Here is a 41272-nt window from a genome sequence, read left to right on the forward strand (position 1 = left end):
GGACGGAAGCCGCCGGATGTGGCCCCAGCCTCGGCGTGCCTGCTTGCCCCTTATGCGGTTCTCCCGTGCGATCTACGTGCGATATAAATGACAACTTCAGACTACGCCTGGCAACGTGTGACGCGGAAGAGTTGACTCGTCTCAGCAGCTAAATAGGCTATTCGGGCCGGTAGGAGAAATCCTGCACAATCACCCCGCGATTGATACTGACCCAATCGCGCCCGTCGAGGTATGGACGCAGACTCCGGCCGATGAGTTCGGCGTCAGCTGGTGTCTTAGGCCGCTGAAGTTCGTAGACGTGCGGCAGTTCGGCCATACCGGTCACGACATTCCACAGTGTAAGGGCGGCCGGTCCCGTCGGCGGGTCCACCAGTACCGGCCCAAACAGACACTGCCCCAATAGAAACAGCGTCGGTACGCCGTATCCGCCCGCGTCGACCACCCGCTGATGGTCGGCGCGAATGTCATCGTGAGTGGTGGGATCGTCCAACGCCGCATCGAAGACCGCCGCGTCGACACCGATGTTGCTCAGCAGGCGCCGAGCGATCGCGGGATCGTGCGGTTTGCCGCCTGCCACGTGCAGTTCATGTCCGATCGCGGCGTACCACTGGTCCAGCAACGACATCTCGGTTCGCCGCAGCATTGCCCCGATCCTCATCAATGACCAGCCGTAGGACCAGTCCCGTTCCCACGGGTGCTTCTTGCCCTCTACCCGGTTGATCTCCTCGAGGCTGAAGAATCGCCAATTGACGGTTATCCCCAATTGCTCACGAACGTCACGGATCCACAGCGACGTCTGATAGGCAAACGGGCACATGGGGTCGAAGTGAAAATCCACCACGGTGTTCATCAGTCCTCCATCACCGGCTGACCGCGGGCTCTTTGGCGGTCAATGCGGCGAAGATCGCCGCGTTGGCCGCCGCCCCGACGGCAGCGACACTCAGATCGCGGGCTTTGACGTGAAAGCCCACGGCCAGCACAAAATAGACCGTGAGCATCGCAGTCGTCAGTCGCGCCAGCCCAGGAAACCATCGCGCCGAGAACAGACCGACTGCTGCGGCGGCCTTGATCGGTGCGAATATCCACCGGTATCGGGGCGGAAAATTGATCGCATCGAGCACTTGTGTCACGAAGGGCATCGGAATGGCATCGCCGACCGCACTTGCCGCCAAGTAAGCCGCCAACGCGTCATAGGTCCGCACCGAGGCCACGATCTTCCCCTATCTGCTCAGTAGTGGTAGGTGTCGGTCGGGGCGGGGCTGTGAACCTGTTCGTCGTCGAATTCGGACACTTCGATGCCGTAGGCACGAGCCAGGTCGAGGATCTTGGTGGCCCGGGCGATGCGCGGCAGGTCTGAGCCGTTGCGGATCTCTCCCCCGTCACGTTCGAATTCTGCGAAAAATTCCTTTGCCCAAGCGATTTCGTCCTGCGACGGGGACAGGCCCTCATTGACCACCGAACATTGGTCCGGCGCTAGGCAGATCTTGCCCGTCATCCCAAACTCGACGGAAACGGCCGTGGCCTCGATGAGCTTCAGCGCGTTGGAGCCAATGGTCGGTCCGTCGATCGCGCTGGGCAGGTTGGCCGCCTTCGCGGCGATGGTGAAGCGTGACCGTGCGTAGGCCAGCGTGGTCGGCTCTTCACCGAAACCGGTGTCGCGCCGGAAATCGCCGATGCCGAAGGCGAGCCGGAAAGTGCCTTTGGCCGCGGCGATCTCGGTGATGCGCTCCAGACCCCGGGCCGTTTCGACCAGCGCCACGATCGGCACATTAGGCAATCGTCTCGCCGTCTCGGTGACATGATCCACCGATTCGACCATCGCCAGCATCACCCCGCCGACCGAGAGGTCGGCCAATGCCGCAATATCGTCCGCCCACCAGCGCGTGCCGAACCCGTTGATGCGAACCCAGTCGGCGTTGTCGCTGCCAAGCCAGCGCACGACGTTGTCGCGGGCCGCGTCCTTGTCTTTGGGTGCGACGGCGTCCTCGATGTCGAGAACGACGATGTCGGCGCGGGACCGCGCCGCGGACTCAAACCGGTCGCCATGCGCGCCGTTGACCAATAACCAACTGCGGGCCAGCACCGGATCGATACGGGAACCCACGTCGGCGGGATCCGCCGCGTGGCTGTCGACCTGGTCATACATTGATTGATCTGCCGTCATGTTCAACCCCGCCGCTATTGAGATCGTCGCCCCTAACCGTAGCGACACCACGAATCTGGTGGCTAGGAACCTCAGGTCCCGGCCCGTCGGTGGGCGAAGGATGGTCACAGCATGGCGTTTAGTCGTGGCCGCGCCGGGTATTTACTCAGCTCCCCTACCACCGGAGGTGTACCGGCATGACCGAGATGATTATCGAGTCTCCCGACGAAGTCGTCGCGTTTCTTAAAGCACAGCACAACCTGATCGAGGACATGTTCGACGAAGTGCTACATGCGTCGGACCCCCAAGCGCGCGAGAAGCCGTTTGTACAGCTGCGCCAATTGCTGGCCGTGCATGAGACGGCCGAGGAAATGGTGGTGCATCCCCGTGTGCGCCGTGAACTCGATGCCGGCGACGCGATCGTCGATGCCCGGCTGAAAGAAGAGCACGAAGCCAAGGAGCTGCTGTCGCAAATCGAGAAGATCGACATCACCTCAGAGCAGTTCATTGCTGAGCTCACCAAGCTGCGCGACGCGGTGCTTGAGCACGCCGAGCACGAGGAGAGCGACGAATTCCCGAAACTGCAGCGGGCACTCGACGCTGGCGACCTCAAGCGGATGGGCACAGCGGTGCGCGTGGCTGAGGCGATCGCACCAACCCGCCCGCATGCCGGCGTGGAATCGGCGAAGCTGAATTTCGCCGTCGGACCGTTCGCGTCGCTGCTCGACCGTGCCCGTGATCTGATCCAACAAGCAATCGGCTAGTTCTCGGCGGACTCTCCGTAGTCTGGTGGCGTGAGCGTTGCACCGGATGTGACCGTCACCCTGCAAGACCGCTTTTCCCGCGAGTTACCGGAAATGGCTGTCCGCTGGCAGGCCAAAGCGCCTTCCGACCCGCGACTCCTTGTGCTCAACGAGCCGCTGGCCGCGGAGCTTGGCCTCGACGCCGCCTGGCTGCGAAGTTTCGCCGGGCTCCAGTTCTTGGTGGGCAGGCTGGTTCCCCGGGGTGCCGCTCCGGTGGCCCAGGCCTACGCGGGGCATCAATTCGGCGGCTTCGTCCCGCGCTTAGGCGACGGGCGGGCACTGCTGCTCGGCGAGCTCATCGGCGCCGACGGGCGAATGGTCGACATCCACCTCAAAGGTTCCGGCCCCACGCCATTCGCCCGCGGCGGCGATGGCCTCGCCGCGGTGGGGCCAATGCTGCGCGAATACATCGTCAGCGAGGCGATGCATGCTCTGGGTGTCCCCACCACGCGATCCTTAGCCGTAGTGGGCACGGGGCGCCCGGTACAGCGCGAGACGCTGCTGCCGGGCGCCGTGCTCGTCCGCGTGGCCAGCAGTCACCTGCGGGTGGGCAGCTTCCAATACGCCGCGTCCACCGGCGATGTCGACCTGGTGCGACGCCTCGGCGATCATGCGATCGCCCGTCACTATCCCACCGCGGCGGAGGCCGAACACCCCTACCGCGCGCTGTTCGAAGCGGTGGTCGCCGTCCAGGCATCGCTGATGGCCCGATGGATGCTGTTCGGGTTTGTCCACGGGGTGATGAATACCGACAACATGACGATCTCCGGCGAAACCATCGACTATGGACCCTGCGCCTTCATGGAGGCCTACGACCCCGACACAGTCTTCAGTTCGATCGATTCCTGGGGGCGCTATGCCTACGGCAACCAGCCTGTGATTGCCGGGTGGAACCTCGCCCGGTTCGCTGAGACGCTTCTTCCGTTGTTGTCCAACAACATTGAGGAAGCAGTCGCACTCGCGGAGGAGTCATTCGACGTATTCCACGCCAAGTACAACTCCGTGTGGTCATCGGGGATGCGAGCCAAACTTGGTTTGTCCGCGGATGTCGAAGCCCAGGCCGTCACGCAGTTGGTCGACGAGTTGCATCGCCTGTTGAAGGAGAGCCACGTTGATTACACCTCGTTCTTCCGTCAACTCGGTCGTGCGGCAAGAGGCGATGCAGAATCCGTCCGCGGATTGTTCATCGACCTCGCCGGCTTTGACGACTGGATGTCGCGTTGGCGAGCCCTGAGTCCGAACCCCGAATCGATGGACCGCGCGAACCCGATCTACATTCCGCGCAACCATCTGGTCGAGGAGGCCCTGACCGCGGCGACGGCGAATGACCTCGATCCGCTCGAGCAGCTCCTTGACGCCGTGACCGCCCCCTACGACGAACGCCCTGGTCTCGAGCGTTACGCCAGTCCTGCTCCAGAGGATTTCGGCGACTACCGAACCTTTTGCGGAACCTGAATCACGGCTTGCGCAGGCGGGCCCGTATCAGGCCAATGCCGATCAGGCCGACGCACAGCACAAGCGCGGCGAGGATGGCCTGCAGCCCGAAGACCGCGAGGTCGCTAACGTCATAGGAGCTGTCCCCTTTGACGCAGTGAAAGCTCACCGACATGCCCGGTTGGTACGGCGCCAGGCGGTAGCCGCTGATGCACACGATCCCGCTCATCCACAGCGCGCTCGACGGGGTCAAAGCGATCACTGCAGCCGCGACACCGACGCAGAGGCCGATCGCGCCGCCGATTGCCCCAACGATCGCCCCGAAACGATTGGCCCCGACGAACTCCCGCGCGCCACGGGCTTGGCGGCCCCCGGATGCCAGATAGACGGGGTCAGACGGGCGCTGGCCGGCAACCGTCGACGCAGCCGAACTACGCCGCTCAGGGTTGTCCGGATCCATCAGCAAATAGTCCCACGTCCCAAGCGCCAGCGCTGTCCCTATTTGCTGGGCACTTGGGCGGCGATCTGCGCCGCGATGTTGACGGCGGCCGGATCGTTGGCGGCCGGGCTGTCTGCGAGGACGTCGATGACGACGTTGTTACCGAAGGTCAGAGCCCGCTGAGCGGTCAGGCCGCCGCCCTCCTGGGCGCCCGGACGGTCGTATATCTCCAGACTTATCCGCGCGGTGGTGCTCAAAACGCCATTGGTGTTGGAGATCGGCCCCACATCCCGCACCTCACGACCGCCCGACATGGTGTGGGCAAAGCTCCCGTTGGAGCACGCCTGCCAGCGTTGCGCCGAAGCGGTGAAGAATGCGCTGGCCTGTTGGGCTGTGGGAAACAGCACGACGCTCTGCTCGGCCACGTGAGAGTGCGACGGATCGCCCAGAAATTGTCGGTGAACGCCGCTCCATCCACTGTTGGCGTAGGCGTTGGCCTCCGCCGAGCTGTAGATGGGTAGGCACTCCGGGCGCGACACCATGGCACTCATGTCCTCCATGCGCTTCGTGTCGTCGGCCACGGACAGCTCGGTGGTCCCCATCGCGGCATTGATCTGCGCCGCACTGAGCAACAGCCCGTCCAGCGCGGCCTGGGCAACCGGCGGCACAGTCGTCGACGTGGTTGTGGCGGGGTCTGCCCGGTTGCTGTTGGCGCTGCAACCGGCGACCAGAACGCAGAGCCCGGCAAGCGCGACCGCCGTTCGGTGTTGCATAACGCAGGAGTATCACAGTCAACACCGAGGCCCGAGGTGTCATTCGATCAATCAGAGCGCGGGCGCGCTGGAGTCGTGCGACAGTTCCGAAGATGACGAGCAGCGTCGCGGTGATCGGAGCCGGGCCAGGCGGGCTGATCGCCGCGCGTTGGCTGCTGTCGCAGGGATTCGAGCCGACGCTCTTCGAGCAGGGACCGGCGTTGGGCGGGCAGTGGGGGGGCCTGGATGGCCGCAGCGGCGTGTGGCCGGGCATGCACACGAACAGCAGCCGCACCTTGACGGCCTTCAGCGACCTCGAACACGATACCGACCTCGTCTACCCGTCAAACCGCGACATTCTCAGCTACTTGAACCGCTACGCCGCGACATTCGGCCTTACGTCGCGCATCCGATTCGGCACCCGAGTCGAACTCATCACACGAGACAGGGCCGGATGGCTCGTGCGTCACGCCGGAACGGATGAGCGCTTCGACCGGGTCGTGGTGGCCAGCGGCAGGTTTCACGCCCCCGCCATCCCGGCTGTGCCCGGGCTCGACACGTTCGCCGGCCCGGCAGGAGCCATCTCCACCTACCACTACAGGGGGCCAGACCCGTACCGCGGCAAGCGCGTCCTCGTGGCGGGCTGCGCGATCAGCGCGTTGGAGATCGCCTCCGAACTCGCATTGCTCGGCGCCGCACGCGTGGTGGTGACCCAGCGGCGGCAGCGGTACGTCCTGCCGAAGTTCGTCGCCGGAGTCCCCTCCGATCACAGCTTCTACACGCGATACGGAGCCTTGGCCAACGAGACCCTGCCGGCGGCTGAGATGGAACGCCAGCTGACGCAGGCCGTGCTCGAGGCCGCGGGAAGCCCCGAGCAGTACGGCGCACCGACGCCGGACCCGTCACTCTTCGCAGCGGGGGTAACCCTAAGCCAGCAGTACCTGCCGCTCGTCGCCGAGGGCCGAATCACGGTGCGCCCGTGGATGAAATCCATCGCCGACGCCACTGTGACGTTCGCCGACGGCCATGCCGAGGAGTTCGACGGGATCGTGCTCGGCACCGGCTTCGAAATCCGTCTGCCCTTTCTCAGCGCGGACATCCGGGCGATACTCAACCTCGACGCGGTGCACCTGGACGCCGACCGCTATACCTTCCATCCCGAGCTGCCGGGGTTGGCCTTCATGGGAATGTGGGACCAGTCGGGCGGATACTTTGTGCCGCTGGAGCTTCAAGCCAGGTGGATCGCCTACACGTGGGGCGGCACGATCCCGCCGCCGTGTGAGAGCGACCAGCGGCTGGCGATCGCCGCGTATCGGTCGCGGCGGGGGATGCCACAGAAAACTCAAATGAACCTGGCGGCTGTGACTTTCGCCCGGGCCGCCGGGGTCGAGCCGCATCTGCATAACTGGCCGCAGCTGCGCCGCGCCTTGCTGTTCGGTCCGCTCGTACCGAGTTGTTTCCGGCTCGAAGGCCCGGATGCGCTGCCCGATGCGCCGGCCCGGTTCGTGCGCGAGGCGGGCACCTTCGGCGCGATCACGTCGAACGATCTCACCGAGCGGGAAAGAAGCCACTGGTCGCTCGTGAAAGCTGCTGCAGTGGCAGCAGCTGCGCTCTAGTCCGGTGCCGTAGGTGCTGATGCCTCGCCCGGTCGTGTGGTCCGGCGCGCCGCGCCCCAGAGCCCAACTCCGACGCCGACGACGGCGCCGCCAAGGCCGATGAGCTGTTGCGAGCGCGTCAATTCGTCGTGCACGCTCAGTCCGCCGACTAGGTCGGACGCGTCGGCGCCGGCGGACGCGAGGAACCAGCCGCGGCTGTTTTTGCCGCGCAGCCCTGACGACAAGAGCAGCGCACCGATCAAAGCGTCGCGGTATCCCATCGACCGCAACAGCAGTCGCGCCGTCGGCGACGGCTCGCTCCGGTCGCCCCAGAGACGGTTGGCGCGGAGCGGGTCGACGAGAAACTGGATGCCCGAGGCAAGGCGGATGCTTCCCGCGACCAGCGCGGCACGGTCGATCGACATAGCCCGCAGCCTAGTTCGGCGCGACGATGGCTACCATAACCCTCATGGCCGAGCCGGGCCGGGCCGCCGATGAGACCGTCGCACACGATGTCGGCAAGACCGTTGCCGTGCCTAACTCCACACCCACCGACGCGGTTGAACTCGCATGGTCGGACAACTCGGACCGCAGCGTTGACGCCGACGGCCCGGGCGAAGACATCCCGAACGAACCGGCCGCTGTCCGCCAGTCATGGCGCGCAACGTGGCGCATCGCCGGGCTGCTTGTGGTGGCCGGTCTGGTGTTGGCCGGGGCCATCGTTGTGGGGCGCTGGGCGTTGACCACGACGCAGTCTCCGACCAGGGCCGCGAACCCGCCTGCCCGAACCGCATCAGCAGCGCCTTCGACGACGGCCACCGCCCCGTCATCGATCGCATCCACACCAGATCAGGACGACAAGTACATCCAGGCCCTGAACGACAAGGGCATCTCGTTCGCCAATCCAGGGGCCGCGATCTACAACGGCAAGACGGTGTGTCAGAACATTGGTCAGGGGATGACGGTGCAAGAGGTAGTGGCGGCGTTTCGTGCGAGCAGTCCGGCGTTCAGTGACAATGCCAACGACTTTGTGGCCATCTCGGTTCGCGCGTACTGCCCGCAACACAACAATTTGGTCGCCGGGTTCTAATGCCGCTTGAGACCTCCCTACGGTTTTGTTACGTATGGTTTGCAAACCGCAGCATCGGGTATCCGCTGCCTCCGACGGTTCACGAACGTGGGGCCCGCGAGGCGAGAACGATCGGCCGGTGACGCGGCCCACGTCGCAAAGAGAACGACAACGAAGGAGGGCAGTGGTGAAGCGTGGCATCACCGCCGGCATGGTCGGCGTGGCCATGGTCGCGGCAGCGTTGGCCGGCTGTTCGAGCAACAAGTCCAATCCGGGCGCATCGAGCTCGAGCTCGGCCGCACCGGCGGCAGCGGCTGGCCCGCAGGTCATTGTCGACGGTCAGAAACAGAACGTCACCGGTCAGGTCACCTGCACCGCGGCCGGCGACAACACCAACATCGGGATCGGCGATGCGTCCAACGGCGTCGGCGCGGTGGTCAGCAACGCCAACCCACCGATTGTCCATTCCGTCGGACTTGGCAACGTCAACGGCGTCGCACTGGGCTTCTCCGACGCCGCACCGGGTCAAGGCGGCGACGCCGGGGCCGCACAGAGCGGCAAGTCCTACGCGATCAAGGGCAACGCGACGGGCGTCGACATGAGCAACCCGCAGCAACCCCAGCAGGTCAAGAAGTCATTCGAGATGGACGTGACCTGCCCGTAAGGCAGGCCATCCCGCACCCGCGACGACGTCCGCTAGGAGGACAACCAGATATGTCTACGAAACGCGCCGTCGGCGCCGCGGCGCTCGCCGCAAGTATCAGCGTGTCGGCGCTGACGCTGGGCACGGGATTCGCCCTCGGGGCGCCGGGGGCTCCCACGCCGCCGCCGTGTCCGAACTGCAACGGCGGTCCCCCTCCCGGCGGTGGCGGACCGAGCCACGAGCCGCAGGGCCCGCAAACCCACGAGCCGCAAAGCCCGCAAAGCAGCGCGCCGCCGAGCCCGCAAACCCACGAGCCGCAAAGCCCGCAATCCAGCGCGCCGCCGAGCCCGCAATCCAGCGCGCCGCCGAGCGCCCCTAGCAGCGCGCCGCCGAGCAGCCACGGCCCAGAACCCAGCACGCCGCCTAGCGCGCCGAGCGAGACACCACCGAGTGGCCCGAGTTCTCCGCCGTCGAGCGCGCCGAGTTCACCGCCATCGAGTGCGCCGAGCAGCCAGCCGCTGGCGGCGCCGTCAACCCAGCCCCCGCACCCGGCCTACACGCCGCACGGTGCTTACGTTCGGGGGACTGTGGACGTGGGCGGCCCGACGGATGCGCGCGCCGGTTTCAGCGTCGTGGGTCATGGCGCGCCCCCGCCACCGCCCGAACGAGGGTGGGGCTGGAATGACGGCCCACCTCCGGGCGGCCCGCCACCTAACTGGGAAGGCCCGCCGCCTTCGGGCGGGTGGGGCGGTCCGCCGCCCCCCGGTGGCTGGAACCGCCGCTGGGACGGCCCGCCCCGCGACGTCGTGGTCGCGCAGGCCGATTTCGGCCCGTTCGCCTACAACAGCTACATGGTGATTCCGACCTTCAACTGGATGTTCGGCGGTTGGGGTTACTGGTACTTCGGGGTCTGGGTTCCGCTGTACTGATCAGCTGCTAGCCGGGCACGCGTCAGCGATCTGTATCGAAGCCGGCCACAATGCCGCAGTGAGCCCGAAGGCCAAGATGTCAGCGCCTGTCGGAGATAGCTTTTCCAGTCGCGTCTGGATCTGCTGAACCTGCTCGCCGTGCAGCGATGACCACACAAAGCCAATACCCAAATAGGGAATCGCCAGCCACAGCGCCACCTCGATCAGTGCTCCGATGCTGACCTGGTGATTCAGCACCCGCTGGAGTGAAGCCATCACTGGGGATGGCTCGCCAAATAGTCGCTGACGGGGACTCGCTCGGATTCGGCGTAACCGACGGGCAAGAGCACGTCGCCAGCGGTCGTGTTGTAGTAGATGTCCCACCGGTAGTACGCGGCGAAGGCCGCCGGATCGCTTGCGATCACCGCGGCGTAGTCGTTGACGGCGCCGACGTAGTGGCCGGAGTGGTTGTAGCCGAAGATGGCGTGGTCGTGATCGTTGGCGAAGCCGTTAGCGGCCAGGAAGCGACCAGCCGTCATGATGCTGTCGTGCAGTGAGTGGACGTCGCCGCCGTCGCCGTATGTGGCGAACGTCGAGGGCAGGAACTGCATGGGACCTTCCGCCCCGGCGGTGCTCACCCCGACGATGCGGGCGAAGCCGGTTTCCACCAGGTTGATCGCCGCCAGGTAGTTCCAGCCGACGCCGGTCGCCGCCTCCGCTTCGTGGTAGTAGCCGAGCAACGCATCGGCCGGCGCGGGTGCGTCGATGCGCCACGCGGGCAGTGTGTCTTTGATTTCTCCCCCGCTCAGCGCGGTGAGCTGCCGCCGCGCGTCGACATTGCAATCGTAGGTTTCGACGAGCGCCGGCGGGATTCCCGCTCGCACGGTCGCGTCCCACTCTGGGTGACGCCCGATGGCTCGATAGGCCACCTGCTGGCGGTGCGCCGCCGCCGCCAGCACAGCCTCCGACGAGGACGGGTCGCGCAGCGCCTGCTCATCGGCGCTCAAGTCGCCGGCGAGGACGGCGGGGTCCGTTGCCAGCGGCGGCTGCGCTCGGAGCGTGGTCGCTACCGGCGACGGCGTGGCGGTCGAGGTCGATGCGGCCGGTAGCCTGGTCGACCCCGAGCAGGCGGCGGTCGCGAACGCGATCATGACGACGAGAAGCGTTGTGCTACAACGCATTGCGCGTGCAGTCATTGTTTTCCGGTAGCTAGCGACATCTTCATTGTTTTGACCTCAGCGCTGCGGTTGCGCGAGCCGACGTCGCCGGTTCGCGTGTGTCTTCCATCTACATCTTCTCCGTGCCAGCCCGATTGGCCAAGCCCGAGAGGCCTCGCCGAACCAACAACAGCAACGTCACGAGCGCGACGACGACGGCTCCGATGACCAAACCAACCACCGCAGACGCTCCGGTGTCGACCAACCAGGCCAGCACCGCACCAAAAGCCTTGACGCTGTGGCGAACCCGATCCGCGGCATGGTGGACCATCTCGTACGGAGGGTGCCAGCCGAGGTGGTCGCTGCCCGCGAGCAGTATGTGGCCGCCCACCCAGAGCATGGCCACCGTGCCGACGTTTGAAAGCGCCGAGAGCAATGCGGGCATCGCCGCGACCAGGCCCCGACCGACGTACCGTCCGATTCGGGACGCGGTCTGGGTGAGGTGCAGGCCGACGTCGTCCATCTTGACGATGACGGCGACGACGCCGTACACACCGGCGGTCAGGACCAGGGCAACGACGATGAGGATGATGAGCCGCGGCAGGAAAGCCTGATCGGCCACCTCGTTGAGCGCGATCACCATGATCTCCGCGGACAGCACCAAGTCGGTCCGGATCGCCCCGGTCACTAAGTCGTCCTCGGCGACCGGCGAATCGTCGGCGTCATGACCGCGGATGTTGCCCCAAATCTTCTCGGCGCCTTCGTAACACAGGTAGGTGGCACCGAGCATCAGCATCGGGATCACCAGCCGCGGCGCGAACTGACTCAGTAGCATCGCGACGGGCAAGATCACCAGGAGCTTGTTGCGCAGCGACCCGATCGCGATGCGCTTGATGATCGGCAACTCGCGCTCGGCGGCAATCCCATGGACGTATTGCGGTGTCACCGCGGTGTCGTCAATGACCACCCCGGCAGCCTTGACGGACGCGCGGCCGCTGGCTGCCGCTAGTCGTGCGAGAACCGCGACGTCGTCGAGGAGCCCGAAAAGACCCGCACTCATCGCGTCTCCGCCATGGCGTTGGAGGGTACCCGCCGTCGGCGCGACGAGCCTGGCAAACATTGGCTTCGCCGACATCCAGCGGCTTGAAGAGGCCGGAGGCAGCACGCCCGCCGACATCATCCAGCGGCTCTTCGCGACAAAGAACGGCTTGCACAACAATTACCAGGATTTTCAGGAGTTTCTGACGCAGGGCGGTCGCATGGGCCTGCAGCACGACCCGTTGCTGTCGGGTCGTTACCTGCTGAACCCCTTGCTGGTCGAGGTCGAAGTTGTGCCCATGCTCGTTGTCGAACAGGGCCAAGTCGCCGTCATCAAGGCCTACGTCGGGCTGCCCACCGTCAACACCTCCGGCGAGGACTACAAGTACGGCTCGATCGTGGCCCCCGGCCACATGGGCATCTGGTATGAACCGTTGCGCACCGGCATGTACCCCATCAACCCGAAGATCTACAAGCCGAAACTGGTGCCGACCTCGATCCTGACGCTGAACTGGGCCGGCGATACCAGCGAAGCGCACGACCTCGACAAGGCCCTGTCCTCCATCGAGGCAAAGTCGCTGGACACCTTCGACTTCAAGCTCGACCTGCAAGTCCAGATTCACGTCCCGGACACGCAGGCGCCGATGGTCGTCTGGCATGATGCGTACGATGCAAAACCTCGTCAACGAGGTCCTTCAGCCCGCCGCCAGCAACCATTTCTTCAACGCCCTACAAAAGATCAAGGCGATCGACTTCATCCAGAAGCGCGAGCAGATCCAGCAGGAAGCCGAGCGGTTCGTGCGGGCCCGACAGTTAGGACTGTTATGGAGGCCGTGCGCACTCCCGATGACCGCTTCAGCAATCTGCCGGACTTCCCCTACCCACCGCGCTACGTCGAGAATCTATCCGGCTCACCTGGATTGCGCCTGGCCTACATCGACGAAGGACCCGCCGACGCTGCGCACACCTATGTGTGCCTACATGGTCAACCCACCTGGAGCTATCTGTACCGCAAGATGATCCCGGTGTTCCGATCCGTTGGCGGCCGCGTCATCGCTCCCGACTTCTTCGGCTTCGGCCGCTCCGACAAGCCCGTCGACGACGACGCGTACACCTTCGAGTTCCACCGACGCAGCCTCATCGAACTGATCACGCAGCTGGACCTGCGGAACATCACCCTGGTGGTGCAGGACTGGGGCGGCCTTCTCGGACTCACCCTGCCCATCGAGGCGGATCTGCGCCCACGCATCACCCGGCTCATCGTCATGAACACGACGCTGGCCGTGGGCGAACCGCTCGGCCCGGGCTTCGACGCATGGCGGGACTACGCCACCTCTACCGACGACCTCGCCGTCGGACGACTCCTGCGCCGGTCCGAGCCAACCCTCACCGAAGACGAAGCAGCGGCCTACGACGCGCCCTTCCCGGACAAGACCTTTAAGGGCGGGGTACGCCGATTTCCCTTGCTGGTCATGACCGAACACCATATGCCTGGGGTCGAGGTCAGCCGCCGAGCCGCCGACTTCTGGCACACCGCTTGGACTGGCCCCACCTTCATGGCAGTGGGTGAACGCGACCCCGTGCTGGGCCCCGAGATTATGGCCGGCATGCAGCGCCTCATCCGCGGCTGCCCTGACCCGCTTCGCCTCCCCCAAGCGGGCCACTTCGTCCAGGAACACGGTGCCAGCGTCGCCGCCGCGGCACTGGGGCATTTCGGCTAGGTCACCGCGCACCATTGCGCAATCTCCGCTGTTGGGCTGCGAGCGTTTCAATATCTTCTGATTGATTTGTTTGTCTGCTAGGTTTAGGTTCTTATCTATGCGGCCGGCGCGGGTTCAGGATCGCCGACTCGGCCACACCAATTACCGGACAGCCCAATTGAAAGGACAGCATCATGACTGTCGCGCCTGTTCTTGTCACTGGCGCCGCGGGCGGCATCCAAGGCTCGACTGGTTTCAATGTCACGCGGTTACTGCTGGACAACGGCCACCCCGTGCGCGCGTTCGTCCACCGCCTCGATGACCGATCGGATCGGCTCCGCGCGCTCGGCGCCGAAGTCGTCGAGGGTGACCTGCGCGAATTCCAATCAGTTTCGGCCGCAATGAGCGATATCCGCCGCGCCTACTTCGCCTATCCGGTGCAGGAAGGCCTGCTCGAAGCCGCCGGAACCTTCGCCGCCGCGGCCCGCTCGGCCGGGGTCGAGCAGGTCGTGAACATGTCGCAGTGGCTGCAGCCCGGTGGCGAGCAACCCACCCCGCACCAAGTGCGCCACTGGCTGGCCGAGCAGATCTTCGACTGGGCCGACATCGGTGCCGTGCATCTGGATGCCACCGTCTTCTACGAGAACCTCCGCACTTGGGCCCTGCTCAGCCTGGCCCGGGATGGGGTGATCGCCTTGCCGTGGGGTCCCGAAGCCACGGCGATCCCCATGGTGGGCGCCCTAGACGTCGCCCGCGTGGCCGCGGCGGTGCTGACGGGTCCACTGCTGGCAAGCGGCACAGTGGTTCGACTGATGGCAGGTGCGGTGACCAACAAAAACATCGCCGAGGCGTTCGGCGACATCCTGGGCCAGCCGGTGCAGTATGTCGAGATCACCGACGATGAATGGGCTGGCGCCGCTTCGGCTCTCGGCGTCAACCCCATTGCGGTGGAACACCTCACCCACTTGTGGCGTTACTTGCGCACTCGTCCACCCGAATTTCAGGCCTTCTATGGAATAACCGACGCGTTCGAACACTTCACCGGCCGGCCACCACAGTCCCTGCCAGAGTTCCTGCGAGAGAACGAGAAAATCTTCGCAGAGGCGGCGCCAGGCTGAGTCTCGCCTGCCCGGTAGGGCCGCATCCGGTCTTTACGCCTCCTCGTTACTCTCGACCCCGACGCCACCCAGACGTCGGTCGCAGCGGGCAGGAAGGTTGGACAGGGTATGCCGGATCCCGAAACCGACAAGTCCTCGGCGGTCGAGGCACGACGGTTCGAGCCCGATGCGGGCTGGGTTCCCGCTGATGAGCGCTTATTCGGCGTGGATCGGCGCACCATCGCCCCGACATTGGCGGTTTTCGCACTGGCCATCGTCATGTCAGTGGTGTTGCCCGTCATCAACGCCAAGGTTCCCTACGACGACAGCGTCAAAGCCGGCGATGTTCTACAGCTTCAAGGCGATGTGACGTTCGTTCCGGAGGCCGGCTGGGGTATCACATCAGGTGTCCGGGCCGGCAACGCCCCACTATCCGGCGAGTATCCCGCGACGGCGACCGTCGAGCACAGCGCCGTCAAATTCACCGTCCGCACAGCACCATTCGACGGAGACGCCAACAAGCTGCTCGACCAGATCGAGACGACCTCCGAGGCCCTTAACCGCGGTCGTGGCGTGCACGTGGCCGGCGCGCACACCACCATCGTTACCGATCAGGGCAGGCACGGTACGACAGCGCGGGTCACCGGACCGCACACCGGCGGCGTGATCGCCGCCTTCGTATTCGATGGGCGCGGAGTTGAGGCCGTGGCGACCGGACCGTCCGATGCCCGCCCGGAGCTCACGGCCGCGGTTTTCCGGATGATCCGCAGCATCCGCCATCCCGGAGAGGGAAAACAATGACGCTTGCCGACCTTGATCGTGCACGCGACGTCGCGCTCGACCTCTCCGGCTGGGGCCGGCGGTTCAGCTTCTACCAGCCACGCAACCTCGCGTTCTGGGGCTACCTGGTGCTGGTCGGGACCGGCGTGTTTCTCTCCGTATCGAGGGTCACCCGCGAGTACGACGCCTACGGCCAGGCGATCGCGCTGGCGGTGACGTCCTTTGCCATCTACGCCGCGCTGTTCTGGTGGTTCACCCAGCGCATCGACCGCTACGCCAAACTGCCCGCCAAACTGATGGCCGTCGCCTTTCTGTGGGGCGGCTTCGCCGCTACCTGGATGATGGCGGCGAGCGCCAACGACGCCATCCTCGCCTTGTACGCGAAGTCTTTCGGGCAGTCGTGGGCGCTGAATTGGGGCGCCGGTTTGTCGGCGCCGTTCACCGAAGAAACGGCGAAGGGCTCGGGGCTGCTGTTGGTCATCGCCTTGGCGCCACGGCAGGTGCGAACCGCGTTCGACGGGTTGATCCTGGGCGCGTTCATCGGCCTGGGATTTCAGATCCTCGAGGATATCACCTACGCCATGACGTCGGCCGGTTCCCAGTTCGGCGCGAATCAAATTGGGGCGTCGATAAGCACCATCATCATACGAATGGTCAGTGGGGTCGCCGCGCACATCCTCTACAGCGCAATCTTCTGCGCCGGTCTGATCTACCTGCTCGGCCGGCCCGCCGAACCACGCCGCGTCGGGCGGGGCCTGCTGCTGATGGCGATACCGATGTTGCTGCACGGCATTTGGGACTCGCTGGCGGCCACCAGCGGCCGAAGCGCGCTGATGCTGGTAGGCCTGCTCATCGCGGTGGTCGTCATGGCGTTCGTCATCGTCGCGCGGGTTTACGAGTTGACCGTGAGGCGGGAACGGGACTTCTTACGCGACGTCATGACCCCTGAGGAAGCCCGCAAGGTAATCACCACGGCGGAACTTGACGCATTGGCCGGCAACCGCAAGGCCCGCAAGCGCTTCCGCAAGGCCAGCCCCAACCGGCACGAACGCAAACGCGCCCGCTACGTCCTCAATGCCGCGTATGACCTCGCCCACGAACTGGCCGCCGCGCGCGGTGCGGATACCGACCGGGTGCGCTTTGCCCGCGCCGAGGTCGGCAGAATCCGCGCGGGCGTCCCGTCATCATGGTGATGGTGCATCGACAAACTCGGCGGCTATCAGCGTGGTTGATCCGGTCTGCCATTCGACCATGCAGACCTGCTGCAACTGTGCGCTCGTCATGGGTTCGCGGTGAACTCGATGTGCAGTGCTTCCAGCCCGCGAAGGATGTAAAGCGGCACGTAGTCGAAACGACGGTCCCCTGGCGGTCCGTGCCGGGCTTCGTCGAGCCGAATGTCTTTGAGCCGGTCCAGGATGCGCTCGATGGTGACACGCCCTTCGATCCGGGCCAGTGGACCCCCGGGGCAACTGTGCACCCCGCGGGCGAACGCCACGTTCTGGCGCGCATTCGGCCGGTCGACGCGGAGTTCGGCCGGGCATTCGAAGTGGCGCGGATCGCGGTTGGCGGCACCGGGCAGCAGCATCACCGTCGTACCAGCCGGAACCGGGACGCCGGCCAGCGTGGTCGCGACGCGGGCCAAACGGAAGTGGCTCTTGATCGGACTTTCCAGCCGCAGCATCTCCTCGACGAAGTTCGGAATGCGATCACGGTTGGCGCGCAACGTGCTCTGCAGGTCTGGATCCTCCGCCAAGACGCGCATCGCGCTGGACAGTAACCGGGCGGTCGTTTCGTGGCCCGCGATGAACAGGAACGTGGCCACCTTCGTGCTCTTCCTGGCCAGTGATGAGTCGGCGTACGCCACGGGAGCGGAGTTCGTCGTCGACGGCGGGCTGACCAGTTATGTGCCCGCCAAGATATGAGACCGTAGCGATCAGTTCTGCCGGCCGACCAATTCGGCGACAAACCGGTCGATGAAGCCATCCAACGGCGCTCTCCCGACCGGCCGTATCACGAACTTCGTCAATCCGGCGTCCAGGTAGGCGTCGAGTTGGCGGTGCAGCCGCTGCCAGCCGGCGGCGATCAGCTCGCTGGGGTCGAGGTCTGGGCGACGCCGGCGGACCGCCGCCGCCAACTCCGCCGGCAGCTCACCATCAGCAGAGCTGGCTAGGGCCAACGAAATGCCGAAGTGATCGGGTTCGATGCGCCGACCCGCCTCGGCCGCGGCCCGTTCGATCGCCTCGCGTCCGGCCCTCGCCTCGGCCGGGGTGAGGAAACTGCCCAACCAGCCATCGGCCAGCATGCCGATGCGCCGAAAAGCCGAGGGAGCCGAGCCGCCCAGCCAGATGTCCAACGGTGGCGCCGGCCGCGGCGTGATCGCCGCCCCGCTCACGGTGAAGAACCTGCCGCTGTAGCTGGCCGAATCGTCAACCAGCACCGAGCGCAGCACCCGCAGCGACTCATCGAACACCGCCGCTCGTTCTCCCTCAGGTACGACGAACACCTCACGCTCGGCCGGAATCGCCGAACGCAACCCAAAAACCGGAAGAACCCGCTTCGGCGCGACGGCCGCGAGCGACGCCAGCTGTTTGGCCACCAGCACCGGATGACGCCCCGGCAACACCACCACCGAAGTGCCCACCTTCAACCGAGAGGTCCGGGCCAGTGCGTAGGCCATACCGACCACCGGGTCCACCGCCGGGGAGTACACCAGCTCGGAGAACCACAGCGAGTCCACCCCGCTGTTCTCCAGGTGATCGATGATGTCGGCGAGTTGATCCGGTGCGGTGTCCGCACCCAGCCCGACCCCGAAGCGAATCTTCACCCGGTCTCCCTCCGTGTAGCCGCACGCGTGCTTAGCCCAACAAGGGAGGCCCGCTATTTGTGCCCGGCCAGAGTGCACCAGCTGGTACATGGATTGAAATCCCGATCCACTCTTCAGCAGGAAGGGCCGCGCCCATAGGCTCAGCTCCATGGACTTCGAGCTGCGCCGCACGGATTTGCACCAGACCCGCTTCATCTTCGGTGACGCGCCGTCGCCCGAAGACGGACAGGCTCTCCTTCGCGTCGAGTCCTTCGGGCTGACCGCGAACAACATCACCTACGCCGTGTTCGGCGAGGCGATGCGTTATTGGGACTTCTTCCCAGCCTCGGACCCGGACTGGGGAAAGCTCAATGTATGGGGATATGCCCACGTCGAGGAGTCGCGGCATCCCGATCTGGCGCTGGGCACACGCGTCTACGGCTACTTGCCTTGCGCCAGCCATCTTGTGGTGGTCCCCGACCGCATCAACGAGAAGGGGTTCGTCGACGCCGCCCCGCACCGGGCCGCACTGCCATCGGCCTACCAGGGCTACCGCGACGTCCAGACCGACCCCGTCTACTCGGCCGGCCGCGAGGCAGAGCACATCCTGTTTTTTCCGCTCTTTTTCACTTCGTTCCTCATCGATGACTTCCTGGCCGACGAATCCTTCTTCGGTGCGGACACAATCTTGATCTCCAGCGCCTCGTCGAAAACGGCGATCATCGCCGCCTACCTACTCGCCAAGCGTGACGGCATCGAGATCGTGGGGCTAACCTCGGCGGGCAACAGCGAATTCGTCAAGGGACTAGACATCTACGATTCGGTTTATCTCTACGACGAGGTCTCCAACCTGCCGGGCGACCGCGCCGTCTACGTCGACGTCTCGGGCGACGGCGCCGTCCGTACCAGCGTCCACGCCCACTACGGCGGCCGCCTCGCCCACAGCGCGGCAGTCGGTATGACCCATTGGACCCAGATGGCGCACGGGACAGGCAATCTCGAGGGTCCAAGCCCCGTCCTCTTCTTCGCCCCGGATCGCATCAAGAAGCGCGGCGCCGACTGGGGAACGGCGCAACTCGACCAAAAAGTTGCCGAGGCGTGGGCGCCGTTCGCGCAGTGGGCATCGGGTTGGCTTCGCGTTGAACGGATCTCGAGTGAGGACGACATCCAGCGGGCTTACCTGGAGCTACTCGACGGGAAGGTCGACCCGGCGGTCGGCACCATCGCGGATCTGTAAGGCAGAGATGACAACCAGGAGAAAAGTGACAGCACGATTCCGGGGACTAGTTGCGGTCCCGTTCATCGTGGCGCTGGCAATGCTGCTCGCGCCGCCCGCGGGGGCCGACGCCTACACAGACGATGTGGTGAACAGGTTCAACGCTCAGACGCATGTGGTGGCTGACCCAACGGCAACACCGCCGTTGCAGAACCCGGACCAGGTGAACCAGCAGATCCTCACCAGCCGGTGGACGTGGAGTCCGGCACCGCCAGTCTGGGTGGCGGCGGTCGCCCCGAGCCAGACCGGCCTGACCACACCGGATGCCATCCACAACACCATCTTGGGTCGTAATCCCCAGTTCGGCGGAGTCATCCTGGTAGTCGACTCCAAGGGCTACCATGTGCGCGCCTACAACGTGCCGAAGGCAATCGCAGACAGCGTCGACCCATTCATGAGTCAGGCGGCCAGGAGTCACCGCAACGACCCATACGGCGCGACCACTGAATTCGTCAGCAAGCTGGCCGATGTGAATGTGGCATCCGGTGGAACATCAACCACCTCCCCCGTCGTGAACCAAAAGCACACCAGCTGGACCTGGCTATGGGAAACGCTGATCATCATTGGCATTGCGCTGGCGGTGGTCGGCCTCATCTGGTTCGCCGTGAGCCGGAATCGTAAGCGCCACAACGACTCAGCGTCGCAGGAGCAGGTGAAGCAGGAGTTGATCTACGCCGAATCCGATGTCAACGACCTCGATAGCGCGGTGATGACCAACAGCAGCACAGACGTCAGCGCTGAGTCGTTGAAGGCCACCTCCAGCCTGCACGACGCCCGCAGGGCCTACAAGACGGGTGACTACGCCGCGGCGCGGGCGCACCTCAGGACGGTGCAGGCCGCCGTGGCCAAGGCCAACCGCAAGCTCAGTCCCCAAGACAGGACGGCCAGCCCAGGCACTTACCAGCCGAAGCCGGACGTGGCTGCCGTGCGGTCGGTGCCGGATGCGGAACGCAAGGAGGCCGAGGTGCGGACGACGGACCCAGACACCGGTCGACAGGTGACGATCAACAACAACAACTACAGCACCACGCAACAGCCGGGCTACCCGCACTACTATCCGGGCGGCTATTACAGCGGCATGTTCTTCTACCCGGGCTACTATCCGTACGCGTTCTGGGGTCCCGGCTGGGGTTGGGCCCTAACCGATGTCCTGCTGATGGATGCCCTGCTGGACGACCATTGGGGCGGCAGCTACGAACGTGGCTTCGAGGCCGGCCGAGACTCGGCGTACGTGACGTCTGATAGCGGCCAAAGCGGCCAAAGCGCCAACTACGACAGCCAGCAGGGAGACGTTGGGTTCGACGGGGGCTATCAGCAGTCAGGTGGTGGCGACGCGGGCTTTGGTGGCAACGACTACAGCGGAGGTTATGACTCCGGTGGTGGGGGTGTTGACTTCGGCGGGTTCGGTGGGTCCGACTCCGGTGGTGGCAGCTTCGACTTTGGCGGGTTCGACTCCGGTGGCGGCGGCGGGTTCGACTCCGGCAGCGGCGACTTCGGGTTCTAAGCCGTCAGAGACATTCCCCGGCGTGGACCATATGGCATGTCGGACATGTGGTCTCCCGGGTCGAGGCAGGCCCGGGCGCCAGGAACCTGGGGTCGCGCGCAGTGTGCTGCAGGAGCTTCAGTTCTGGCTCCCCGAGGGCGGATAAGACCCGGTCTATCGCCGCACGCACTTCCGTGACGAACTCATTCCTACGATCGCGCGCGATCGCGTCGGCCAATTGCCAGGATCGAGTCACCTCAACGCTCGGGCGGATGTCAAAGTGTTCGCGCGGCAGTCCATTTCGCCACGCGTCAAGCGTCGCCAGTTCACTTTCGCTGGCGTACCGGCGCGCGACGAGCCACTGCCGAAAGCTCGTGTCATCAAGCTTTTCACGGGGTCGGCGTCCGGGGCGCTGGTCGCGAAAGTCGTCGATGCATTGGCGCAGGTACTCCGGACCGGACAATTGCCGTTTCGGATACCACCGCTTGGCCGGTGCCGCTAGCCAGTACGCGAGATGGAAGTTGGCGCCGATGTCCCAATTCGGCAGGTCGGCGAGGGCGATGAGGGACTCGACCTTCTTCGGGTCGGAGTAGACACATTCGTACTGGGGCTTGAGTTCTGCGGGCCACATACCCAGACGGATATTCCCGCCGTCCAGCCACATATTGACCCGGTCGACAGCGCGCACTTGCTCTGGGAATTTGACCTCGACGCCGGGCGGGTAAACCCGCCCTGACGGCGAAACCACTGCTCCCCCAGTATGTTTCCCTGAGATCCCGGTAGCTTCTTCCAGGATCGCCGGCAGCTGTCCGTGATGGTATGCGTCTTTCAACGTTCCCCTCGACACGTCGCGTCATATCGCGTGCACGAAAGTCGGAGGGGGAGCACGACCGCCTCCAGTTTGTCAACCCAACGCGATGCCTGCCGCCAGGAACGCCAATACTTTCCATATTTGTCGTTCGTGGAGTAGAAACCAAAGGTAGCCAACCGAATCGAATGTTTGCCAAGCCGGGAGAAAAACATGTACATCACGCGCGCGACGGCCGCAGCCTCGGCCCTCGCCGCCCTAGCTGCCGGAGCGGCGGCTGCACCTGCGTCCGCCGCTCCCGAGATGATCGGCGACTACGTCCTCACCGAGACCAGCCCAACCGGCCAAACCCACGTCATCGATTGCAACGTCAATCCCTGCGGTGACGGATGCGCTGACATCAAAGCCGGGGTTGGAACCGCGCCAGCTTCGCCAGGCGGATCGAATCGATCCGCTGCCGCGGAACCGATGGCGCATCATTTCAGGCGCTCACGCTTGAGTCTTTCGGCGACCGACGTTAGGACAGTCACTTTTCATGCTTTAATGCACCGCACCTGCACACAAGGGTCTTACCCCTCTCCATGTGCCGTTACTCATTTCTGGCCGGGCGAAGAATTCAGGGTTTGATTTCCCTGTCGAATAGCCGTTTCGGCCAGGCAAGAATTAGTGGACGCTCGAATCGCCGTGCTAAAAGCGGCTTGTACCGCCACGCTTCCGTCATCATGAGGCCCGATGCGTATTTTGGCGATCGTCCTGTGCCTGGTGTTGGTACTGGCAGCCTGCGACCAACCCGCGGGTTCGGTGGGCGCCCCCGGCAAACGCGTACAGCTTGCCGACAGCCCTTTCGACATCCCCGTCGCAGCTTCGGTGAACCCCGACCCACGGGTGGGCGCCATCTTCCTGGGCGGCTTCGACCTGCACACCTGCACGGGCTCCGTGGTGCACTCGTCCTCGGGCGACCTGATACTGACCGCTGCGCACTGCATGGCCAAACAATTCACTGCAGTCTTCGTTCCCGGTTTCGCCAATACAGCCGCGCCGACCAACGTCTGGACGGTTGACGCCGTATACCTGGATCCACTGTGGGTCGCCTTCAAAGATCCGCGGGTCGACTACGCCTTTGCGCGAGTCAGCCGCCCCACCGGCGGATCGATAGAGGCGGCGGTCGGCTCCGCACTATCGCTGGGTACGGCACCCGCACCGGGTAGCCAGATCAGCGTCATCGGCTATCCGGCCCAAGTCGGGGGCACGCCGATCGGCTGCCAAAACAGCACCGGGATGAACCCGCTTGGTTTCCCCTCGTTTTGGTGCAAGGGCTTGGTCGACGGCACCAGCGGCTCGCCGTGGATCAGTGGATCGACGGTCACCGGGGTGACCGGCAGCCTTCAGCGCGGCGGGTGCACGCAATGGGTGTCGTATTCAGCGCCGTTTAACGAACGCACCGCAGCGCTACTGGCCCGCGCCGAAGCCGGTGGCCGGGGCGAGGCCCCGCCGCTCGCCTTCCTCGGTTGCTAGCTGCCGGGTCTCCCGCAGACGAGACGTCTGCTCAAGGCGCCTTTCCTGTGAATACGGAAGGCTTACTCTTGGCCCCGAACGGCGCGAAGGCCTCGCACGGCACTGTAGCGACCACACCCCGAAAGCACTTGTCGTCGAAGCCGTCTCGATGCTCGGGCGGTCCGCCGGCGGTATGGCCCTCGACATCGGAGCCGGATCGCTCAGCTCGTCTCGCCACCTGCTGTCGGCCGGATTCATCGTCGACGCGGTCGATCCCGATCCGCACTTGGCTGAACTCGCTGCCGCGCTGGGTAACTCGCGGCTGTTGATGCATTGGGCCGATATCCGGGACATCGAATTATCCAAGCGCAGCTACGACCTCATCGTCGCGATGCATGTCCTGCACCTGATTCCGCGCGCAGATCTGCACACGCTCATGCCAAAAATTGCGGGCTGGCTCACCGACGGCGCCGTCTTTTGCGCCACGTTCCTGGGCATCCGAGACTCCTGGGCTCCGACGCCCTGGCGCGCCACGAATCTACGCCCCGACGAGGTGCTCGAACTGACGTCAGGTCTCGAAGTGGTCCGCTTGGACGAGCGCGAGTAGGACGGCACCAACGTGCTCGGTCAACCAAAGCACTGGCACACGCTGCGCTACTTCTTTCGCAACGCAGCTCAGTCAACCCCTAAGTCCCGCAATGAACCGTTGCAGGCTTCGGGTTAGCGACCTTGGGACATGGTCGGGATCCATGAGGTCGTTCTCCGGCAGGCTCGCCTCATCGGACACTGTGCGCCCGGTAATTGGCTGCAAACTCCTGCCCTGTCCTCGAAGTGCCTCAATGGCCCCAAGGAACGACCGGTACCGAAGCGTCGCCGTTTCAAACTCGCCGACCGACACGCCCAGGTGTTCCGACACCAATTGATCTCGCACGGAAGTGATTTGGCGGCGAAGGTCATCGTGCTCCGAACCACCTGACGCCGCCTCGATGGCCACATCACATTCGCTGTCGAACCCCATCGACCGGTTGTTCAGATTTGATGAGCCGATGCGCAGTAGCCGATCGTCGACCACCATTACCTTCGAGTGAACGTAAATCGGGGTGCCGGCGTCGTTCGCCGGCCAGTAGACCCCAAAGCGGCGATGATCGTCTGCGGCCCATAGCAGTTGGAGGAGCCGATGGCGTGCGCCGTCCATCGTTCCCCGCTCGAGGCGGTTCTTTCCTCTCCGAGGAAGGACGATGACAATCTCCGGACCCTCGTCTTCGCTTAGTCGCGCGGCCAGCGCATCGACAATGCGTCGGGCTGCCAGATATTGGTTCTCCAGATAGATGATGTGGCGTGCTGCCGCAATGGCGGCAAGGTTGAGCGCCTCCGCTTCCCGAACCTCAGGGCGGCCCTCCAGTTCCGGCACTGTGCGCGCGATTCCGACGTCGACGTCGCACAGCGTCGGTTGCAGTTTGCTGGGCCAGGGGGTGTGCTTAGGCTCAACCGGCGCCAGTGATTGGCCCGTCGCGGTCCGCCACCGAGCTAGAGCTTGCTCGCCGAGTGCGCGCGCCGCCGCACCGTCAACCGCTGCCGAAACCTCGTGTCGCGGCCCATAGCTGCGCCCCACCGTCCGACGGCGGCGACTGTCATCGTGATGAGCGCGGGTATCCCATCGGTCGACGGTGAGGTCGATGCCACCGCAGAACGCCACTGCGTCGTCGACGACCGCGATCTTCTGATGATGGACGGCGCCGGTCGGATGGGCGCCGTCAACGGCGAAGTGGATCCGCTTGCTGCTGATCTGATTCACCAGCGATACAGGGGTGAGCCCGTACCAGATGCGATCAAAAGCCGGAAGCAGGCGCAGATTGGACCTCAGTAGGTAGACCTCGAGAGTCGGTCGTTTCCAGAGCATCCAATACAGAAAGGCGCCAAGCTGGTTGGGTCCGGGGAGTGTCTTGACGCCTCGCTCGAATGTCGTCCTGGCGTCGAAATCCCATCCGATCAACATGATTCGGTGCCGGGCGCGCAGCATCGAGGCTTTGACGTGCTGGAAATACGTCTGTCCAGGGGTCAGCAGTCGATTGTCGGACACACAGAATCTCTCAACGGAATCGACGGCCCAGCGAAAACATACTGCAGTATCATCACCCGTGGGCCCAGCGAAACCTGGCCACCTCGTTATTGCTGGCTGATATCACTCCCCTGCAGCTCAGCGAGCGCGTGGATCTGCTCGAGATAGTGCTCAAGTGAGCGATGGACGAAACGCGCAGACAAGATGGTGGCGCCCGCCGCTGCCATGGTCCTTAGCGTTTCCTGAGTCAACGCCGGCTCGCCCACCGGGTCGAGGGCTCGATCAGCGGGCAGGACGACCTCAAACCCGTCGGGCACCTCCCGCGCCTGCAACCACTCGGCAGCGGTGGCAGCAGACACGTTGAAGGGACACCAGCCTTCGGCGAGTGTGAGCGCGCGACGTAACGACCGCTGGGTACGACCGCCGATCCAAATCGGCATGTGCGGCTGCAGAGCACAGGGGTCGACGGTAAGCCCGCCAAACGAGTAGTACTCGCCCTCATAGGCCGGCTCGTTGCTCGGCAATGCTGCCCGCAGCGCCCTCAGGGCGTCATCGCCACGAGCGCCACGATCGTCGAACGGCGCGCCGAGAAGATCGAACTCTTCCTTCAGGCTGCCAACACCGACGCCCAATATCACCCTGCCGCCGCTGACGTGATCCAGTGTGCCATACCGCTTTACAATGGCGAGGGGGTGATGATAACCAAGCACCAGGGTCATGGTGGCGAGTCGGATCCGCTGAGTGCGGGCTGAGATATAGCCCAACGTGGCGAGAGGGTCCCAGTACCGGGAGCCGCGCCGCGGTGCCTCGGCGGAAGGGACGCCGATATGTTCGCTGCAGGTGAGGTGGTGGTAGCCAAGCCTGTCTGCCGTCTCGGCGACTCGGCCAATGTCTTCGATCGTCGCGTTCTTCTCCCACGTCAACGCAGCGCCGGCGACGTTGGTGACGACAGGCGTCGCAATGCCAAGTTTCAATTCAGGGGCTCTTCTCCGGCGAGGACTGTGCGGTGCATGAGACGTCCGCTATCAACGGCATACGGTAGCGCCCGGTGCATGGTGCCGGTGTTGTCCCAGATGAGCAGGTCGCCGAGTTGCCACTCGTGTCGATAGACGTACTTCGGCTGGGTCGCCCAATCACGAAGGCGCGCAAGCAGTGCACGGCTCTCCTCGACCGGTAGTCCGATCACGTAGTCCGCTGTGGCGCCGAGTAGCAGGGACTTGCGCCCGGACTGGTGCGTCCACACCATTGGGCATGACTTGGTCCGGGATTTCTGCCAAAAGGTGATCTCGTCGTAGCTCATCTCCGGAGTCACGTAGTACTGCGAGCGCTCCGCACTATGGACGACCCGAAGATCGGCGATTGCCTCCTTGTCAGCATCCGGCAAATCCTCATACGCCGCATAGGTGTTGCAGAACTCAGTCTGTCCCCCGGTGTCCGATAGCTTCATGGCCCGCAGCAGGGTCGCGAGATTCGGATAGGGCTGCAACGACCCGTCAAAATGCCAGAACAGCGAGCCCCTCAGGTATTTGGCTCGCTGATTTACGTTCTCGTCGAGGGAGATCTTGTAGATACCGCCCTCCCCCTCGTTCTGCACGATGTCACCGAGCGTCCTGGCGATCGCGACCTGCTCCTCGTCGCTGATCTGGAGGCCGCGAAAGAAGATCACTCCGCGTTGCTCGAGCGTGGCGCGGATACTCCCGGCTTCGCTTCCGCTCAGCAGTGTGTCGAGATCCGTTCTGATCTGGCTGCCGATTACCGTTGTGCAGTCGACGATTTCGAGTTGCCGTGACCGAATCCCCATGCCCATCAGCTCAATCGCGTCAGGATGGTGTTCGCCGAATGCTTTACCCTCGGCTGCTTCCACAGTTCAACCGCCAACGAGACTGTGATCAACGAGTACAGCAGATTGCGTAGGTTCGCGACGTCCTCAGGCAGCGGTTCGGAGTAGTCGAACTTGTCGATATAGGCGACCGCTTCCTCGGCGTGGGGGAACAACTCGTCGTAAAACGCCTGTATTTGGGTCATAGAACTGTTCACGCGCTTGATGTAGCGCTCGTGCCCGTCCTCGATCGCCCACTCGGCGACCAGATGCTCGAGTTGTGAAAACTCTTGAGGCAGCAGCGCGTTCATCGACCTGCCTCCGATATGAGGTGGGCCTTCTCGCCGGCCTCTACGTAGTCGCCCACCACCTTGTGCAGATGACGCAGCAGGATCTCCTCGTCATTCATCGTGAAATGCGTGAGTGCGCCACTGTTCAGCATTGCCTGTAACCCTTCAGACGGGCTGGCGTCTTCAAGAATGATGTCGTTGAGGAACGTCACCGTCAGCTCTTGGCCCAGCCGCTCCTTGTGTGTCTTGGGTGGCTGATAGAACATCTCGGCTTCGAAGATGTGTGAGTGCGGGCCTGTCGGCCAATGCGTGTGCGTGCTGAAACCGGATGAGCCAAAAATCAGCACAAAGTTGGGAAAGAACTGGAACGAGTCGAACCCGTATTTCTCCGAGCGCGTGGGATTGAGCCCCCCCGGAATCGCACCGCGGTCGGTGCGCTTGTTCCACGGGCCGGCCGCACTCGCCTCCATCACGCACTCAATCGGCTTGGAATACGGCGTCTTACGCGACGGTTCTCCGGCGAAGGAGAACATGCGATGCGGTCCTTTGAGCTGGTACGCCAACGCGTCTGTAAACGGATTGGGCTGGTCGAACGCATCTCTGGCCTCTGCGGTGAGGGCGCCGAACGAGGATGCGTGCAGATACGGCCCGTGATAGCTCTCCGCGAAACCGTCAACGAAGATTTTCCAGTTGCACTGCAGCTCCGCCTTGAAGCGGTACACCTGATGCGGACCGGCAAAGGGATAGCCCTCGATGCCATGGGCAAGCTCACCCAGATACGAGCGCAACGGCTCGCTGTTGTCCGGGTTGAGGTTTATGAAGATGAAGCCTTCCCATACTTCACATTGAATGGCGGGCACGCGGCAACTCTCGGCATCGAAGTCGAGCAGCAAATCCTTGCGGGTGGGTGCGTGCAGCGAGCCATCCAGGTTGTAGCGCCAGCCGTGGAAACGGCAGTAGAGCACCGGCGCCCGGCCCTGCACCTCCTCGAATGGATCGTCACTCCACAGCATTTTGTTGCCGCGGTGGGGACAGATGTTGTGGAAGGCGCGGATCACATAGTCCTTACCACGCACGATGATGATCGACGTGTTCAGGAACTTCAGTTCGCGCGTGAAGTAGCTGCCGGACCGCGGCACCCGCTCCACCCGCCCAACGTAGAGCCAGGTTTTCTTGAAGACGTGCTCGCGTTCCTTTTCGTAAAACTCCTCCGAGACGCAGTCCTCGAGTGACACCGGGCCGCGGCCCAGTTCGGGATACGCGTCGGTCCAGTGGCCGCTTGCCGGCTTGGTCACCAGGACATCCACACTCATGAGGCCCTCCTCTGCTCTCCTGCTCATAGGCCCCGGTCCCTTACCGGCAGAACGTAACACTTGACCAAATACGCAAAATAGGCCTTCAATTGCAACACCCTGTTGCATTTCTGGAACACCGCGATGGAACAAAACCTGCCGTTCGACCTCGATGCCCTGCTGGTATTCGGCAAGGTCGTCGAGTGCCGCAGCCTTTCGAAGGCGGCCACGCTGCTCGGCATGCCCAAGTCAACCGTCAGCCGCAAACTCAGCAAACTGGAAGCAGACCTCGGCATCAAGCTGCTGCGGAAAAACACCCATCAGCTCACGGTCACCGACCTTGGCGAGAAGATCTACAGCCACAGTGTGAACATCCTCGCCGAGGCCAACGGCGTTCGGGCACTGGTGGAAGGCAGCAAGCAAGAGCCGCAAGGCGAGCTGCGTGTTGCCATACCAGTCTTTGTCGGCATCGACTACGCATCGAGGGTCGGCGCCACGTTCCTGCAGCGCTATCCCAACTCGCGACTAGACATCCGGCTCGTGGACAACGTTGTTCACCCGGTCAAGGACGGGTTCGATGTCGTCTTCGGGACGGGGCCGCTCCAAGATTCGATGCTGATCGCGCGGAAGGTGTTCAGCCTCGAAATGTTTCTCTGCGCATCACCTGAGTTCGTGCGCCAACTGGCGGAGCCGATCACTGTTCCCGCGCAGTTGAACACTCTGCCGTTCATCGATTGCGGCTTCTACGGCGGACCCAAGAAGTTGGTGGTCGCGAAACAGAAGCGACGATACGAGCTGTCACCGATCGTGCGCGCACGCGCCAACAACTTTCAGGTATGCAAGCAGTACATTCTGCGCGGGCTCGGCATCGGCGCGATGCCCAACCAGATCATCGTCACCACCGAATTGCGCGAGGGAAGCATCGTGCCGGTGCTGCCGGGCTGGAGTCTCGAGCGGCTCGACGTGTACATGATTCATCCGTTTCAGCTCTCGTTCTCCACCTTGATCAGCGCGTTTTACGAGGCGGCGTGCGAGATCATCATCGAAAACTCGGCGCGAAGCTAGTACGGTTCGGTCCGCGAGGCCCGTCACTGCAACGAGTCGAGCATCACTTGGGCATCGCCGTCTGCTCGAATGGGCGCGTCGCCGTTTTGCGTGAGCACCACGAAGCCGACTGGTGGGTCGAGGCGTTCAGCAGCTCGGTAAACCAGCCGGTGACAGGAAGCAGGCCGCTCACCGATGAGCCATCAGCGTTGTAGCTGACGGAGGCTTGCTGCAGAAAGTTTGGGCCCGGCAGGGGTATCACGTTGGGCGCGCCCAAGTCTCGCACGTTGGTCAGACCCGTCGTCGACGCGTTGCTCCGGTGAGCGATGTCATTTTTGCAGCACTGCGGCGGGGTCCGTCCCCTTGGACGGTTTGACCTTGATTTCCATTTCCGCGGTGGAGAAGGGGTTGTGGAGGGTCACCCAGCCCGGACCCTGGTTTCTGACTGTCCAGCCCGGTGCGGGGGTAACCGAGATGCCCGGCGCAAGCTCGATCCCATCGGCGCAGACAGTGCCAGCGCCGGTCGGTTGACGGCGCCGCCCACGGCGATTGCCGCCGTCACGGTGGCCGCGATGGCGACCGGTCGCACTGCGAGCCCGACCCAGCGCCAGCGGCGGGGCCGGCGCGTTGCTGCGGGGCGGCTTGGCGGCGGTGCTGATGTCGTCGAGGTTCCTGGTGTCGCGAAGGCGTGCATGGCCTTACTCCTCTGATTACTGGGGCGGTTGGGGGGATTCGCCGGCTCTGATTTCACTCGACGCGCGAAAGCTGTCCATAATTGAATTGCCGTGGCGAATTAAACATTTGTCACGGCCTCCGTGACGGGCGTCCTTTATCGAGAAGGAACTACCAGTGCTGGCTAGGCAGCGCCCGGTGTAGGCAGTGGAAACTGAATCCAGGTCCACCATGGCGGCGGAGACGGCGGTTGCTGCGCAGCCGGTTGCGCCGGGGGCTGGGGACAGTAAGCACGCTCCGCGAGGGTTGTGAACTCGGCGGCGTCGGACATGGTGAATCCTGGATTGCCCGCCGAAACGGTTTTGATGACATCGCTTCGGGCCTGACCCTGGTTTATCCAGTCACACACCTGTTTGGCGGCGGCAACGGCTTCAGGTCCGCTGTGGTAGGTGATGCTGGCCTTATCGAGCGTTGCCAGGAAGCCCGCGTCGGGGTTGGGATCGGCGTATGCCGGCGCTGCCAAGCTGGTTGCGATGGCTAGCATCGCAAGAGCGACGAGCGTTCGCATGGCTTCATTCTCATACAAATCGACGCCGTTGTCCCGCCCACGTGTTCAAAGCACGCTGCGACGCAATCGTTATCGTGACGTCATGGAGGCACGCCGACCCGACCGACCTAACGACGGCCCGAGTTTTGTCAGCCGCCGTCAGCTACTTCAGTTGGCCGGTAGCGTCGGCTTAGCGACCACCGTCAGCGCCTGCTCAAACAGAGCCGTAGTGAGCTCTGCCCCCGTTCCCGCAACCAGCCCGGAGCCGTCGTCAGCTCCTGGTCCTGCCGCGCCGTTGCCCACCAACGCCAACCTGACGACAACCGCACCAGCCGAGACCATTACCTCGCTCCCACCCGCCTCAAACACCACCTCGGCTCTGCTGCTATGCCGCGATGCCTGGGGTGCCCGACCTGCACGCCCCGGTGGGAGGTCCCACACCATCACCCGCATGACCCTGCACCACGAGGCCGTCGTCCTCGGCGACAACCGCAACGCCCCAGGCCGCCTCCGCCAAGACCAGCGCTACCACCAAGACCAAAGGGGATGGGTCGACATCGCCTATCACGTCGGCATCGACCGCAACGGCAACATCTACGAACTACGCACGCCGCAGATCGCGGGTGACACCGCGACGGACTACGACACGACCGGCCATTTCCTGGTCCTCTGCGAAGGAGACTTCGACCAAGAAGTCGTCTCGGAAGCTCAACTCCACGGGGCCGCTCTCGCGTTCGCCTGGGCCACCCAAACCTTTCACATCGCGACCGACACCCTGGCTGGCCACCGCGATCTGGCCCAAACCTCATGCCCGGGCGCGAACCTGTACGCCCACATCTCCTCCGGCGACCTCAAGCGTCGCGTCGAAGATCTGCTCGCCGCCGGCGAAGTCGACCTTCAGCGCATATGCGGACCCGACGCCGCTGCAAAAGTCGCGGCCATCGAGGCGGGCTATTGACTTTCAGTGGCGCCGCCGGGAACCCTCGTGCTCGTCAAGCCTCGGAGTCCTGCGCCCATCTTGGCCGGCGCGTTTGTGGCCTATGCAACGAACGCGCCGCGGCCAGTGCAGCCGAGCGCCCACCGTCGATCGCGGTCAGCGGTGGAGGCTGGCCCTTGCGCAGCGTCGCGATCAGCTCGCGGTACGGGCCGATGAGGTACGCGGTGTCGCCGGCTTTCAGTCGGGAGTCGCGGCGGGGGCGTAAGCTGACCGGCCCTTCCGGTCGAGTGATCGCGATGACGCGCGCTTGGGTAGACAAATCCACCATTCGCAGTCCATCCAGCTCGCTGCCCGCCGCCACGAGCATTGCGCCGACCATGAAGGAGCGCTGCCCGACCCAGAACGTCCCCAGCACCTGCAGGCCCATCGCGGCGCCGATGAACCAGGGCGCTGCCAGGTCGACGATCGACCGCACGTTTTCGAAGCCGAACCGCTGATGCACCGCGGCGCCCAGCGCGCGGCCTTGAACGCGCATGACGATCGGCACCTTCGTGTCGGATCCCAAGATTTCCAGCAGTACGATCCCGGTCTCGATGTTCTCCATGTCGTTGTCGGTCACCACCGACACTCCGCGGGCGCGATCGACGCGTGCTGATTCCAGCGTCTGGCGCATCGTTGAGTCTCCGAAAATCACCGGCACGTCGAGTTCGGCCAAGGTCGGCAGGAAGCGGTTGTTCTCGTCGTCCTCAATGACTAGGACGTCGTATCCGGCAGCCGTCAGCTCACTCACAACGCGGACCCCGACTGAACCCAGTCCGACGACGACGACGTGGTCGCGCATATGGCGTGCCCGTCGGAGTCCGGCGAATTGGACGAAGCGGCGCGACAGCAGCAGGTCCGCAATGAACCCGACGAGGATCGCGGTGACGATCGTGCCGCTGAACATCAACCCGACAGCGAACAATCGCAGCCAAGGGGCTTGTTGGCCGAAGCTGAAATCGCCATAGCCCACGGTCGTAATCGTCTCTGAGGTGAAGTACAGGGCGTCGATCCAGGACATCCGCGGGTTCACGTAGGTGAAGCGCACCACGGCCGTCGCGCTGAGTGTCAGGAACAGCGCGAATGCCAACGAGGGAAATAGCAGCGGGTTCAGGTCCTCGCGCATACTGCGCGCGGCATCGATTACGCCTCGCACCCGGGAGTGGCTAGAGCGCGTCGCGGTCGGGGGAGGCACTGTGATTCCGCGGGCTGCCAATTCGTCCTTGACGCCGATCATCGAGGTCCAGTCGCCGGCGTAGACCTTCAGATCCCGTCCCGGACAAGCAACCACCTCGCCGGGGGCAGGTGAATTCTTGCCGTGCACCACCGCCACCGGTGTCAGGTCGGCGTAGATCTCGCGCAGAGTCGCGTCGTACGGCGCCTCGGCTCCCCACACAACGAATTCGATACCGGCCGTGTCGAACTGGTGCGCGTTACGCGACAGAACCGCCTCGACGAGGGATGGTGTCGCGAGCTCGGCGACGTCCAGGATCGCGCCCGGGCCGTTAACGTCAGCCACCGCTTCGCGCAGCACGTCGTTGGCCAGACGTGCCACCACGCGGACATTTGGGCTGTATTGCCTTGCTAACAAAGCGATTTCGAGATTTACCGCGTCATTGGGCCCAGCGCACACGACGGCGCGCGCTCGATGTACGCCGGCACCGTGTAGATCGGCGGCAGTATTGATCTTGATTATCCGCGCGCCGGCGCCCCTGAGCTCCTCGGCGATCGTCTTTGACAGCGCGTCGTCACCGCTGACGATGATTTCGCGATGCATGATCTCGCGCGTTTGGGGAGAACCCGATTGCGCCGTAGGCCGGGTATGGTCCGGACCTAACTCAAGCCGGGGAATCGATGAAACCGTCGTCATCATTCGCCCCGTGGCTTTGGGTTGTGCGGCATAAATACTCCCACCTCCGCTGACACCTGCGTTCACTTGGACATATCCCGTTCATATGACTATGGGTCACTATGCCGGATAGTGCCACCGGAGCAGCCCAGATAGCCGAAGGTCAACACCGATGTCCCGCAAGCGGAGTCGCCTACGACGACCTACTCAAACTCGCGCCTTCTTGGGGTGCAACAGGTTCGACTCGCGGTCGTCACGAAGACGAAATAGTTGCGGTGTAGAAAAAACCGTCGCGCCAGTGATACCCACGTGAAAAGTGGTAATACTGGCGTGGTCTGTCGGGGCGTTGTGGTGGCGCGGCGTGAGTTGTCAGTGGCGCTGTCCCGGATACGGGGGTTGGCATGATTGCCGCTGGCGCCACCAACAGGAGTGTGGCGGGCTGGGGTTCGCCGTCAGCCGCGGATAACCGAGCAAAAGGAGCATTCTGTGTCCGACACGACGCCCGACGATATCTTCAAACTCGCCAAGGACGAGAACGTTGAGTATGTCGACGTCCGCTTCTGCGACCTGCCGGGCACCATGCAGCACTTCACAATTCCCATTTACGTCTTCGACGAGAATGTGTTCGAGGAAGGCTTGGCATTCGACGGTTCCTCGATCCGCGGGTTCCAATCGATCCACGAGTCCGACATGCTGCTGCTTCCCGATCCGGAAACGGCGACCCTCGACCCATTCCGCGAAGCCAAGACGCTGAATGTGAACTTCTTCGTGCACGACCCGATCACCCTCGAGTTGTACTCGCGCGACCCGCGTAACGTCGCCCGCAAGGCTGAAAACTACCTGATCAGCTCCGGCATTGCGGACGCCGCCTACTTCGGCCCAGAGGCCGAGTTCTACATCTTCGACTCGGTGAAGTTCGACTCGCAAATCAACAGCTCGTTCTACAAGGTGGACGCGACATCGGGGTGGTGGAACACCGGAGTAGACAACGAGCCCGACGGCAGCCCCAACCTCGGCTACAAGGTCCGCCCCAAGGGCGGCTACTTCCCGGTCGCCCCCACCGACCACTACGTCGACCTGCGCGACAGGATTCTCACCAACCTGACCAACGCCGGCTTTTCTCTGGAGAAGGGCCACCACGAAGTGGGCAGCGGGGGCCAGACCGAGATCAACTACAAGTTCAACACGCTGCTGCACGCGGCCGACGACCTTCAGATGTACAAATACATCGTCAAGCAAACCGCCTGGCAGGACGGCAAGACGGTGACGTTCATGCCCAAGCCGCTGTTCGGCGACAACGGCTCCGGTATGCACTGCCACCAGTCGCTGTGGAAGGACGGCGTCCCGCTGATGTACGACGCGACGGGGTACGCCGGCCTCTCGGACACCGCGCGCCACTACATCGGCGGCCTGCTGTACCACGCGCCCTCGTTGCTGGCGTTCACCAACCCCACGGTCAACTCCTACAAGCGCCTGGTTCCCGGCTACGAGGCACCGATCAACCTGGTCTACAGCCAGCGCAACCGCTCGGCCTGCGTGCGTATCCCGATCACCGGCAACAATCCGGGGGCCAAGCGGCTGGAGTTCCGATGTCCCGACTCGTCGGGCAACCCATATCTGGCGTTCTCCGCCATGTTGATGGCCGGACTGGACGGCATCAAGAACAAAATCGAACCGCCTCCCCCGGTCGATAAGGACCTCTACGAGCTGCCGCCAGAAGAGGCCGCGGAAATCGTCCAGGCGCCTACCCAGCTGTCCGCGGTGATCGACCGTCTGGAGGAAGACAGCGAATACCTCACCGAGGGAGGCGTGTTCACGCCCGACTTGATCGAGACGTGGATCAGCTACAAGCGCAACTATGAGCTTGCGCCGTTCAACCTCCGGGTGACCCCGTACGAGTTCGCGCTCTACTACGACGTATAGATCAGCAAACCAGCCTGACCTACATGGACGCCGTTATTACGGTTCCTGGGTACGCAGCGGGTACGCGGCAGGGCTTAGGCAGTGAGCCGTAGTTATTCGGGTGGAGCTAAGGGGATTCGAACCCCAGTCCCTACCTGCGGAAATACCACCTGACCTGCAGGTTCACTCCCTCTCGTTCCGATTCAGTCCCGCTCGTTACCTGCGGTTTTGTTCTCGCGAACGCCTCGACATTGGGCTGCCCGCCACTAGAGCTGCCGGGAATCGAACTCGGCGCATAAATCGACTTGACCTGCGTAAATGCTCAGATTCGGTACGCGAAAGCACGCGAAACGACGCGAAATGACCTGAGGAATCGCCAACGGTGTTGATGGCATCAACACCGGGAGAGCGCGGCATCCCTAGGGCGATGTGGGAGGCGCGTGACCTGACGCAAGCGCTCGCGCAGCGCCACGGCCTGTCGTATACGCATATCGGCAACGCCGGCTCCGGGCGTACCGATTCGCGCGCCAACAAGGCGACACCCCGGGCTCGCTCAGCGCAGCGGCCCTGTCGTTGCCTGCTCCCGTCGGTGTCCACGGTGGTGATCACTGACGCATGATCAATGCGGCCGAGCTGGTCGCGATCGCGCTTCCGGTCAGCGTTGCGGCCACCACGGCCCTTAGCACTCCGACCCGAATCGCGGCAGCCGCCCTCGCCGGCCAGGAGGCACAGGTCGCCGCACAGCGACGGCGCCCGGGCGGGACCTAGGGCGCGCCTACAAATAGACGACGTGAGGGCTTACTACGACCCCGAAGGGGCGCGGGGCGGTTTCAAGGGCACCGGTGCCTTGGGCAGTACGGGTGCCGGCTTACCCGGATGGCACAGACACTGCAGCAGCTGCTGGATGGGTGCCAATTGGGACCAGGCCGCCGAGGCGCCGGCGTGATAGCCGCCCATCGCGGTCACATCCTGGGCCCACATCTCGGCATACTCGGCCTCCTTTTGCGCGATCGCAGGGGAGTTCAGCCCAAGGAAATTCGTATTTGCCAGCGCGGCGGCCACAGCCCGATTGATCGATACCAGCTCCGGGGGCACTACGGCGGCGTGCGCCGCCTCGTAAGCGGCCGCCACCGCCGTAGCTTGGGAGGCGGCCTGCTCGGAGTGGCTGGCCGCGGTGCTGAGCCACGCTCTATACGGCGCGGCCACGGCCGCCATCGCCGCCGCCGAAGGACCCTGCCACGGCCCGCCCTGACCCGATAGGCCTGAGGTCACCGACGCAAACGAGGACGCCGCCGTCCGCAGTTCGTTGGCCAACCCATACCAGGCCGTTGCAGCCGCGAGCATCGGCCCCGACCCCGCACCGGCATGCATGAGTACCGAATTGACCTCCGGAGGCAACAGTGGGTAGCTCATCCACAATCCTTCCCTTCGAGGCGCTACTCAATCGCTTTCGTTATGGGTAGCCATGATCTGCCGGCCTCCATGCCGACGGACCTCGTGACAGCAGACCAATCCACCTTTCCCGTCCGCGCTCAGCGCCGAACCGATGCCCGCCACATCCCCCGCCGCCGCAGCATCTCCGGGACCGCCACCACATACGACACCGCTGCGCTCCCAACAGGTCTCGGCCTATCGGTAAAACGGATGAACATGAAAGGCGCGTCCAGAGCTACGTCCCGCAGACAAACCGCTCCTTCGATCGCAGTAGGCAGTGAGGCACCCAGGACAATAGGAACGATCCGACCCGCTGTCATCGGTGCTTGCTGGCGGTGAACACCCCCCGTGGGGTCCACCGAGATGGTGACCCGCCGCTCCCCGCCGACAGCAGCCATGATGAGTCACACCGGGACCTACAGCCACCTGGCGGCTAGTTTGGCTTGGATTGCGGCGATGGAGCAGCCAGGTTGGCATGGTTGGCCGGTGTTGGCGCGACAACATGGGCATGGCGCCGAGTACTCGACGCGGAGCTCGTCGAGTACGGCGTGGTTCATTGTTGTTCCGGTGTTGGCGGTTCTGCCGTGGTGGCGTCTCCTGGAGGTTATTCGGCGCCTGAGGGTTTCGGGTCCGACGCGCTTGAGGTTGGTGAGCAATCGCACGTCAGCATGTTGCACGTCCCGTTTGGCCCGTGGCAACTCAAAGGGGCGTACTCACAGCGAGACGTTTAGTAATTACCTTTGTACCAACGACGGGTAGGAAACTGGACGAACGACCCTGGCATGACCAAGCTGAATGAGATCGTTTGGCCCATTTGGGCAGGTCGAATACACCGCCCGACAATCAAGCCCTTGGCGTGCAAGCACTTTCAGGAAGGCGTCGTCGGTATTGTCCGCATGGGCGGTCCCAGCCTCGAAGAACAGTGCTCCCCACGCCGCCACCGTGGCGATTGCGTGCTTCGTATCACTGGACTACAAGTACCGCTGCACGCCGCCGTGGCCGTGGCATGTGCCACTGGCGTATGGGTGCTCACTGAACGACCAGCTTCCATCTGCACATTGTGCAGTGGCGTTGGGCGGCTGTGGGCCGCCCTTTTGTGGATATGGCATCCTTGTTGGATCGCGGCCAGTGTGGCCGCGGAGCAATAGACATCGGACACTCATCCGAAAAATTGCGTTGGGAGTCAACGGCTTTCGCTAAGCTACATGTCAGCAAGCATGCAGACGGACAACCGAGCCTTGGCCGTAGTCAAGGTTTGGTTACTTTGACCACCACGGTATCGCCAGCGTTGACCGTCGTACCAGGAGCTGGCTCGATACCGACAACTGTCCAATTCGCTGGCAAAAACACGTTTTGGTACTTCGACGTCGCAGAAGCAAGCTCAACGTTTGTAAGTCCGAGAGCTTCTAGCTTATCTTCGGCAATCTTCGCGTTCTGCCCTGTCAAGTCTGGAATGGTGATTGGACCCGACGCAACCGCGATCGCGCTTGACGGCGCGCTAGCGACCGACGACGGGGCGTTGGCGGTCCATGACGGGACGCTGGGCGCCGACTTTGTGACCGTCACCGTGGAGGGCGAACTCGATGTGTTGGCTCCGCAAGAAGCCACTGTCAGCACAACCGTGCATACGGCAGCGCCGAATTGGGCGATTTTTCGATCCACGGTCGCCGGGCATATCACAGCGGGCTTTCTAGTTCTCCCTTGAAGAATCGCCACCGCTGGGCCAGAAGTTTCTCGACGGGCTACGTTTTTCGGGGCGACGCGCCGGAGGATGGTCAGCAATTGCACGTCAGCATGCTGCACGTCCCGTTTGGCCCGTGGCAACTCATACGGGCGTACTCACAGCGAGACGTTTGGTAATTACCTTTGTACCAATGCCGCGTAGGAAACTGGAGCAATGAACCCAAACCGAGCGCCCGGTCGACCGCGCAGCGAGGAACACCGCAACGCCGTCCTGAAAGCCGCCATGGAACTCATGCAGGAGGACGACCTGCGCAGGGCGTCGGTCGATCGGATCTCCGCACGCAGCGGGGTCAGCAAGGCGACCATCTACAAATGGTGGCCGAATAGAACGGCAGTGGCTATCGACGCGTTCCTGCAGCAAATGATGGCCGACGCGCCCGTGCCCGACACCGGATCGGCGGCTGAAGACTTCCGCCTGACGTTGCGCGCCATGATGCGCTTCTATGCCAGCCCACTCGGCGCGATCTACGCCCAACTCGTCGGCGAGTCGCAATTTTACCCAACTGAACGCGAGCGGATACGAACACACCAGGTGAACGTCCGCCGAGCAGCCGTGAGGACGATCTGGGATCGCGGAGTGGCGCGCGGTGAACTGAATCCGAACCTCGACCCCGAGGTGGCGCTGGATCTCATCTTCGGGCCGGCGATGTACCGGCGGGCGACCGGGCACGGCGGATTAACGCCGGCCGACGCCGACGCCATCGTGGCCACTGCTATGCGGGCACTGGCCAACTGACCAGTTAGAGCGGGGCCGACCCTGAGCGCCGCTCAGACGCACCGAACCGCCACGGGCGGGGATAATTCCCTAGATCCACGCAAGCTCGACCTTTTGCCAGCCGTTCAGCAGCGCAGTCGGGTTGCGCTCCAGCTCTCCGGCTATCTCGAGCCGGTCGAGGTATGGAAGTAACCCGCCGATCGCCGCGCGCACCTCCTGACCGGCGAGGTGGGCGCCCAGACAGAAGTGGATGCCGTGCCCGAATGCCAGGTTCTTGCCAGGTGGCCGGTTGATGAGGAATCGGTCGGGGTCATCGAAGCGGCGCGGATCGCGGTTGGCCGCGGCCATGTGCAACGCGATGATGGCGCCCTTGGGGATTGGCGTGTCCGCGATCTCGTTGTCTTCGGTCGCCTCGCGAAAGGCGAATTGGATCGGGCAGGTCAATCGATTGGCTTCGTCGACGGCGTTGGGCAGCAGTGCAGGATCGTCGAGCAACAGCTTGAGCTGGTCGGGGTTGGCCAGCAGTTCGACCACGGTGTTACCGATGAGATTTGTCGTGGTCTCGTTGCCGGCGACCATGATGGTGATGGCCACCATCAACGTTTCGACGTTGGTCAGCGACTCGTTGTCGATCGCGGCGACCATCGCGCTGACTAGATCGCCCTTGGGTTCGGCGCGACGTGCCTCGATGAGTGGAACGAAATAGGTGCTGAACTCTTTGATCGTTGCCAACATCAACTCGTTTCGCTCAGCGGGGCTGCTGAACGCCGCACCCGCTGCGGCGGCGAACGCATCCGACCAACGCTTCGCCTGGCTGTAATGGCTGCGGTCGATGCCGAGGATGTGGCAGATCATTTCGACGGGCAACGGGACGGCGAGGTGCTCCACCACGTCGAAGGCGGGCTGGTCTTCGATTCCGGCCAAACAACGTTCGACGATCTCCTCGATTGCGGTTGCCATCTCTTTGATGCGCGGCGGTATGAATCCCCTGCTGACGATGCGGCGCATCCGAGTGTGCTGGGGCGGGTCGGCTGCGGCGATGGTCTTCGCGGAGGCCATCTCGGCCATGTCCACCGGGATGCCCGCGGCCAGCGCAAGCAGTCGTTCGACTACCTCCGGTTTCATCTCCTCGTCGGGCGGCGCGGATCCCTCGTAGGGATTGGGTCGCGACGAAAACCGCTGCGGATTCGACTGCACTGCCTTGACATCGTCGAACCGCGACACCACCCAGATGTCAGAGTCGGTGCGGTAGACCGGAAATCGCTCCCGCAGTTCGGCGAGTACCTCAGGCAGCTGGTCTCGTGGTCCGGGCTTGAACGGGTCGAACATAAAATCGGATCCAGCCGCCCTCATTGTGTCTCCCACCAGCGGGCGCCTTAGTCCCAAAACCGATACAGCGTGCGGGCATTGAGCTCGACGATCTTTCGGGCCTCGTCGTCCGGCACATCGGCAAGGTGCTCAGCGAGCAACTTGCGGGTGTGCGGCCAGTTGGAATCCGAATGCGGATA

The 41272-nt window shown here is 63.8% G+C and carries 45 protein-coding genes and 3 pseudogenes; 22 read left to right on the top strand and 26 right to left on the bottom strand.

Annotated features, from left to right (window positions below; translation table 11 throughout):
- Positions 1-157: 157 nt before the first annotated feature.
- The 3 genes from ACLP9N_RS20575 to ACLP9N_RS20585 are packed head-to-tail and all read right to left on the bottom strand — an operon-like array spanning position 158 to position 2146.
- Positions 158-850, bottom strand: a complete 693-nt coding sequence (locus ACLP9N_RS20575) for a mycothiol-dependent nitroreductase Rv2466c family protein (protein ID WP_442409149.1) — start codon at positions 848-850, stop codon at positions 158-160.
- 10 nt (positions 851-860) lie between these two features.
- Entirely contained in the window at positions 861-1211 is a 351-nt protein-coding gene (locus tag ACLP9N_RS20580) for a DoxX family protein (protein ID WP_442409150.1), read from the bottom strand.
- A 17-nt stretch (positions 1212-1228) separates the two neighbouring features.
- The gene (locus ACLP9N_RS20585) at positions 1229-2146 is read right to left on the bottom strand and encodes an HpcH/HpaI aldolase/citrate lyase family protein (protein ID WP_442409190.1); all 918 of its coding nucleotides are present in this window, start codon (positions 2144-2146) and stop codon (positions 1229-1231) included.
- Positions 2147-2340: 194 nt separating this feature from the next.
- Between ACLP9N_RS20585 and ACLP9N_RS20590 the strand changes: the two genes are divergently transcribed.
- A complete protein-coding gene (locus ACLP9N_RS20590; RefSeq protein WP_442409151.1) occupies positions 2341-2907 on the top strand; it encodes a hemerythrin domain-containing protein in 567 nt (188 codons plus the stop codon).
- Between the two features lie 30 nt (positions 2908-2937).
- A complete protein-coding gene (locus tag ACLP9N_RS20595) occupies positions 2938-4401 on the top strand; it encodes a protein adenylyltransferase SelO (protein WP_442409152.1) in 1464 nt (487 codons plus the stop codon).
- Position 4402: 1 nt separating this feature from the next.
- Here ACLP9N_RS20595 and ACLP9N_RS20600 read toward each other — a convergent pair whose 3' ends face one another.
- A complete protein-coding gene (locus ACLP9N_RS20600; RefSeq protein WP_442409153.1) occupies positions 4403-4840 on the bottom strand; it encodes a hypothetical protein in 438 nt (145 codons plus the stop codon).
- 38 nt (positions 4841-4878) lie between these two features.
- Complete coding sequence (locus ACLP9N_RS20605; RefSeq protein WP_442409154.1) at positions 4879-5592, bottom strand: sensor domain-containing protein; 714 nt, start codon at positions 5590-5592, stop codon at positions 4879-4881.
- Positions 5593-5684: 92 nt separating this feature from the next.
- On the opposite strand from ACLP9N_RS20605, the gene ACLP9N_RS20610 reads away from it, so the two are divergent.
- On the top strand, positions 5685-7187 hold the full coding sequence (locus ACLP9N_RS20610; protein WP_442409155.1) for a flavin-containing monooxygenase: 1503 nt from the start codon (positions 5685-5687) through the stop codon (positions 7185-7187).
- Here the strand turns inward: ACLP9N_RS20610 and ACLP9N_RS20615 are convergent.
- On the bottom strand, positions 7184-7591 hold the full coding sequence (locus tag ACLP9N_RS20615) for a DUF4267 domain-containing protein (RefSeq protein WP_442409156.1): 408 nt from the start codon (positions 7589-7591) through the stop codon (positions 7184-7186). The two genes, ACLP9N_RS20610 and ACLP9N_RS20615, sit on opposite strands and share 4 nt — an antisense overlap.
- 44 nt (positions 7592-7635) lie before the next feature.
- Here ACLP9N_RS20615 and ACLP9N_RS20620 point away from each other — a divergent pair, with 44 nt between their 5' ends.
- The 3 genes from ACLP9N_RS20620 (at position 7636) to ACLP9N_RS20630 (ending at position 9807) form a co-directional block, all read left to right on the top strand.
- Positions 7636-8256, top strand: a complete 621-nt coding sequence (locus ACLP9N_RS20620) for a DUF732 domain-containing protein (protein WP_442409157.1) — start codon at positions 7636-7638, stop codon at positions 8254-8256.
- A gap of 166 nt (positions 8257-8422) precedes the next feature.
- Positions 8423-8899: a lipoprotein LpqH gene (locus ACLP9N_RS20625; RefSeq protein WP_442409158.1), complete on the top strand. Its 477-nt coding sequence runs from the start codon at positions 8423-8425 to the stop codon at positions 8897-8899.
- A gap of 50 nt (positions 8900-8949) precedes the next feature.
- The gene (locus tag ACLP9N_RS20630) at positions 8950-9807 is read left to right on the top strand and encodes an MAP_0585 family protein (protein WP_442409159.1); all 858 of its coding nucleotides are present in this window, start codon (positions 8950-8952) and stop codon (positions 9805-9807) included.
- Here ACLP9N_RS20630 and ACLP9N_RS20635 read toward each other — a convergent pair whose 3' ends face one another.
- The 3 genes from ACLP9N_RS20635 to ACLP9N_RS20645 all read right to left on the bottom strand — a co-directional run bounded on the left by ACLP9N_RS20635 (position 9808) and on the right by ACLP9N_RS20645 (position 12003).
- Positions 9808-10062 carry a hypothetical protein gene (locus ACLP9N_RS20635; RefSeq protein ID WP_442409160.1) on the bottom strand — a complete coding sequence of 85 codons (255 nt, stop codon included), beginning with the start codon at positions 10060-10062 and terminating at the stop codon, positions 9808-9810.
- Positions 10062-10982, bottom strand: a complete 921-nt coding sequence (locus ACLP9N_RS20640; protein WP_442409161.1) for a lytic transglycosylase domain-containing protein — start codon at positions 10980-10982, stop codon at positions 10062-10064. Before ACLP9N_RS20640 ends, ACLP9N_RS20635 begins: the two co-directional genes overlap by 1 nt.
- 91 nt (positions 10983-11073) lie before the next feature.
- A complete protein-coding gene (locus ACLP9N_RS20645) occupies positions 11074-12003 on the bottom strand; it encodes a DUF808 domain-containing protein (protein WP_442409162.1) in 930 nt (309 codons plus the stop codon).
- Between the two features lie 199 nt (positions 12004-12202).
- Between ACLP9N_RS20645 and ACLP9N_RS20650 the strand changes: the two genes are divergently transcribed.
- The 4 genes from ACLP9N_RS20650 to ACLP9N_RS20665 all read left to right on the top strand — a co-directional run bounded on the left by ACLP9N_RS20650 (position 12203) and on the right by ACLP9N_RS20665 (position 16751).
- Positions 12203-13702 (top strand): haloalkane dehalogenase, encoded by a 1500-nt coding sequence (locus ACLP9N_RS20650; RefSeq protein WP_442409163.1) that lies wholly within the window; start codon positions 12203-12205, stop codon positions 13700-13702.
- Positions 13703-13875: 173 nt separating this feature from the next.
- Complete coding sequence (locus ACLP9N_RS20655; RefSeq protein ID WP_442409164.1) at positions 13876-14799, top strand: NmrA family NAD(P)-binding protein; 924 nt, start codon at positions 13876-13878, stop codon at positions 14797-14799.
- Positions 14800-14907: 108 nt separating this feature from the next.
- A complete protein-coding gene (locus ACLP9N_RS20660; protein ID WP_442409165.1) occupies positions 14908-15579 on the top strand; it encodes a hypothetical protein in 672 nt (223 codons plus the stop codon).
- Complete coding sequence (locus tag ACLP9N_RS20665; RefSeq protein WP_442409166.1) at positions 15576-16751, top strand: PrsW family intramembrane metalloprotease; 1176 nt, start codon at positions 15576-15578, stop codon at positions 16749-16751. Before ACLP9N_RS20660 ends, ACLP9N_RS20665 begins: the two co-directional genes overlap by 4 nt.
- 86 nt (positions 16752-16837) lie before the next feature.
- Here the strand turns inward: ACLP9N_RS20665 and ACLP9N_RS20670 are convergent.
- Positions 16838-17377 (bottom strand): annotated as a pseudogene (locus ACLP9N_RS20670) (cytochrome P450); the annotation flags it as partial.
- Here ACLP9N_RS20670 and ACLP9N_RS20675 point away from each other — a divergent pair.
- Positions 17373-17480, top strand: a pseudogene (locus tag ACLP9N_RS20675) (SDR family oxidoreductase); the annotation flags it as partial. The pseudogenes ACLP9N_RS20670 and ACLP9N_RS20675 overlap by 5 nt on opposite strands.
- Positions 17481-17491: 11 nt before the next feature.
- On the opposite strand, the gene ACLP9N_RS20680 reads toward ACLP9N_RS20675, so the two are convergent.
- Positions 17492-18382 carry a TIGR03854 family LLM class F420-dependent oxidoreductase gene (locus tag ACLP9N_RS20680; protein WP_442409167.1) on the bottom strand — a complete coding sequence of 297 codons (891 nt, stop codon included), beginning with the start codon at positions 18380-18382 and terminating at the stop codon, positions 17492-17494.
- Positions 18383-18530: 148 nt separating this feature from the next.
- Here ACLP9N_RS20680 and ACLP9N_RS20685 point away from each other — a divergent pair, with 148 nt between their 5' ends.
- Complete coding sequence (locus ACLP9N_RS20685; protein WP_442409168.1) at positions 18531-19598, top strand: DUF2855 family protein; 1068 nt, start codon at positions 18531-18533, stop codon at positions 19596-19598.
- Between the two features lie 25 nt (positions 19599-19623).
- Positions 19624-21141 (top strand): hypothetical protein, encoded by a 1518-nt coding sequence (locus tag ACLP9N_RS20690; protein WP_442409169.1) that lies wholly within the window; start codon positions 19624-19626, stop codon positions 21139-21141.
- A 4-nt stretch (positions 21142-21145) separates the two neighbouring features.
- Here the strand turns inward: ACLP9N_RS20690 and ACLP9N_RS20695 are convergent, their stop codons facing one another.
- Positions 21146-21868, bottom strand: coding sequence for a hypothetical protein (locus ACLP9N_RS20695; RefSeq protein WP_442409170.1), 723 nt, complete (start codon positions 21866-21868; stop codon positions 21146-21148).
- Positions 21869-22660: 792 nt separating this feature from the next.
- Here ACLP9N_RS20695 and ACLP9N_RS20700 point away from each other — a divergent pair.
- The gene (locus tag ACLP9N_RS20700) at positions 22661-23443 is read left to right on the top strand and encodes a trypsin-like serine peptidase (RefSeq protein ID WP_442409171.1); all 783 of its coding nucleotides are present in this window, start codon (positions 22661-22663) and stop codon (positions 23441-23443) included.
- 148 nt (positions 23444-23591) lie between these two features.
- Entirely contained in the window at positions 23592-24029 is a 438-nt protein-coding gene (locus ACLP9N_RS20705; RefSeq protein WP_442409172.1) for a class I SAM-dependent methyltransferase, read from the top strand.
- Positions 24030-24101: 72 nt separating this feature from the next.
- Here the strand turns inward: ACLP9N_RS20705 and ACLP9N_RS20710 are convergent, their stop codons facing one another.
- From ACLP9N_RS20710 to ACLP9N_RS20730, 5 genes are all read right to left on the bottom strand, one after another.
- A complete protein-coding gene (locus ACLP9N_RS20710; protein WP_442409173.1) occupies positions 24102-25502 on the bottom strand; it encodes a phospholipase D-like domain-containing protein in 1401 nt (466 codons plus the stop codon).
- An 86-nt stretch (positions 25503-25588) separates the two neighbouring features.
- Positions 25589-26455, bottom strand: a complete 867-nt coding sequence (locus ACLP9N_RS20715; RefSeq protein WP_442409174.1) for a TIGR03619 family F420-dependent LLM class oxidoreductase — start codon at positions 26453-26455, stop codon at positions 25589-25591.
- The gene (locus ACLP9N_RS20720; RefSeq protein ID WP_442409191.1) at positions 26452-27282 is read right to left on the bottom strand and encodes a TauD/TfdA dioxygenase family protein; all 831 of its coding nucleotides are present in this window, start codon (positions 27280-27282) and stop codon (positions 26452-26454) included. Before ACLP9N_RS20720 ends, ACLP9N_RS20715 begins: the two co-directional genes overlap by 4 nt.
- A gap of 5 nt (positions 27283-27287) precedes the next feature.
- On the bottom strand, positions 27288-27611 hold the full coding sequence (locus ACLP9N_RS20725; RefSeq protein WP_442409175.1) for a hypothetical protein: 324 nt from the start codon (positions 27609-27611) through the stop codon (positions 27288-27290).
- On the bottom strand, positions 27608-28903 hold the full coding sequence (locus tag ACLP9N_RS20730; RefSeq protein WP_442409176.1) for an aromatic ring-hydroxylating oxygenase subunit alpha: 1296 nt from the start codon (positions 28901-28903) through the stop codon (positions 27608-27610). Before ACLP9N_RS20730 ends, ACLP9N_RS20725 begins: the two co-directional genes overlap by 4 nt.
- A gap of 123 nt (positions 28904-29026) precedes the next feature.
- Between ACLP9N_RS20730 and ACLP9N_RS20735 the strand changes: the two genes are divergently transcribed.
- Entirely contained in the window at positions 29027-29947 is a 921-nt protein-coding gene (locus ACLP9N_RS20735; RefSeq protein WP_442409177.1) for a LysR family transcriptional regulator, read from the top strand.
- A gap of 43 nt (positions 29948-29990) precedes the next feature.
- Here ACLP9N_RS20735 and ACLP9N_RS20740 read toward each other — a convergent pair whose 3' ends face one another.
- From ACLP9N_RS20740 to ACLP9N_RS20750, 3 genes are all read right to left on the bottom strand, one after another.
- On the bottom strand, positions 29991-30212 hold the full coding sequence (locus tag ACLP9N_RS20740) for a hypothetical protein (RefSeq protein ID WP_442409178.1): 222 nt from the start codon (positions 30210-30212) through the stop codon (positions 29991-29993).
- 570 nt (positions 30213-30782) lie between these two features.
- Entirely contained in the window at positions 30783-31166 is a 384-nt protein-coding gene (locus ACLP9N_RS20745) for a DUF732 domain-containing protein (protein WP_442409179.1), read from the bottom strand.
- 147 nt (positions 31167-31313) lie between these two features.
- Positions 31314-31487: a hypothetical protein gene (locus tag ACLP9N_RS20750; protein WP_442409180.1), complete on the bottom strand. Its 174-nt coding sequence runs from the start codon at positions 31485-31487 to the stop codon at positions 31314-31316.
- Between the two features lie 109 nt (positions 31488-31596).
- Between ACLP9N_RS20750 and ACLP9N_RS20755 the strand changes: the two genes are divergently transcribed.
- The gene (locus ACLP9N_RS20755; RefSeq protein WP_442409181.1) at positions 31597-32103 is read left to right on the top strand and encodes an N-acetylmuramoyl-L-alanine amidase; all 507 of its coding nucleotides are present in this window, start codon (positions 31597-31599) and stop codon (positions 32101-32103) included.
- A gap of 34 nt (positions 32104-32137) precedes the next feature.
- On the opposite strand, the gene ACLP9N_RS20760 is transcribed toward ACLP9N_RS20755, so the two are convergent.
- Positions 32138-33898: an NAD-binding protein gene (locus ACLP9N_RS20760; RefSeq protein ID WP_442409182.1), complete on the bottom strand. Its 1761-nt coding sequence runs from the start codon at positions 33896-33898 to the stop codon at positions 32138-32140.
- A gap of 558 nt (positions 33899-34456) precedes the next feature.
- Here ACLP9N_RS20760 and glnA point away from each other — a divergent pair.
- The 3 genes from glnA (at position 34457) to ACLP9N_RS20775 (ending at position 36640) form a co-directional block, all read left to right on the top strand.
- Positions 34457-35893: a type I glutamate--ammonia ligase gene (glnA, locus tag ACLP9N_RS20765; protein ID WP_442409183.1), complete on the top strand. Its 1437-nt coding sequence runs from the start codon at positions 34457-34459 to the stop codon at positions 35891-35893.
- Positions 35894-36260: 367 nt separating this feature from the next.
- A complete protein-coding gene (locus tag ACLP9N_RS20770; protein ID WP_442409184.1) occupies positions 36261-36491 on the top strand; it encodes a hypothetical protein in 231 nt (76 codons plus the stop codon).
- Positions 36488-36640, top strand: a complete 153-nt coding sequence (locus ACLP9N_RS20775; protein WP_442409185.1) for a hypothetical protein — start codon at positions 36488-36490, stop codon at positions 36638-36640. Before ACLP9N_RS20770 ends, ACLP9N_RS20775 begins: the two co-directional genes overlap by 4 nt.
- A 33-nt stretch (positions 36641-36673) precedes the next feature.
- Here ACLP9N_RS20775 and ACLP9N_RS20780 read toward each other — a convergent pair whose 3' ends face one another.
- From ACLP9N_RS20780 to ACLP9N_RS20790, 3 genes are all read right to left on the bottom strand, one after another.
- Positions 36674-37285: a PPE family protein gene (locus tag ACLP9N_RS20780; RefSeq protein ID WP_442409186.1), complete on the bottom strand. Its 612-nt coding sequence runs from the start codon at positions 37283-37285 to the stop codon at positions 36674-36676.
- A gap of 992 nt (positions 37286-38277) precedes the next feature.
- Positions 38278-38469: a DUF3761 domain-containing protein gene (locus ACLP9N_RS20785; RefSeq protein WP_442409187.1), complete on the bottom strand. Its 192-nt coding sequence runs from the start codon at positions 38467-38469 to the stop codon at positions 38278-38280.
- Positions 38470-38554: 85 nt separating this feature from the next.
- Entirely contained in the window at positions 38555-38872 is a 318-nt protein-coding gene (locus ACLP9N_RS20790; protein ID WP_442409192.1) for a PASTA domain-containing protein, read from the bottom strand.
- Here ACLP9N_RS20790 and ACLP9N_RS20795 point away from each other — a divergent pair.
- Both ACLP9N_RS20795 and ACLP9N_RS20800 read left to right on the top strand, forming a co-directional pair.
- Positions 38763-39011 carry a hypothetical protein gene (locus tag ACLP9N_RS20795; protein ID WP_442409193.1) on the top strand — a complete coding sequence of 83 codons (249 nt, stop codon included), beginning with the start codon at positions 38763-38765 and terminating at the stop codon, positions 39009-39011. The two genes, ACLP9N_RS20790 and ACLP9N_RS20795, sit on opposite strands and share 110 nt — an antisense overlap.
- A gap of 192 nt (positions 39012-39203) precedes the next feature.
- Positions 39204-39785: a TetR/AcrR family transcriptional regulator gene (locus ACLP9N_RS20800; RefSeq protein WP_442409188.1), complete on the top strand. Its 582-nt coding sequence runs from the start codon at positions 39204-39206 to the stop codon at positions 39783-39785.
- Between the two features lie 69 nt (positions 39786-39854).
- On the opposite strand, the gene ACLP9N_RS20805 is transcribed toward ACLP9N_RS20800, so the two are convergent.
- Positions 39855-41129 carry a cytochrome P450 gene (locus ACLP9N_RS20805; protein WP_442409189.1) on the bottom strand — a complete coding sequence of 425 codons (1275 nt, stop codon included), beginning with the start codon at positions 41127-41129 and terminating at the stop codon, positions 39855-39857.
- Positions 41130-41140: 11 nt separating this feature from the next.
- Positions 41141-41272 (bottom strand): annotated as a pseudogene (locus ACLP9N_RS20810) (amidohydrolase family protein); the annotation flags it as partial.

The sequence above is a fragment of the Mycobacterium sp. genome, from assembly GCF_052144515.1.
Lineage (GTDB): Bacteria > Actinomycetota > Actinomycetes > Mycobacteriales > Mycobacteriaceae > Mycobacterium.

Excerpts from the sequence above, each read along its gene's own strand:
- ACLP9N_RS20575 (WP_442409149.1), bottom strand. The coding sequence starts at position 850 with ATGAACACCGTGGTGGATTTTCACTTCGACCCCATGTGCCCGTTTGCC.
- ACLP9N_RS20585 (WP_442409190.1), bottom strand. The coding sequence starts at position 2,146 with ATGTATGACCAGGTCGACAGCCACGCGGCGGATCCCGCCGACGTGGGT.
- ACLP9N_RS20590 (WP_442409151.1), top strand. The coding sequence starts at position 2,341 with ATGACCGAGATGATTATCGAGTCTCCCGACGAAGTCGTCGCGTTTCTT.
- ACLP9N_RS20600 (WP_442409153.1), bottom strand. The coding sequence starts at position 4,840 with ATGGATCCGGACAACCCTGAGCGGCGTAGTTCGGCTGCGTCGACGGTT.
- ACLP9N_RS20605 (WP_442409154.1), bottom strand. The coding sequence starts at position 5,592 with ATGCAACACCGAACGGCGGTCGCGCTTGCCGGGCTCTGCGTTCTGGTC.
- ACLP9N_RS20610 (WP_442409155.1), top strand. The coding sequence starts at position 5,685 with ATGACGAGCAGCGTCGCGGTGATCGGAGCCGGGCCAGGCGGGCTGATC.
- ACLP9N_RS20615 (WP_442409156.1), bottom strand. The coding sequence starts at position 7,591 with ATGTCGATCGACCGTGCCGCGCTGGTCGCGGGAAGCATCCGCCTTGCC.
- ACLP9N_RS20620 (WP_442409157.1), top strand. The coding sequence starts at position 7,636 with ATGGCCGAGCCGGGCCGGGCCGCCGATGAGACCGTCGCACACGATGTC.
- ACLP9N_RS20630 (WP_442409159.1), top strand. The coding sequence starts at position 8,950 with ATGTCTACGAAACGCGCCGTCGGCGCCGCGGCGCTCGCCGCAAGTATC.
- ACLP9N_RS20635 (WP_442409160.1), bottom strand. The coding sequence starts at position 10,062 with ATGGCTTCACTCCAGCGGGTGCTGAATCACCAGGTCAGCATCGGAGCA.
- ACLP9N_RS20640 (WP_442409161.1), bottom strand. The coding sequence starts at position 10,982 with ATGACTGCACGCGCAATGCGTTGTAGCACAACGCTTCTCGTCGTCATG.
- ACLP9N_RS20645 (WP_442409162.1), bottom strand. The coding sequence starts at position 12,003 with ATGAGTGCGGGTCTTTTCGGGCTCCTCGACGACGTCGCGGTTCTCGCA.
- ACLP9N_RS20650 (WP_442409163.1), top strand. The coding sequence starts at position 12,203 with ATGGGCCTGCAGCACGACCCGTTGCTGTCGGGTCGTTACCTGCTGAAC.
- ACLP9N_RS20655 (WP_442409164.1), top strand. The coding sequence starts at position 13,876 with ATGACTGTCGCGCCTGTTCTTGTCACTGGCGCCGCGGGCGGCATCCAA.
- ACLP9N_RS20660 (WP_442409165.1), top strand. The coding sequence starts at position 14,908 with ATGCCGGATCCCGAAACCGACAAGTCCTCGGCGGTCGAGGCACGACGG.
- ACLP9N_RS20665 (WP_442409166.1), top strand. The coding sequence starts at position 15,576 with ATGACGCTTGCCGACCTTGATCGTGCACGCGACGTCGCGCTCGACCTC.
- ACLP9N_RS20685 (WP_442409168.1), top strand. The coding sequence starts at position 18,531 with ATGGACTTCGAGCTGCGCCGCACGGATTTGCACCAGACCCGCTTCATC.
- ACLP9N_RS20700 (WP_442409171.1), top strand. The coding sequence starts at position 22,661 with ATGCGTATTTTGGCGATCGTCCTGTGCCTGGTGTTGGTACTGGCAGCC.
- ACLP9N_RS20705 (WP_442409172.1), top strand. The coding sequence starts at position 23,592 with ATGCTCGGGCGGTCCGCCGGCGGTATGGCCCTCGACATCGGAGCCGGA.
- ACLP9N_RS20720 (WP_442409191.1), bottom strand. The coding sequence starts at position 27,282 with ATGGGGATTCGGTCACGGCAACTCGAAATCGTCGACTGCACAACGGTA.
- ACLP9N_RS20725 (WP_442409175.1), bottom strand. The coding sequence starts at position 27,611 with ATGAACGCGCTGCTGCCTCAAGAGTTTTCACAACTCGAGCATCTGGTC.
- ACLP9N_RS20730 (WP_442409176.1), bottom strand. The coding sequence starts at position 28,903 with ATGAGTGTGGATGTCCTGGTGACCAAGCCGGCAAGCGGCCACTGGACC.
- ACLP9N_RS20735 (WP_442409177.1), top strand. The coding sequence starts at position 29,027 with ATGGAACAAAACCTGCCGTTCGACCTCGATGCCCTGCTGGTATTCGGC.
- ACLP9N_RS20745 (WP_442409179.1), bottom strand. The coding sequence starts at position 31,166 with ATGCGAACGCTCGTCGCTCTTGCGATGCTAGCCATCGCAACCAGCTTG.
- ACLP9N_RS20750 (WP_442409180.1), bottom strand. The coding sequence starts at position 31,487 with ATGGTCTCGGCTGGTGCGGTTGTCGTCAGGTTGGCGTTGGTGGGCAAC.
- ACLP9N_RS20755 (WP_442409181.1), top strand. The coding sequence starts at position 31,597 with ATGACCCTGCACCACGAGGCCGTCGTCCTCGGCGACAACCGCAACGCC.
- ACLP9N_RS20760 (WP_442409182.1), bottom strand. The coding sequence starts at position 33,898 with ATGCATCGCGAAATCATCGTCAGCGGTGACGACGCGCTGTCAAAGACG.
- ACLP9N_RS20770 (WP_442409184.1), top strand. The coding sequence starts at position 36,261 with ATGGCATCAACACCGGGAGAGCGCGGCATCCCTAGGGCGATGTGGGAG.
- ACLP9N_RS20775 (WP_442409185.1), top strand. The coding sequence starts at position 36,488 with ATGATCAATGCGGCCGAGCTGGTCGCGATCGCGCTTCCGGTCAGCGTT.
- ACLP9N_RS20780 (WP_442409186.1), bottom strand. The coding sequence starts at position 37,285 with ATGAGCTACCCACTGTTGCCTCCGGAGGTCAATTCGGTACTCATGCAT.
- ACLP9N_RS20785 (WP_442409187.1), bottom strand. The coding sequence starts at position 38,469 with ATGAGTGTCCGATGTCTATTGCTCCGCGGCCACACTGGCCGCGATCCA.
- ACLP9N_RS20800 (WP_442409188.1), top strand. The coding sequence starts at position 39,204 with ATGAACCCAAACCGAGCGCCCGGTCGACCGCGCAGCGAGGAACACCGC.